Origin of the sequence: Burkholderia sp. S171 (genome assembly GCF_009766085.1) — a bacterium.
In the GTDB taxonomy this organism is placed as follows: Bacteria; Pseudomonadota; Gammaproteobacteria; order Burkholderiales; family Burkholderiaceae; genus Caballeronia.
Genome location: NZ_LMUF01000035.1, coordinates 163,948 through 221,618, shown reverse-complemented (window position 1 = coordinate 221,618; position 57,671 = coordinate 163,948). Strand labels below are relative to the sequence as shown.

General features: G+C 59.6%; 47 protein-coding genes (1 of these 47 running past the window's edge). 11 read left to right on the top strand and 36 right to left on the bottom strand.

Translation table 11 applies throughout. The annotated features are described in order from the left end of the window. On the bottom strand, positions 1-335 hold the 5' end (the start) of the coding sequence (locus GSQ93_RS19245) for a bifunctional diguanylate cyclase/phosphodiesterase (RefSeq protein WP_158937238.1). 2,881 nt of this gene lie to the left of the window's left edge; only the first 335 of its 3,216 coding nucleotides appear in the window; its start codon is at positions 333-335; its stop codon lies beyond the left edge, outside the window. A gap of 349 nt (positions 336-684) precedes the next feature. Beyond that, a complete protein-coding gene (locus GSQ93_RS19240; protein ID WP_158937237.1) occupies positions 685-1,161 on the bottom strand; it encodes a nitrate reductase associated protein in 477 nt (158 codons plus the stop codon). A 203-nt stretch (positions 1,162-1,364) separates the two neighbouring features. Here GSQ93_RS19240 and fdhD point away from each other — a divergent pair, with 203 nt between their 5' ends. Next, positions 1,365-2,213, top strand: coding sequence for a formate dehydrogenase accessory sulfurtransferase FdhD (fdhD, locus tag GSQ93_RS19235; RefSeq protein WP_158937236.1), 849 nt, complete (start codon positions 1,365-1,367; stop codon positions 2,211-2,213). A 94-nt stretch (positions 2,214-2,307) separates the two neighbouring features. Here fdhD and GSQ93_RS19230 read toward each other — a convergent pair whose 3' ends face one another. From GSQ93_RS19230 to nudB, 7 genes are all read right to left on the bottom strand, one after another. Further along, a complete protein-coding gene (locus GSQ93_RS19230; RefSeq protein ID WP_158937235.1) occupies positions 2,308-3,072 on the bottom strand; it encodes an enoyl-CoA hydratase in 765 nt (254 codons plus the stop codon). A 90-nt stretch (positions 3,073-3,162) separates the two neighbouring features. Next, positions 3,163-4,362, bottom strand: coding sequence for an acetyl-CoA C-acyltransferase (locus GSQ93_RS19225; RefSeq protein ID WP_158937234.1), 1,200 nt, complete (start codon positions 4,360-4,362; stop codon positions 3,163-3,165). Between the two features lie 180 nt (positions 4,363-4,542). Then, positions 4,543-6,978, bottom strand: coding sequence for a 3-hydroxyacyl-CoA dehydrogenase/enoyl-CoA hydratase family protein (locus GSQ93_RS19220; protein WP_158937233.1), 2,436 nt, complete (start codon positions 6,976-6,978; stop codon positions 4,543-4,545). Positions 6,979-7,054: 76 nt separating this feature from the next. Further along, complete coding sequence (locus tag GSQ93_RS19215; RefSeq protein WP_158937232.1) at positions 7,055-8,842, bottom strand: acyl-CoA dehydrogenase C-terminal domain-containing protein; 1,788 nt, start codon at positions 8,840-8,842, stop codon at positions 7,055-7,057. A gap of 87 nt (positions 8,843-8,929) precedes the next feature. Continuing rightward, the gene (locus tag GSQ93_RS19210; protein WP_158937231.1) at positions 8,930-9,529 is read right to left on the bottom strand and encodes a TetR/AcrR family transcriptional regulator; all 600 of its coding nucleotides are present in this window, start codon (positions 9,527-9,529) and stop codon (positions 8,930-8,932) included. A gap of 204 nt (positions 9,530-9,733) precedes the next feature. Then, a complete protein-coding gene (locus GSQ93_RS19205; protein WP_254073942.1) occupies positions 9,734-10,969 on the bottom strand; it encodes a phosphatidylserine/phosphatidylglycerophosphate/cardiolipin synthase family protein in 1,236 nt (411 codons plus the stop codon). 41 nt (positions 10,970-11,010) lie between these two features. Next, positions 11,011-11,487 (bottom strand): dihydroneopterin triphosphate diphosphatase, encoded by a 477-nt coding sequence (gene nudB / locus GSQ93_RS19200; RefSeq protein ID WP_158937229.1) that lies wholly within the window; start codon positions 11,485-11,487, stop codon positions 11,011-11,013. Between the two features lie 344 nt (positions 11,488-11,831). On the opposite strand from nudB, the gene GSQ93_RS19195 reads away from it, so the two are divergent. Together GSQ93_RS19195 and GSQ93_RS19190 are read left to right on the top strand one after the other, a co-directional pair. Then, a complete protein-coding gene (locus GSQ93_RS19195; RefSeq protein WP_158937228.1) occupies positions 11,832-12,176 on the top strand; it encodes a toxin in 345 nt (114 codons plus the stop codon). Beyond that, positions 12,173-12,484 carry a DNA-binding transcriptional regulator gene (locus GSQ93_RS19190; protein WP_158937227.1) on the top strand — a complete coding sequence of 104 codons (312 nt, stop codon included), beginning with the start codon at positions 12,173-12,175 and terminating at the stop codon, positions 12,482-12,484. The genes GSQ93_RS19195 and GSQ93_RS19190 overlap by 4 nt, the downstream gene beginning before the upstream one ends. 116 nt (positions 12,485-12,600) lie before the next feature. Here the strand turns inward: GSQ93_RS19190 and aspS are convergent, their stop codons facing one another. From aspS to GSQ93_RS19135, 11 genes are all read right to left on the bottom strand, one after another. Next, the gene (gene aspS, locus GSQ93_RS19185) at positions 12,601-14,403 is read right to left on the bottom strand and encodes an aspartate--tRNA ligase (protein WP_158937226.1); all 1,803 of its coding nucleotides are present in this window, start codon (positions 14,401-14,403) and stop codon (positions 12,601-12,603) included. Positions 14,404-14,481: 78 nt separating this feature from the next. Beyond that, positions 14,482-15,138 carry a DUF502 domain-containing protein gene (locus GSQ93_RS19180; protein ID WP_158937225.1) on the bottom strand — a complete coding sequence of 219 codons (657 nt, stop codon included), beginning with the start codon at positions 15,136-15,138 and terminating at the stop codon, positions 14,482-14,484. A gap of 212 nt (positions 15,139-15,350) precedes the next feature. After that, complete coding sequence (locus GSQ93_RS19175) at positions 15,351-15,785, bottom strand: FmdB family zinc ribbon protein (protein ID WP_158937224.1); 435 nt, start codon at positions 15,783-15,785, stop codon at positions 15,351-15,353. Between the two features lie 246 nt (positions 15,786-16,031). Beyond that, positions 16,032-16,670, bottom strand: coding sequence for a methyltransferase domain-containing protein (locus tag GSQ93_RS19170; protein ID WP_158937223.1), 639 nt, complete (start codon positions 16,668-16,670; stop codon positions 16,032-16,034). A gap of 7 nt (positions 16,671-16,677) precedes the next feature. Then, the gene (gene ubiB / locus GSQ93_RS19165; RefSeq protein ID WP_158937222.1) at positions 16,678-18,255 is read right to left on the bottom strand and encodes a ubiquinone biosynthesis regulatory protein kinase UbiB; all 1,578 of its coding nucleotides are present in this window, start codon (positions 18,253-18,255) and stop codon (positions 16,678-16,680) included. Positions 18,256-18,266: 11 nt separating this feature from the next. Further along, positions 18,267-18,869, bottom strand: coding sequence for an SCP2 domain-containing protein (locus tag GSQ93_RS19160; protein WP_254073941.1), 603 nt, complete (start codon positions 18,867-18,869; stop codon positions 18,267-18,269). 280 nt (positions 18,870-19,149) lie between these two features. Further along, a complete protein-coding gene (locus tag GSQ93_RS19155) occupies positions 19,150-20,166 on the bottom strand; it encodes a Tim44 domain-containing protein (RefSeq protein WP_158937220.1) in 1,017 nt (338 codons plus the stop codon). Positions 20,167-20,191: 25 nt separating this feature from the next. Continuing rightward, entirely contained in the window at positions 20,192-20,923 is a 732-nt protein-coding gene (ubiE, locus tag GSQ93_RS19150) for a bifunctional demethylmenaquinone methyltransferase/2-methoxy-6-polyprenyl-1,4-benzoquinol methylase UbiE (RefSeq protein ID WP_031357560.1), read from the bottom strand. Positions 20,924-21,019: 96 nt separating this feature from the next. Next, complete coding sequence (locus GSQ93_RS19145) at positions 21,020-21,430, bottom strand: gamma-butyrobetaine hydroxylase-like domain-containing protein (RefSeq protein ID WP_158937219.1); 411 nt, start codon at positions 21,428-21,430, stop codon at positions 21,020-21,022. A gap of 72 nt (positions 21,431-21,502) precedes the next feature. Then, complete coding sequence (locus tag GSQ93_RS19140) at positions 21,503-21,931, bottom strand: HIT family protein (protein ID WP_158937292.1); 429 nt, start codon at positions 21,929-21,931, stop codon at positions 21,503-21,505. A gap of 35 nt (positions 21,932-21,966) precedes the next feature. Then, positions 21,967-26,058 carry a DUF3683 domain-containing protein gene (locus tag GSQ93_RS19135; RefSeq protein ID WP_158937218.1) on the bottom strand — a complete coding sequence of 1,364 codons (4,092 nt, stop codon included), beginning with the start codon at positions 26,056-26,058 and terminating at the stop codon, positions 21,967-21,969. 623 nt (positions 26,059-26,681) lie between these two features. Between GSQ93_RS19135 and ilvA the strand changes: the two genes are divergently transcribed. From ilvA to queF, 3 genes are read left to right on the top strand one after another with little or no spacing between them, the layout of a single operon-like run. Then, entirely contained in the window at positions 26,682-28,205 is a 1,524-nt protein-coding gene (ilvA, locus tag GSQ93_RS19130; RefSeq protein ID WP_158937217.1) for a threonine ammonia-lyase, biosynthetic, read from the top strand. A 15-nt stretch (positions 28,206-28,220) separates the two neighbouring features. Further along, positions 28,221-29,129, top strand: a complete 909-nt coding sequence (locus GSQ93_RS19125; RefSeq protein ID WP_158937216.1) for a 5'-nucleotidase — start codon at positions 28,221-28,223, stop codon at positions 29,127-29,129. Then, positions 29,126-29,956 carry an NADPH-dependent 7-cyano-7-deazaguanine reductase QueF gene (gene queF / locus GSQ93_RS19120; protein WP_158937215.1) on the top strand — a complete coding sequence of 277 codons (831 nt, stop codon included), beginning with the start codon at positions 29,126-29,128 and terminating at the stop codon, positions 29,954-29,956. Before GSQ93_RS19125 ends, queF begins: the two co-directional genes overlap by 4 nt. A gap of 9 nt (positions 29,957-29,965) precedes the next feature. Here queF and GSQ93_RS19115 read toward each other — a convergent pair whose 3' ends face one another. The 4 genes from GSQ93_RS19115 to GSQ93_RS19100 all read right to left on the bottom strand — a co-directional run bounded on the left by GSQ93_RS19115 (position 29,966) and on the right by GSQ93_RS19100 (position 34,044). Then, positions 29,966-30,988 carry a fimbrial protein gene (locus GSQ93_RS19115; protein ID WP_158937214.1) on the bottom strand — a complete coding sequence of 341 codons (1,023 nt, stop codon included), beginning with the start codon at positions 30,986-30,988 and terminating at the stop codon, positions 29,966-29,968. A 196-nt stretch (positions 30,989-31,184) separates the two neighbouring features. Further along, on the bottom strand, positions 31,185-31,589 hold the full coding sequence (locus GSQ93_RS19110) for a RidA family protein (RefSeq protein WP_158937213.1): 405 nt from the start codon (positions 31,587-31,589) through the stop codon (positions 31,185-31,187). Between the two features lie 20 nt (positions 31,590-31,609). Then, on the bottom strand, positions 31,610-33,091 hold the full coding sequence (locus tag GSQ93_RS19105) for an amidohydrolase family protein (RefSeq protein WP_158937212.1): 1,482 nt from the start codon (positions 33,089-33,091) through the stop codon (positions 31,610-31,612). Between the two features lie 41 nt (positions 33,092-33,132). Continuing rightward, positions 33,133-34,044 (bottom strand): MurR/RpiR family transcriptional regulator, encoded by a 912-nt coding sequence (locus GSQ93_RS19100; protein ID WP_158937211.1) that lies wholly within the window; start codon positions 34,042-34,044, stop codon positions 33,133-33,135. Between the two features lie 147 nt (positions 34,045-34,191). Here GSQ93_RS19100 and GSQ93_RS19095 point away from each other — a divergent pair, with 147 nt between their 5' ends. Next, positions 34,192-35,466, top strand: a complete 1,275-nt coding sequence (locus tag GSQ93_RS19095) for an amino acid deaminase (RefSeq protein WP_158937210.1) — start codon at positions 34,192-34,194, stop codon at positions 35,464-35,466. Positions 35,467-35,469: 3 nt separating this feature from the next. On the opposite strand, the gene GSQ93_RS19090 is transcribed toward GSQ93_RS19095, so the two are convergent. Together GSQ93_RS19090 and GSQ93_RS19085 are read right to left on the bottom strand one after the other, a co-directional pair. Further along, complete coding sequence (locus tag GSQ93_RS19090; RefSeq protein WP_158937291.1) at positions 35,470-35,958, bottom strand: MarR family winged helix-turn-helix transcriptional regulator; 489 nt, start codon at positions 35,956-35,958, stop codon at positions 35,470-35,472. A gap of 95 nt (positions 35,959-36,053) precedes the next feature. Further along, complete coding sequence (locus GSQ93_RS19085; RefSeq protein WP_158937209.1) at positions 36,054-37,652, bottom strand: MDR family MFS transporter; 1,599 nt, start codon at positions 37,650-37,652, stop codon at positions 36,054-36,056. A 107-nt stretch (positions 37,653-37,759) separates the two neighbouring features. Here GSQ93_RS19085 and GSQ93_RS19080 point away from each other — a divergent pair, with 107 nt between their 5' ends. Further along, on the top strand, positions 37,760-38,602 hold the full coding sequence (locus GSQ93_RS19080; RefSeq protein ID WP_158937208.1) for an EcsC family protein: 843 nt from the start codon (positions 37,760-37,762) through the stop codon (positions 38,600-38,602). Positions 38,603-38,606: 4 nt separating this feature from the next. On the opposite strand, the gene GSQ93_RS19075 is transcribed toward GSQ93_RS19080, so the two are convergent. The 3 genes from GSQ93_RS19075 to GSQ93_RS19065 all read right to left on the bottom strand — a co-directional run bounded on the left by GSQ93_RS19075 (position 38,607) and on the right by GSQ93_RS19065 (position 41,450). Continuing rightward, a complete protein-coding gene (locus tag GSQ93_RS19075; RefSeq protein WP_158937207.1) occupies positions 38,607-39,542 on the bottom strand; it encodes an alpha/beta hydrolase in 936 nt (311 codons plus the stop codon). Positions 39,543-39,639: 97 nt separating this feature from the next. Further along, the gene (locus GSQ93_RS19070) at positions 39,640-40,101 is read right to left on the bottom strand and encodes a CHRD domain-containing protein (RefSeq protein WP_158937206.1); all 462 of its coding nucleotides are present in this window, start codon (positions 40,099-40,101) and stop codon (positions 39,640-39,642) included. Positions 40,102-40,289: 188 nt separating this feature from the next. Then, complete coding sequence (locus GSQ93_RS19065; protein ID WP_158937205.1) at positions 40,290-41,450, bottom strand: porin; 1,161 nt, start codon at positions 41,448-41,450, stop codon at positions 40,290-40,292. A gap of 475 nt (positions 41,451-41,925) precedes the next feature. Here GSQ93_RS19065 and GSQ93_RS19060 point away from each other — a divergent pair, with 475 nt between their 5' ends. Then, the gene (locus GSQ93_RS19060; RefSeq protein WP_158937204.1) at positions 41,926-42,846 is read left to right on the top strand and encodes a LysR family transcriptional regulator; all 921 of its coding nucleotides are present in this window, start codon (positions 41,926-41,928) and stop codon (positions 42,844-42,846) included. A gap of 171 nt (positions 42,847-43,017) precedes the next feature. On the opposite strand, the gene GSQ93_RS19055 is transcribed toward GSQ93_RS19060, so the two are convergent. From GSQ93_RS19055 to GSQ93_RS19025, 7 genes are all read right to left on the bottom strand, one after another. Next, a complete protein-coding gene (locus GSQ93_RS19055) occupies positions 43,018-46,791 on the bottom strand; it encodes an ATP-binding protein (protein ID WP_254073934.1) in 3,774 nt (1,257 codons plus the stop codon). 14 nt (positions 46,792-46,805) lie between these two features. Further along, a complete protein-coding gene (locus GSQ93_RS19050) occupies positions 46,806-47,564 on the bottom strand; it encodes an aquaporin (protein WP_158937203.1) in 759 nt (252 codons plus the stop codon). A 227-nt stretch (positions 47,565-47,791) separates the two neighbouring features. After that, complete coding sequence (locus GSQ93_RS19045; protein WP_158937202.1) at positions 47,792-48,436, bottom strand: response regulator transcription factor; 645 nt, start codon at positions 48,434-48,436, stop codon at positions 47,792-47,794. Positions 48,437-48,530: 94 nt separating this feature from the next. Continuing rightward, positions 48,531-49,208 (bottom strand): response regulator transcription factor, encoded by a 678-nt coding sequence (locus GSQ93_RS19040; RefSeq protein WP_158937201.1) that lies wholly within the window; start codon positions 49,206-49,208, stop codon positions 48,531-48,533. Positions 49,209-49,362: 154 nt separating this feature from the next. Further along, on the bottom strand, positions 49,363-50,010 hold the full coding sequence (locus GSQ93_RS19035; RefSeq protein ID WP_158937200.1) for a response regulator transcription factor: 648 nt from the start codon (positions 50,008-50,010) through the stop codon (positions 49,363-49,365). Positions 50,011-50,802: 792 nt separating this feature from the next. Next, positions 50,803-51,330 carry a single-stranded DNA-binding protein gene (locus tag GSQ93_RS19030; protein ID WP_158937199.1) on the bottom strand — a complete coding sequence of 176 codons (528 nt, stop codon included), beginning with the start codon at positions 51,328-51,330 and terminating at the stop codon, positions 50,803-50,805. A gap of 181 nt (positions 51,331-51,511) precedes the next feature. Further along, complete coding sequence (locus tag GSQ93_RS19025) at positions 51,512-52,714, bottom strand: MFS transporter (RefSeq protein WP_158937198.1); 1,203 nt, start codon at positions 52,712-52,714, stop codon at positions 51,512-51,514. A gap of 307 nt (positions 52,715-53,021) precedes the next feature. Between GSQ93_RS19025 and uvrA the strand changes: the two genes are divergently transcribed. Both uvrA and GSQ93_RS19015 read left to right on the top strand, forming a co-directional pair. Then, positions 53,022-55,895, top strand: a complete 2,874-nt coding sequence (gene uvrA / locus GSQ93_RS19020; protein ID WP_158937197.1) for an excinuclease ABC subunit UvrA — start codon at positions 53,022-53,024, stop codon at positions 55,893-55,895. An 88-nt stretch (positions 55,896-55,983) separates the two neighbouring features. Continuing rightward, on the top strand, positions 55,984-57,057 hold the full coding sequence (locus tag GSQ93_RS19015) for an AI-2E family transporter (protein WP_158937196.1): 1,074 nt from the start codon (positions 55,984-55,986) through the stop codon (positions 57,055-57,057). Positions 57,058-57,671 lie beyond the last annotated feature (614 nt).

Below are 57,671 nucleotides of genomic sequence, written 5' to 3'. Positions count from 1 at the left end.
CCAAGCAGGTAGAACGCGCCTTGCATGTCAGGTTCGTAATCGAACTGGGCGCGCAGGCCGCTTTCCAGCGCGTTGATATGCGCTGCACGCGCCTCGCGAACGTCAGCCGGTTTCAGCACGCCGCTTGCCTCGTACCAACTGATTTCCGGGAGGAGTTCGCCGAGCGCGCTGCGGTACTCATCGAGGTCGCGCATCAGGCTGAGCGAGCGCTGCGTGCGCGCGTCGGCATCGCTTTGGTGGTCGATTTGCTGGTACGCGACGAACGCGTTCGCCCCCATGGCGATCAGAACGACGGCCAGGTTCACCAGCAGACGGCGGGAAAAAAATGAGTTCATGGGTTCGATCGCCGTCCGGGACGGGGCTGAGAAGACCGGGCGCGTCTTCGCATCGATTTCCTTGCATCGATAGTTGATTATCGGCAGGTGTTGGGGGGAATTTAGGGTGGGCGCTTAAAAGACGCCTTTTGGAGGGGTAGCCGGGCGGGTGGGCAAGCGCTTTTACGGCTTGCAGCGGCCAGTGGCAGTCTGACGCAAGCTGCGGTTTTTCCGGTGGGTGCGGCTGGCGTGAGGCGGTTCTGCCAGCGGCGAATTTGATCTCGCGCTGTAACGAGATTGACGGCCAGTGCGATTTCCATCCCGCCCCGGGTTATGCACGGCAGCCCCGTCCAAGAGCGCGAGTAACAACTCAATCAGCTAGACCGAACTCCCGCATCGCCGGAACGAAGTCGTGGTTGACATCGGCCTTGCGCGATAACTTCGCCAGCGCATAACGCTGAAACCGGGAAAGCTCCGACCATCGTCCAAGGCTTGGTGACCCAATCCCGCACAAACTGCTCTGGCGAATCACCGTTTCAGGCACGACGTCGGTATGCGCCCAGACTGGGTCGGCGTCAGGGGCGAAGGTCTCAGGCGTTGCGTCGGCGTGGGTTCGCAGCATCTCCGCCAGCGCCTGATCGAAATTGGTTTCGATCGCGGCGTCGTCTTCAACGGGAAAACGCGCGAGCAGTTCGCGGTCGCTGTGCGGCAACCTTCTCCACTGGTCGAGCGAAATGATCTGGCCGAAGCGGTCCAGGTTAAAACGCACGACGAGCGGAATGAAGCTCAGATTCTCAGTCGACTCCAGTTCGAATCCGAACAGGCGCGGAGCGTCGTAAAGTGCCATGGAGGTGCCTCGTTGGCGTAATGGACAAGGAAAGCGGGTGAGGCCGCGGTAGGTTATCGTAGGGCCTTGAACGGCTTTGTAGTGTGTCTGCTGCCCCATAAAGCAGCAAGCGTTATGCCCGAATTTGTCTCGTAAATGCGCATGGCAACGGGCTAAAGCGGCTAAAACGCGACATCGAAAGCAATCAGCAAGTGAGCCATGCAATGAATGACACAGACATCGACGATCAACCTGGCTACGTACAGCGCCCGGTGCGGCGGCACCGGCTGGGCGAAACACGCGACGCCGCCGACGACGTGGGCCAGGAATGGCCCGTCGCGCTCGTGTACAACGGCATTTCGCACGCGGTCATGATGTGCACGCCCCGCGACCTGGAAGCGTTCGCGGTGGGCTTTTCGCTGACGGAAGGCATTGTGGAGCGCGGCAGTGACATCCACGACATCGAGGTATTTTTCCACGATACCCCCGCCGGCGACACCTTGCCACACGCTGAAGTGCATCTGCAGGTAGTGCAGCAGGCGTTTGTCGCGTTAAAGCAGAAGCGCCGGGCATTAGCCGGACGCACGGGATGCGGGGTGTGCGGGATCGAGAGTATCGACTTGCTGGATCTGCAGCCTGAACGCGTACCCGATACGGGCTTTTTGAACCGTCTAGCCAGTAATGCCATTGCTCATGCTGCGCATGAATTGCCCGCGCACCAGCAGTTATCGAAGCTGACGGGTGGATTGCATGCTGCCGCCTGGTGCGACGAAAACGGCGCGGTCAAATACGCCTTCGAAGACGTGGGCCGCCATAACGCGCTCGATAAACTGATCGGGCACTTGGTGCTCCAACGGGTGGACACCACGCAAGGTTTCGTATTCCTTTCGAGCCGGGCAAGCTATGAACTCGTGCGTAAGTCGGCGCGGGTCGGTGTGCCGATGCTCGTCACCATTTCCGCGCCTACGTCGCTGGCGATTTCCATCGCCGAGAAAGCGGGGTTGCGGCTGGTGAGTTTTGCGCGGGAGAACGGGTTTGTGGAATATGGGCACGTGGACGGCGCCGCGAGTTGAGCGAAGCTTTGGTGCGCTTCAAACAATGTTCAAAACACGCCACCGTCCACGGGACGGGAACCGCTTGAGCCCTCCCAGGAGCCCAAGCCGGTCATCAATTAAACCGGCTGAAATCCGGCTTACGCTTCTCAAAGAACGCCGTGAACGCTTCCTTCGCCTCGGGCGCGGTCAGCATGTGGGCGAAGTGTCCCGCCTCCGCCGCCATCTGCGCGCTGACTTCGCCGGCCTGAGCGCCCTTCATCAACGACTTGGTCGCCTTCAGTGAAGCGGGCGGCAACGCTGCGAGTTTCTTCGCCTGTTTCAGGGCGAACGCGTCCACTTCTTCCGCCGATAAAACCCGGTTCACGATGCCCATATTCGCGGCTTCGTTCGCATCGAACGGCTCGCCGAGCAGCAGCTTTTCAGCCGCCCGCTGATAACCCGCAATGCGCGGCAGCAGCAAGCTCGACGCCGCTTCCGGACACAGCCCGAGCTGCACGAACGGCAACGCAAATTTCGCTGTAGACGCTGCGTAGACGAGGTCGCAATGCAGCAGCATGGTCGTTCCGATCCCCACAGCCCCGCCCGCCACCGCGGCCACCACCGGCTTCTGCGCGGTACTGATACGGCGCAGGAACTGGAACACGGGCGCGTCCGGGTTCGCCGGCGGTGCCTTCATGAAATCTTCCAGATCGTTGCCTGCGCTGAATGTATCGCCCACGGCGCGAATCAGCACGACGCGCACGGCGGGATCGTTTTCGGCGTCGAAGAAAGCATCGGCCATGCTTTGATACATCGCGGCCGTCAGCGCGTTCTTGCGGGCCGGACGGTTGATGGTGATGCTCAGCACGCCGTCGGTATGTTCGGTGATGATGTCCATTCCTGTCTCCTGAATGAATCCTGAAAGAAACAACGGTCCGCGAACCGGATGGTGCGCGAACCGTTGTTTTTACGTTTTAGCGAACCCCGTTCACATCCGTTCGATAATGCCCGCCGCGCCCATGCCCGTTCCCACGCACATGGTCACCATGCCGTACTTCAGGTTGCGCCGGCGCAAACCGTGCACGACCGTCGCGGCACGAATGGCGCCCGTCGCGCCCAGCGGATGACCCAGCGCAATCGCGCCGCCAAGCGGATTGATCTTCGACGGATCGAGTCCCAGGTCCTGGATCACAGCCAGCGATTGCGCCGCGAATGCTTCGTTCAGTTCGATCCAGTCGATATCGTCCTGCGTCAAACCTGCCGCCTTCAACGCTGCGGGAATCGCTTCCTTCGGCCCGATGCCCATGATTTCCGGCGGCACGCCACGCACCGCAAAGCTCACGAACCGCGCGAGCGGCGTCAGGTTGAATTGCTTGAGGATCTTCTCGCTGACCACGATCAACGCACCCGCGCCGTCGGAGGTTTGCGAGCTGTTGCCCGCCGTGACCGAACCCTTCGCGGCAAAGACGGGACGCAGCTTGGCGAGCCCTTCCAGGGTCGTGCCCTCGCGCGGGCCTTCATCGTTCTTGATCTCGCGAGCGTTGACTCGGATCTCACCCGTTGCCAGATCCGGGAAACGTTCGTTCAGCGTGAACGCCGCGATTTCATCGTTGAACTCGCCGGTGCGTTGCGCTTCGAGCGCACGCCGATGCGATTCCACCGAGAACGCGTCCTGCGCTTCGCGACTGATCTTCCAGCGCTCGGCCACGCGTTCGGCCGTCAGGCCCATACCGTAAGCAATGCCGACGTTCTCGTCGCGATCGAAGATATGCGGCGACAGCGACGGCTTGTTGCCCATCATGGGCACCATGCTCATGGACTCGCATCCGCCGGCGATCATCACGTCCGATTCACCGACGCGAATCCGGTCGGCCGCCATTGCCAATGCGGTCACGCCCGATGCGCAAAAGCGGTTGACGGTCACGCCGCCGACCGAGTTCGGCAGACCGGCCAGCAACGCGCCGATACGCGCCACGTTCAGGCCTTGCTCGCCTTCGGGAATCGCGCAACCGATGATCGCGTCTTCAATCAGCTTGGTGTCGAGCCCCGGCACTTGTGCGACGGCTGAACGGATCGCGTGGACCAGCAGCTCATCGGGCCGCGTGTTCTTGAAGATGCCACGCGGCGCTTTACCGATAGGCGTCCGGCTCGCGGCGACAATGTATGCGTCCTGCACTTGTTTGCTCATTTGCAGCTCCTATGTCGACCAGAGTTGGCGCTTTAGCGCTTACTCTGGTCCCATGCACTTTGCGCCGACCGGTGATGGCGTGTCGGCTGGAGTTAGCGCTTTAGCGCTTACTCCAGCCCCATAGCGCTTACTCCAGCCCCATGCCTTACTCCCGCCAACGCAAATGTTAAGTTGCGCGCGTTAGTTACGAACCGGCTTGCCGGTTTGCAACATGCCCATGATCCGTTCCTGCGTCTTTGCAGTGCCGAGCAAGTCGACAAACGCGCGACGTTCAAGCGCCAGCAACCACTCTTCATCGACGAGACTGCCTGCTTCCACGTCCCCGCCGCACACCGCTTCCGCGATACGGCTAGCGATCAGGAAATCGTGATCGCTGATGAAGCGGCCATCGCGCATATTCACGAGCGACGCCTTGATGGTCGAGATCGCCGAGCGTCCGGCAACGGGAATCTGCGTGACGCGCAACGGCGCGCGATAACCCGCCGCCGAAAGAGCCCGTGCTTCCTTCTTCGCGATATCGAGCAATTCGTGCACGTTGAAAACGATCGTGTCGGACGGTTTGAGATACCCCATCGAACGCGCTTCCAGCGCCGATGCGGAGACCTTAGCCATCGCGGCGTTTTCAAACGATTTCTGCAGGAATTTCAAGAGATCGCTGGTTGCGTTCACGGCGCTGGCCGCAGTCGCCGCACGCAACGCCGCTTCCTTCAAACCACCGCCCGCCGGCACAAGCCCGACGCCCACTTCCACCAACCCCATATAGCTTTCGATGTGCGCAACACGCTTCGCCGAATGCAGCGCGAGTTCGCAACCGCCGCCAAGCGCGATCCCCGACACAGCAGCCACCACCGGCACGCTCGCGTACTTCACGCGCAACATGCCTTGCTGGAACATCTTCACAAATGGTTCGATACCCTTCGCGCCGCCCATCATGAACGCGGGCATGGCTTCTTCGAGGTTCGCGCCGGCCGAGAAGGCTCCGCCCGGATTACCGAGTTTCAACGCGGACGTTTGCCAAATGACGACGCCCTTGTAATCGGCTTCAGCGAGTTCGATCGCCTTCGTCAACCCTTCGATCACCGCCGGCCCGATCGTGTTCATCTTGCTTTTGAACGAGACGATCACGACATCGTCCTCACCTGCACGGTCATCGACCCAGGCACGCACGGCGTCGGTTTCGAACAGCGTCTTGCCGTAGGTTTTCGGATCGACACCCGTCTCGCCGATCAGCGGTGCGCGGAATACTTGTTTCTTGTAGACATCGAGCGATGAACGCGGAATGAATTTAGAAGCCGTTGCCGACCACGATCCTTCCGCCGTATGCACGCCGCCTTTCTCGGCCACAGGACCGTCGAACACCCACGATGGCAACGGCGCTTTCGACAACGCCTTGCCTGCATCGATATCTTCCTGAACCCACTTCGCCACTTGCGTCCAGCCAGCCGCTTGCCAGCCTTCGAACGGACCTTCGTTCCAGCCGAAACCCCAGCGAATCGCGAGATCGATATCGCGGGCATTGTCCGCAACCGATTCCAGATGCACGCCGATGTAATGGAACACATCGCGGAAAATGGACCACAGGAATTGCGCTTGCGGATGCTGCGATTCGCGAAGCAGCTTCAGGCGTTCCGCCGGCGGGCGCTTCAAGATGCGGCCGACGAGTTCATCCGCCTTGCCGCCGCCATCGACGTAGGTTCCCGTCTTCGGGTCCAGCACCTTGATTGCTTTGCCTTCTTTCTTGTAGAAGCCAGCGCCCGATTTTTGCCCCAGCGCGCCGTTCTTCACCAAGCCAGCGAGCACGGCCGGCGTTTCGTACAACGCCAGGAAAGGATCGTCGGAGAGATTGTCCTGCATCGTCTTGATGACGTGCGCCATGGTGTCGAGGCCGACCACGTCCGCCGTGCGGAACGTCGCCGATTTCGCACGACCCAGGCGTGCGCCAGTCAGGTCATCGACTTCATCGAAACGCAGTCCGAACTTTTCGGCTTCGGCGATCACCGCGAGAATCGAAAATACGCCCACGCGATTCGCGATGAAATTCGGCGTGTCTTTTGCACGCACGACACCCTTGCCGACCACGCTCGTCAGGAACGTTTCCAGCTGGTCGAGAATCTGCGGTTGCGTGGTGTCGGTCGGGATCAGTTCGACCAAATGCATGTAGCGCGGCGGATTGAAAAAGTGCACGCCGCAAAAACGCGCCTTGAGTTCGTCCGAAAATCCCTTCGACAACTCCGTGATCGACAGCCCCGACGTATTGCTGGCGAAGATCGCCTTCGCGCCAATATACGGCGACACCTTCTTGTACAAGTCGTGCTTCCAGTCCATGCGCTCGGCGATCGCTTCGATCACGAGATCACATTCCCTCAGCTTCTCGATGTCGTCGTCGTAATTCGCGGGCTGGATATATTGCGCGTCGTCCTTCACGCCGAATGGCGCGGGCGACAGCTTTCTCAGGTTCTCAATCGCTTTCAACGCGATGCCGTTCTTCGGACCTTCTTTAGCCGGCAGGTCGAACAGCAGGACCGGCACCTGGGCGTTGATCAGGTGCGCAGCGATCTGCGCGCCCATCACGCCGGCGCCGAGCACGGCCACCTTGCGTATGTTCAGATTGCTCACGTTGTGTCTCCGGGAGGGGTATTCGGTAAGACGATGCGCCACGTCCGTTGAAGACGCGGCGCAGTGCAAAAGAGGCCTAGAACAAGGCTTCGTCGTAGTCCATCAGCGTCTTCGATCCGGCGCGTGCAGCACGAATCGTCGATGCCGTTTCAGGCAGCAGCTTGGCGAAATAGAACCGCGCGGTGGCGAGCTTCGCTTTGTAGAACGGATCGCCTTCGGCTTCCTTGTCCAGCGCAATACGTGCCATGCGCGCCCAGAAATACGAGAACACCAGATGTCCGACAGTGCGCATATAAGGCACGGCAGCGGCGCCGACTTCGTCCGGATTCTGCATCGCCTTCATGCCGATTTCCATGGTCAGCTTCTGCACCTTATCGCCGATATCCGCGAGCGGGTTGATGAACTCCTGCATCTCCGGCTTCACGCCTTCTTCTTCCACGAAGTCGGTCACGAGCTTGCCGAACTTCTTCAGCTTCGCGCCCATGTCGCCGAGAATCTTGCGGCCGAGCAGGTCCAAAGCCTGAATCGAATTCGTGCCTTCGTAGATCATGTTGATGCGGGCATCGCGCACGTATTGCTCCATGCCCCATTCGGAGATGAAACCATGGCCTCCGTAGATCTGCATGCCCATGTTCGTGCCTTCGAACGCGTTGTCCGTCAGGAACGCCTTGATGACCGGCGTGAGCAGCGCGACGAGATCGGCGGCGTCTTTACGCGCGGTTTCATCGGCGTGGGACAGCTCTTTATCGATGTTCAGCGCAGCCCAGTACGTGAACGCGCGGCCCGCTTCGGCGTAGGCCTTTTGCGTGAGCAACATGCGCCGAACATCCGGATGCACGATGATCGGATCAGCCGCTTTCTCCGGCGCTTTCGGGCCGGTCAGCGAACGCATTTGCAGGCGTTCCTTCGCGTACACGAGGGAGTTCTGATACGCGATTTCCGTCAGCCCCAGCCCTTGCATGCCAACGCCCAGACGCGCGGCGTTCATCATCACGAACATGGCGTTCAAGCCCTTGTTCGGTTCACCGACAAGCCAGCCCTTCGCTGAATCCAGGTTGATGACGCACGTTGAATTACCGTGAATCCCCATCTTGTGTTCGATGGAACCGCACTTCACGCCGTTGCGTTCACCGGGAGCGCCCGCGTCAGTCGGAATGAACTTCGGCACGATGAAAAGCGAGATGCCCTTCGTGCCAATTGGTGCGCCCGGCAAGCGAGCCAACACCAGATGCACAATGTTCTCAGCTAGATCATGTTCGCCGCTGGAGATAAAAATCTTCGTGCCGCTGATGGCGTAGGAACCGTCGCTGTTCGGCTCGGCCTTCGTGCGCAGCATGCCTAGATCCGTGCCGCAATGCGGTTCCGTTAGGCACATAGTGCCGGTCCAGGTACCGTCCACAAGCTTTGGCAAGTAGGTTTTCTGCAACTCGGGCGCACCATGCGCGTGAACGCATTCATACGCGCCATGCGACAAGCCGGGATACATCGTCCAGGCCTGGTTCGCCGAATTCAGCATTTCGAACAGCGCGTTGTTCACGAACGCGGGCAAGCCCTGGCCGCCGTATTCCGGATCGCAACCCAGTGCCGGCCAGCCCGCTTCCACGTATTGTTTGTACGCTTCCTTGAACCCCGCCGGCGTGCGCACGACGCCGTCGCCTTCGTACGTGCAGCCTTCGCGGTCGCCAATCTGGTTCAACGGGAAAAGCACCTCGGCGCAAAACTTGCCGGCCTCTTCGAGAACCTGATTGATCGTGTCCACGTCGAGGTCGGCATGCTTCGGCATGTTCTTGACCTCGGCTTCCACGTTGAGCAATTCATGCAAGACAAATTGCATGTCCCGCAGCGGCGCTGTGTACTGTCCCATTTTTCTTCTCCAAGTGTCCAGGAAGCTTGGGCCTTGGTCGCCACCGAATCTGCCGTATTGCTTGCCCTCTGCTGATCCGCCCGACGCCTAATGGCCGTTGCTTTGATACGAAACAATCGTTTTTTCCAGCGCGTCCCGCGTCAGTTGCACCGCCTCCGGCAAGTGCAGGAAACGCGCATCATGATGCAGGCCGAGCGTGAAGCTATAGAGTTCAAACAGCATCAACGCCGGATCCGTATCCGAGCGCAGATGCCCTTCATCTTTCGCCTGGTTGATCGCACGCGTGAGCGCCGCTCGCCAGGTGGTCACGCTGTGCACAAGTTGCTCGCGGACCGCGCTGTCGGCGCGATCGTCGTACTCCACCGCACCGCTGATGTAGATACAGCCTGTCGTCACTTCTTCAATGCGCTTTTCCATCCAGCGCGCCAGCATTGAACGCAAGCGCGGCAAACCGCGGGCTTCGCGCAAGCTCGGGTAGAACACTTCGTCTTCAAAGCGACGGTGATATTCCTTCACCACCTCCACCTGAAGATCCTCGCGCGAGCCGAAATGCGCGAATACGCCGCTCTTGCTCATTTGCATCCGTTCGGCCAGCAAGCCGATCGTCAAACCCTCAAGTCCGTCCCTGCTTGCCAGGTCCAGCGCAGCATCGAGGATCGCGACGCGTGTCTGTTCGCCTTTTCGCATGATCTTTACCGTTTTCATTGAATCGAAATAAAATCGAACGGCCGTACTATTGTTATAGCTAGCCGTTCATGAAACAAGCTTTTTATTAGAAAAGCGGGTCTAACTTCTGACCACATCGATCGGATGAGTCTTAGTTTGTCCCGGTTTATAAGCAGACAGCCAGTCGGGCCTGCCCGGGTTTGACCGCGCGGCGTTTTTTACGCCTTAATCGTAGCGGCCGATGGTGAGCATTTTCATCATCGTGCGATACGCGTTGTACGCAAGCCAATTAAGCAGACGCTCACCAACCGGGCGCGCCGCGTATTGCTCGACGGTAATCGGGCGGCCGTCATGGAAGGCTGCCAGGATCGCGTCGCGCAGCTTCACGATCTCGTTCTCGTGGTTCACCAGCACCATGTTGGCCTCATTGTTCAGCACGAGGCTCAATGCGTCCAAATTTGACGATCCGACCGTCGCCCAGTTCGAGTCCACCACCGCCACTTTGCCGTGCAACATGGTTTTCTCGTACTCCGCGATCCGCACGCCATACTTCAGAAGATTGCGATACAAGAACGGCGTGGCGTAATCGAGTGCGACAAACTCCTTTCTTCCAATCACCAGTGTGACGCGTACGCCACGCTGTGCAGCACGCGCCAGCGCGCGGCGCAGCTTGCGCCCCGGCATGAAATACGGATTCGCCAACATCACTTCTTTTTCTGCGTGCGAAATCGCGGCGAGATACGCCTTTTCGATTGCACGCCGGTTGAGCAGGTTGTCGCGGGCGACGAACGCCACGCACGGCTGATCGACCGCGTGGATCAGGCCCCGCCGCGCTCGCAGGCGCGCTCGCAATGCGCGCCGGTTCGTTCTCGACGATGCAGCCGGCGAAGCCTGCTGATCCTGCGGCCGCGGCGCCAGCGGCTTCACGCCGAGGCGAATCCGCTGCCATTGAAGATCGAAGGCTTCCCGCACGTCCTTGACTACCGGGCCTTGCGCCTCCAGCGAGAAATCCCAGCGCGCGTGGTCAAGATGGACGCCGTTCTGCTCGAAGTCATCGACAATATTAATGCCGCCGCAGAATGCAATGTGATGATCGATGACCACCAGCTTACGATGCGTGCGCGAAAAACCAAGCTGTCCGAACAGGTGCGGGTTGTACACGCGATGCTCGACGTTCGCCTGTGCCCATTCGTCGAAGAGCGGAAGCTTCGCGGTGCCGATACCGTCCGTGATCACGCGTACATGCACGCCGCGCCGGGCCGCGTTCATCAGCGCGGTGGAAACGGCGTGGCCGGCTGCGTCGTCACAGAAGATGTAGGTTTCAAGCGAGACGTCGTGCTGCGCGGCGTCGATGCGTTCAATCAGCGCCGGGAAAAATTCGACGCCGGATTTGAACAGCCGCACCGTGTTGTTGATGGTGAAGCACAACCGTACTGGGCGGCGTCCGCCAAACAGCGCCAGCTTGAGTCGGGCGAACCGCCGTTTGGGCGTGCCGAAACCGATCACCGGTTGTGCTCCGCGAGGCGCTCGGGCAATTGCAGGATCGCCTCACGATTCGACGAAGAAAAACACTTCGCCGCCGCCTCGCGAAGCGGCAGCCAGAGAAAGGCGGTGTGCTCACGCGGCGCTAGCGTCACTTCCACGCAATGCGGCACGAGCAGGCTGAACTGGTGCTCGACGTTACGCACGACGCCTTCGGCATAGCGATGCCGCCATTCGGGATAGATGTCGTATTCAATCCGATGATGCCAGTCGATCAGCGAGCGCTCCGGCACGCCCGGGCTGCCGACCACGATCCCCGTTTCTTCGGCGACTTCGCGCGCAGCCGTCAGGGCCAGCGGTTCGTCGATGTGATCTTTTGAACCCGTCACGGACTGCCAGAAACCCGGCCGGTCGAAGCGCTCAATGACAAGCACCTCCATTTCGGGCGTATGGATGACAACGAGGACAGATTCGGGGATTTTCGGCGGCTTGGACATGGTCGGAACGTTGCGGCCTTTCTAAGAGGCTGGCCGAAGAATGTAACCTAAAAATGGAAAAAGGCGCACCGGGCCGTGGTTTCGTTTCGTCTGTTGCAAATGGGGGACGGGGCAGAGTGAGGCGTGAACTGAATTGAGACGCTAGCAGCTCCATCAACCCTCCGTCCATCTGATTCCTGCAGTCGGTCAAAAATCATCGCAAAGGTGCTTTCAGTCAACGCACTGCCTTACCGTACTGAGCCGCCCACGCAAACGTCAGCCGCCTCATGTGAAGTATTCGCCTGGTCAAGTTTTTTGGGCGCAGCCGCGTGCCTTGTTAAACATACGTAACTTGCGTATATTCAATGAAACTCACCTTTATCGAATTGCCTGCGTTCAGCCGGTACCGCGAAGACTATCTTGACGATGACGAATATCGCAGGCTTCATGCAGAACTGCTCGCTCATCCCACTGCGGGCGATGTTATTAAAGGCACCGGTGGCCTCCGTAAGCTTCGCTTCGGCAACAGCAAGCGGGGAAAAGGAAAGCGCAGCGGAATCCGCGTGATTTATTACTACTGGGTTTCGGGCTGGCAAGTCTGGTTGTTTACGCTCTACGGCAAGGACGAAATGGACGACCTATCGAATGACGACCGCCGGGAATTGGCGTCCGCTTTGAGCACCGAAGTGACTCTGAGGAACAACAAATGAAACGCAATCTATTTGCGGAATTAAAGCAAGGCGTCACCGCGCTGGAAGATCAGCGTAAAGGCAAATTGACCCTGCGGACAATCGATATGGAGATCCCGTCGCCAGTGGAAGTTTCGGCGGAAGAGATCAGGGAAATGCGTACTAAAATGAATGTTTCACGAGCGGTGCTAGCTCACCGGTTGCGCGTCAACCCGCGCACGCTCGAGAACTGGGAGCAAGGAACTGCAAAGCCTAATGCTCAGGCCGCAGTGCTGATCAAACTGGTCAAGCAGCACCCTGAGACATTCGACTATCTGGCCGCGCTATAACGCATTCGCCGAGTCTGACGCGGACGGAGAGTTTTCAGGACTGTTCCAGAGACCTGATAAACCGAAAAAGGCGCCTGCGGCGCCTTTTTCGTTTCTTACGTTGCTACTCGTTACGCTTACTGCGGCTTCGGCTCCGGCGCACGCAAACGAATATGCAGTTCCTTCAACTGCTTTTCGTCCACTTCGCTCGGTGCCTGCGTCAACAAATCGGTCGCACGCTGCGTCTTCGGGAAAGCGATCACGTCGCGGATGGAATCGGCGCCTGCCATCATCGTGACGATCCGGTCCAGCCCGAACGCGATGCCACCATGCGGCGGCGCGCCGTACTGAAGCGCGTCGAGCAGGAAGCCAAACTTGATGCGCGCTTCCTCTGCGTTAATCTTGAGTGCGCGGAACACCTTGCTCTGCACTTCTTCCTGATAAATCCGCACCGATCCGCCGCCGATTTCCCAGCCGTTCAGCACCATGTCATAGGCCTTTGCAAGACAACGACCCGGGTCCGTTTCCAGATATTCCAGATGCTCGTCCTTCGGGCTCGTGAAGGGGTGATGCGCAGCCACGTAACGGTTGTCTTCCTCGTCGAATTCGAACATGGGGAAGTCGGTCACCCACAGCGGCTTCCAGCCCTTTTCGAACAAACCGTTCGCACGGCCGAATTCCGAATGACCGATCTTCAGACGCAACGCGCCCAGGCTGTCGTTCACGACTTTCGACCGATCCGCCGCGAAGAAAATGATGTCGCCGTTCTGCGCGCCGGTCCGCTCGATGATCGCGGTGATCGATGCATCGTGCAGGTTCTTCACGATCGGGCTTTGCAGTCCGTCGCGGCCCTTCGCGATGTCGTTCACCTTGATCCAGGCCAGCCCCTTCGCGCCGTAGATGCGCACGAATTCCGTGTAACCGTCGATCTCGCTGCGCGTCATCTCGCCGCCACGCGGCACGCGGATCGCCGCCACGCGGCCGTCCTTGGAATTGGCCGGTGTGCTGAAAACCTTGAAATCAACGTCGCGAACGGCGTCCGTCAGGTCCGTGAATTCCAGCTTCACCCGCAGGTCCGGCTTGTCCGAGCCGAAACGGCGCATGGCTTCCGAATACAGCATGACCGGGAATTTCTCGTCGAGCGAGACGTTGATCGTTTCCTTGAAAACGTGACGGATCATCGCTTCGAACAGATCGCGGATTTCCTGTTCCGTCAAAAACGACGTTTCACAGTCGATCTGCGTGAATTCCGGCTGACGATCCGCGCGCAGATCTTCGTCGCGGAAACATTTCACGATCTGGTAGTAACGGTCAAAGTTCGCCACCATCAGCAATTGCTTGAACAATTGCGGCGACTGCGGCAGCGCGAAGAACTGACCCGGGTTCGTACGCGACGGCACCAGGTAGTCGCGCGCACCTTCCGGCGTGCTCTTGGTGAGCATCGGCGTTTCAATATCGATAAAACCCTGCGCGTCCAGATACTTGCGCACTTCAATAGCCACGCGATAACGCAAACGCAGGTTCTGCTGCATCTGCGGACGGCGCAGGTCGAGCACGCGATGCGTAAGGCGCGTAGTTTCGGACAGGTTGTCGTCGTCGAGCTGGAACGGCGGCGTCACCGACGGGTTCAGCACATTCAGCTCATGGCACAGCACTTCAATCTTGCCGCTCGTCAGCCCGGCATTCGCCGTGCCTTCCGGACGAGCACGCACGATACCCTTCACCTGCACGCAAAACTCGCCGCGCACGCCTTCGGCGACCTTGAACATTTCAGCGCGATCCGGATCGCAAACGACCTGCACGAGGCCCTCGCGGTCGCGCAGATCGATAAAAATAACGCCGCCATGGTCGCGCCGGCGATGTACCCAGCCGCACAGCGAAACGCTTTGGCCCAGCAGAGCTTCGGTCACCAGACCGCAGTATTCAGATCTCATCGACATGATGTTGTGTCTTTCGTTATTCATTGATCAACGGTGCGCGCGCACAAGCTCTCAAGCGTTGTTCGCAGCGCGCCGGCATTACAGCGGCGGATCGACGGGGCGACGCGGCGCGGCCTGCGCTTGCGGCATGGACGGCGCGACTACTCCCATAGATACGATGTACTTCAACGCAGCATCGACAGACATGTCGAGCTCGATGACTTCGCTTCTCGGCACCATCAGGAAGAATCCCGAGGTGGGATTCGGCGTGGTCGGCACGTAGACGCTCACATGATCTTCAGTCAGGTGATTGACCACATCGCCGCCGGGAATGCCCGTCAGGAAACCGATGGTGTAGGACCCCGAATGCGGGTAACGGATCAGCAGTGCCTTGCGAAACGCGTTGCCGCTGCTGGAGAGCAACGTGTCCGACACTTGTTTAACGCTGGTATACAGCGGTCCGACCACGGGAATGTGACGCACGATCACATTCCACCACTCGACCAGCTTCTGGCCGACGAAGTTCTGCGTGAGCAAGCCCACGACGAAAATAAAAGCGAGCGTCAGCACAGCGCCGAGGCCCGGCAGATGAAAGCCGAACAGCCGCTCGGGTTGCCAGGATTCTGGCAGCAGCAGAAGCGTCTGGTCCATGGTCCCGATCACAAGCCCGATCACCCACAGCGTGATGGCGAGCGGAACCAGCACCAGCAAGCCGGTCGCGAACACGGATTTCAACGTAGTCTTTTTGGTCGTCATTTACACAGCCGGAAGGCCGCCCCGCGTGGGCTTCAACGGTTTGGCTGGTTCGCCGCCCGATGCACATTCATGGCTTCGGGCGGTCATCTTCTTGCGTGCGATCGGACAGATCGAGCAGATCGTGCAACTGAGCGAGCGAGAAGCACGGGGCCCGCGAGATTGCGTTGCAGGCTTCGCGCTTCGCTCCAGCCACAAGCGTCAGGCGCCAAGCGTCAATTCGATGCAGGCGACGCCGGTTTGCTCGATGACGCAGCGGCCGACGTCGTGCTGCTCGACTTCGAGCTGTCTGCTGCCGGCGCGCTTGCTGTGGACGAATCGGTCTTCGACGACTGATTGCCCGAATCCTTGCTCGACTCTTTACTCGAATTGCTCGAATCCGATGCGCCTTCGCTCTTTGTTTCGGCTTTGGCGCCCTCGTCCTTCTTGCCGCCCTCTTCCTTCCGGGCCGCAGCGGCGCCATTATTGCCACCGCGGAAGTCGGTCACGTACCAGCCGGAACCCTTCAACTGGAAGCCCGCGGCCGTAACCTGCTTGGCAAATGTGTCTTTCCCGCACTGCGGACAGTGGGTGAGCGGCGCATCGCTCATTTTCTGGAGCGCGTCTTTTTCGAAGCCGCAGGACTCGCAGCGGTACGCGTAGATCGGCATGTCACTCTTCCTACGATTAACGTTTCGGCGCTTGCAAAGCCTTGAATTATAGCCGCAAACCATCGGCCAACCCTTAATTTTGGGCTCGCAGGCCTAGGTTTCAAGGGGATGCGGCAGGTTTGCGCAGGTTTCTTTTGTCGAAACACAGCGTAGGCAAGCCTAGGCCGATTGAGGCAAATACAGGGTGCGTCAGCCGCTGCGGGCCATACCCCGGATCCGACGGATTCGAGCAGCAAGGTTCGCTTCCTACGCTCGCCGACGCCAGGTAAGCCAGCGTTCGCGTCCCGCGAAGACGTCGATGGATCCGGTCACTTCATGCTCTTCCACGAGCTCGAAATACGGCGTCAGCAAGGCATCGAGCGCGTCCCGATCAATACCGAACGGCGGCCCCTTGGGTGTCGCACCGAGGAAGAAGAACCCCGCCAGCAGCGCACCGGGCCGCAACAGCTCGGCCATGCGCACGGCGTAATCCTGCCAGCGGTCTCGCGGCAGGGCGCACAAAAATGCCCGCTCATAAATCCAATTCGGGTCAAACGGCGGCTTGTACGTGAAAAAGTCGGCTTGCTCAATCACACCAGCGTGTTCGCCAAGTTGCTCACGCGCCGCCGCAACCGCGCTGGGAGAGAAATCGATCGCCCTGACCGGCCAGTTCTCCCTTGCAAGCCATAGCGCTTCGTACGCACTGCCGCAGCCGGGGATCAGCACGTTTGGCAAGGTGTTTCGATGTCCGCGGGCAAACGCCTTGAACGCTTCAGGCACGCCGGCCTGATCCCAGGGCGTAAAGCGCTGGTCGAAGCGCTCGTTCCAGAACTCAGGGGAATTCGGGTCGCGCGTGCCGAAGCTGGGCGGAACAGCAGGCCCAGCGGGTTTGCGAGTATCGATCATGGTGGCCTCAACCTCCGTATGCAAACACCTGCCAGAACTGGGCAATCACCGCTCCCGCCCCAACCGCCAGGCCGAATATCAGCAACGCTTGCAACAACCGATTCGTACGCTTCTGCTCGAGCAGGATCATGCGCATGAGCTCGTCGTTGCCGCCGCCGGGCTGATCGTGCCGGTCGGCCAGCACTTGGTGGATCAAGCGCGGCAACTGCGGCAGCGTCTTGCTCCATTGCGGCGCTTCCAGTTTCAGCCTTTCGTACCAGCCGCGCCAGCCAACCTGCTCGTTCATCCAGCGTTCGAGATACGGCTTGGCGGTCTTCCACAGATCGAGTTCGGGATCGAGCGACCGGCCAAGCCCCTCCACGTTCAGCATCGTCTTTTGCAGCAGCACGAGTTGCGGTTGAATCTCGACGTTGAAGCGGCGCGAAGTGGAAAAGAGCCGCATCAGCACCTGGCCCAGCGAAATATCCTTTAACGCCCGGTCGAAGTACGGTTCGCAGACGGCGCGGATAGCACTTTCCAACTCTTCGACACGCGTGCTTGGTGGCACCCAGCCCGACTCCAGATGCAGCGTGGCCACGCGGTGATAGTCGCGCTTGAAGAACGCCAGGAAATTCTGCGCCAGATAGTTTTTATCGAAGTCGGACAACGCGCCGACAATCCCGAAGTCCAGCGCGATATATCGCCCGAACGTCTCTTGCGCGAGACTCACCTGGATGTTGCCAGGATGCATGTCGGCGTGGAAAAAGCCGTCGCGAAATACCTGCGTGAAGAATATCTCGACGCCTTCCTGCGCCAGCTTCGGAATATCCACGCCGGCCGCGCGCAGCACTTCTACCTGGCTGATCGGCACGCCGACCATGCGCTCCATTACCAGCACGGTGGGCGCTGAATAGTCCCAATACATCTCGGGCACCATCAGCAAATCAAGGCCCGCGAAATTGCGCCGCAATTGGCTGCCGTTCGCCGCCTCGCGCATCAGGTCAAGTTCGTCGTGGAGATATTTGTCGAACTCGGCAACCACTTCGCGTGGCTTCAGCCGCTTACCGTCCGCCCATAGCCGCTCGGTCCAGTATGCAATGTCGCGCAGCAACGCGAGATCCGAGTCGATCACGGGCAGCATGTTCGGCCGCAACACTTTCACCGCCACGGCTTTGCCCGCATGCGCGCCGGTCTTGATCTTGGCGAAGTGCACCTGCGCGATTGATGCGCTCGCCACCGGTACACGCTCGAAGTCGTCGAACAAAACGTCAATGGGCGAGCCCAGCGCCTTCTCCACAAGGCCGATAGCGACACCCGAATCGAATGGCGGCACCTGATCCTGAAGCTTGGCGAGTTCGTTCGCTATGTCGACCGGGAGCAAATCGCGACGCGTTGACAGCACCTGCCCGAATTTGACGAAGATTGGCCCAAGGCTTTCGAGCGCGAGACGCAGCCGCACCCCGCGTGGAACGTCGAACTTGCGGCCGAATGTGGTGACGCGCATGAGCAGGCGGACACGCCGGTCCTGGATGCCGCTCATCACCAGTTCGTCGAGCCCGAATCGCACTACGGTGAAAAAAATCTTGAGGAAACGCAGAAGACGCATGGTTCAGCCCATTACTTGCTCGTGCCGCGCGCTGACGCGGCGCCGGACGCTGACGCGCCTCGGGCTTCGGCTTTTTGTTCGAGTCGCTCGATGCGTTTTTCGACGCGCGCAAGCGCGTCCCGGGCGACCGACAGTTCTGCATTGAACGTGTCGAGGGCGCTGCGGCGCACGAGTTGAGGTTGTTCGTCGAGCAGGTATTCGGCCACCGATTCAAGCAGATTGCGTCCCGAGCGGCGCGCTTGTTCACCGACCTTGCGCACGGTCGAGCCAATGCGGTGAGCGGGACCGTCTCCAATTACACGAGCCAGATCTTCTTCGGGCTCCCAGCGCAGATGTTCGGCCAATTTCGCGATCGTGGTCGCGAACTCCGCGTCGCCTTCTATGCGGACGTGCTTCATCGCAGCCGCCTGGCCGCCTTGCAGGAACGCCGGGATGGCTTCGGTGGGAACCGAGAGGGTAACGTCGAACGTGCGCGCCTCGGTTTCATCGACGGCGGCAATCAGCCCGTCCGGCTGGACCATCAGCAACAGTGAAAACGGTGAGAGTGCCAGCCGCGCGGTCTTGCCGGCGTACGGCGTAAGACGCTCGCGAGCCCAGGATTCGCGCGCGAGCATGTGGTTCACAGCAGCCGCGAACGCTTTCGATGCGGTTCTGGCTGCCGCCTGAGTGGCAGAAGGTGCGGCGGGTTGGGCGAATTCGTCTGCGTGCGTCATCGGCTCTGAGATGAAAAAACCCGCGCAAGCGGTCACTCGCGCGGGTTTCTATTCTACCTTTGCAACTGGCGTTGTCGTTCGGCCCCTGGCAACGCGAACGTCACGTTAGCCTCACGTTAGCCATAAGGCCTACCCTCCAACGCTCGGATGACCGGCTTTTTCAGCCCGTCATTTGGCCCAATTAACTGACCTGTTGGATCCCGGCCAGCAACCAGCCTTCGTTGCCGTACTTCTGCTTCGACAGATTCCAGATCTCGATGAACGGCTCAGCGGCAGCGCCTTCCGTTTCACGAATCAGGCCGTGGAAACGCACACTGGCAAGGCTTTCCGTGCCGCGCTCCTCGACGCCCAGAATGTCCGCGTTGAGTTGGACGACGTCCGTGCGATTCGGCTGCGTACCGCGTGAATCAATGTCCAGCTTCACTTCCGCGAACATTTCCGGCGTGGTGAATTCGCGGATGTCGTTGGAATTGCCTCGATCCCATGCGTCCTGCAAGCGCACGAAATAAACCTTCGCGTTACGCACGAACGCTTCGCTGTCGAAACCTGCGGGGACCTCGACTTGCGGAGCGGCGTCCACGGTGTTCGCGCTGCTCAGCGCAGCCGCGGACGGACCATAACCGCCCTGCGCCGACGGCGGCACATAGCTGGGCTCTTGCGAGTTGAACCCGGTACGTGCCGATCCGCCGAACGGCGAACCTGAGCCTGCGGCTGCATACGCCGGTGTATTGGCGTTTTTCCTGCGGTTCATGATGAAGCGGAACAGCATCACGGCAGCCATCACGATCAACGCGATCATGATCATGTTTGCCATGGCGCCGGCGAACGCGCCGCCAAGACCGAAGTGCGACAGCAACGCGGCAATACCAAGGCCCGCGGCGAGACCGGCGAGCGGCCCCATCCAGCGGTTACGCGCCGGCTGCGCTGCGGCGGCGGCAGGTGCCGCTGCCGGTGCTGCACGCTGGGCATTGGCAGCCTGGCTCGACTGCATGGACTGCGACGGCGGCGTAGCTTGATTCTGTTGCGCTGCACTGGTTGATTGACGCCCCATGCTGCGGCCACCGCCCATGCGGCGTGCCTCAGCATCTTCTGTCATTAAAGCGCCGGCCATGATTACGCCAGCCAGCGCAACGACCCCGGCTTTCCTGAATAACGACTTCAGGAAACCCCGAGTTTGGGGTAAGCGCGAATCGGACATTTCGAATCCTTATAAAAGTGGAACACTAAAATTTTGTCCCGACGTGCAACGCTACCACGCCACCTGACAAATTGTAATATTCGACTCGATCCAATCCTGCGCGTTCCATCATTATTTTTAAGGTTTCCTGATCCGGATGCATCCGGATCGACTCGGCGAGGTAGCGATAGCTATCTGCATCTTTCGCGAATTTGTCGCCAAGCCAGGGCAAAAACTTGAAACTGTAGAGATCGTACGCCTTCTTTAAAGGCTCCCATACCTTCGAGAACTCCAGAACCAGGACGCGGCCGCCCGGCTTTAAAACACGGTACATTTCGGCTAACGCACCATCTTTGTGCGTCATATTACGAAGTCCAAAGGCAACCGTAATGATATCGAAATAATTATCCGGGAACGGGATCTTCTCCGCATCGCAGATCAGGGTCGGCGTGATCACACCGCGATCGATCAGCCGATCTCGTCCGACGCGCAGCATCGATTCGTTGATATCCGTATGCCAGACTTCGCCTTTTTCGCCCGCCTGTTTTGCGAACGCTTTCGCCAGATCGCCCGTCCCGCCTGCCAGATCAAGCACTTTGTAGCCTGGACGAACCTTCGCCTGACCGATCGCGAAGAACTTCCACGCGCGATGCAGCCCGCCCGACATCAGGTCGTTCATCAAGTCGTAATTGCTCGCGACCGAATCGAAAACGCCCGCCACCTTCTTCGCTTTTTCCTGTTCGTCGACCGTTTCAAAACCGAAGTGGGTCTTGCTCATCGCGTTCGTCCTTATCTTGTTCGTGTTATTGGCCGAGCCCGAATGCGGACTGTGGCCGGTTGCCGCGACAAATTGCCGCCGCAAGGTAAAAATCGGTCAGTGGCGATGCCCACCGGACGCTTTTGGCGTCATTGGCGTATCGCGATCCATGCCTGCCGCTTCCAGTTTGGCGAGATAGTCAGCCCAGAGTTCATCTTGACGGACCGCAAGGTCGTGCAGGATGTCCCAGGAATACAGACCGGTATTGTGGCCATCGGAGAAAACGAGTTGCAACGCGTAGTGGCCGACCGGCTCGATCGCGGCAATCAGCACGTCACGCTTGCCCGTTTGCAGCGTTTCCTGTCCCGGGCCGTGACCCTGAACCTCCGCCGAGGGCGAATATACGCGCAACAGCTCGAACGGTATCCGATACGTCTTATCGTTCGCATATTGCAACTCCAGAGCGCGCGTTTTCGAATGCACGACGATGCCCGTCGGAATCGGCGTTTGTTTGGTCAGTCCGCTCATCGTGAGCCTTTATTGAATCAGATAGTCAGTTAGCCGGAGGCCGCCTTGGGTCAGAAGCTCAGCCTCAAAGCCTCAGCCGAACGCCAGCGTCATCTCGGCGCGTACCGCTTCTCGCAGCAAGGTGGCCTGCGCCCGTCGATTCGATAACAACGCCTGAGACACCGTGCGTTGACGCGGCGCCCAGACGGGCAGCGGGAAACGGGAATCGTTGGAATGGCGCGGGATGACGTGCCAGTGAACGTGAGGAACCTGGTTGCCGAGGCTTGCAAGATTGATCTTCGCCGGTGCGATCACGCGACGGATCGCGCGCTCCACGCCATTCACCGCCGTCATCAACTTGAGGCGCGCGGCGTTGTCGAGATCGGACATCTCCGCCACGTGCGCATGCCAGATCACGCGGCAAAAGCCCGGCCACTCGGGCTCATCGGCGAGGACGACGCGCACTGCGTCGTCCGACCACAAGACCTCGCCGCCGTCTTCACGGCAAAAGACACAGTCCATCATTTTCCTCTAGCGAAACAACCCCGGTTCCGCTATTACACCAGCACGCGCTCGATACCGCCATCGTTAGCGCGCGCCACGTAATCTTCCATCCAGCTCGCGCCGAGCACCTTGCGGGCAATTTCCACGACGATGTAATCCGCTTCTATGTTCGCGTCCTCGTTATAACGCGACAAACCCTGCAGGCAGGACGGGCAGCTCGTGAGAATCTTGACGTCGGTCCCGGTGGATTTAGCGCCATCGCCTGCTTTTAGCACTGAACCCGGTGCAGCGCCCGCCGTTCCCGCCGACGCGTTCGCCAGATTGATGCCGTTCGCACCCGCTTCGCCGACGAGCGGAATGTCGCGCAGCTTGGCCGCGCCCTTGCGGATTTCCTCTTCCTTGCGGAAACGCACTTGCGTGGAGATGTCCGGCCGCGTGACCGCGAGCGTGCCCGATTCGCCGCAGCATCGATCATTCTTCTCGATCTTGTAGCCGTCGTGCGCCGAACCCATGATTTCATTCACGAGCTTGATCGGGTCCATCGTCTTGATCGGCGAGTGGCAGGGATCGTGATACATGTAGCGCGTACCCGTCACGCCTTCCAGCCTGATGTTCTTTTCCAGCAGGAATTCGTGGATATCGATAATCCGGCAGCCCGGGAAAATCTTCTCGAATTCGTACCCGGCCAGTTGGTCGTAGCAAGTCCCGCACGACACCACCACCGTCTTGATATCCAGATAGTTCAGCGTATTGGCCACACGGTGGAACAACACGCGGTTATCGGTGACGATCTTCTCGGCTTTATCGAATTGACCCGCGCCGCGTTGCGGATAACCGCAGCACAGGTAACCCGGCGGCAGTACCGTCTGCACGCCCGCTTCCCAGAGCATGGCTTGGGTGGCGAGACCGACTTGCGAAAACAAGCGCTCCGAGCCGCAGCCCGGGAAGTAGAAGACCGCTTCCGTGTCCGAGGTCGTGGTCTTCGGATTGCGGATGATCGGGACGATCTTGTTGTCCTCGATATCGAGCAACGCGCGCGCCGTCTTCTTCGGCAGGTTGCCCGGCATCTTCTTGTTCATGAAGTGGATGACTTGCTGCGTCACCGGCGGCTTGCCGACCGTTGCCGGAGGTTTCGCCGTCTGCTTCTTCGCAAACTTCTTCAGCACTTCATTGCCTAGGCGCTGCGCCTTGTAACCGACGCCCATCATCGCCGTGCGGGCGAGGTTGATGGTCTGCGGGTTCGTCGCATTCAGGAAGAACATGCCGGCGGCGTTGCCCGCGTTGAACTTCTTCTTGCCCATCTTGCGCAGCAGGTTGCGCATGTTCATGGTGACATCGCCGAAATCGATCTTCACCGGGCACGGCGTCACGCACTTGTGGCAGACGGTGCAGTGATCGGCGACGTCGTTGAATTCGTCCCAATGCTTGATGGATACCCCGCGGCGGGTCTGCTCTTCATACAAGAACGCCTCGACCAGCAGCGATGTCGCGAGGATCTTGTTGCGCGGGCTATAAAGCAGGTTCGCGCGCGGCACGTGGGTCGCGCAGACCGGCTTGCACTTGCCGCAACGCAGGCAGTCCTTGATGGAATCCGCGATCGCGCCAATATCCGACTGCTGCATGATCAGCGATTCATAACCCATCAAGCCGAAGCTCGGCGTGTAGGCGTTGCGCAGATCGGCGCCTGCGAGCAGCTTGCCCGCGTTGAAACGGCCTTCCGGATCGACGCGTTGCTTGTACTCGCGGAACTCCGCGATTTCGTCTTCGGTCAGGAACTCCAGCTTCGTGATGCCGATGCCGTGTTCGCCCGAAATCACGCCGTCGAGATCCCGCGCCAACTTCATGATGCGAGCAACGGCGACGTGCGCGTCCTGCAGCATCTCGTAGTTGTCGGAGTTGACGGGAATATTGGTGTGGACGTTGCCATCGCCGGCGTGCATGTGAAGCGCGACGAATACGCGACCACGCAGAACCTTCTTATGGATGTTTTGCGCTTCTTCGAGGATGGGCTTGAACTCGCCGCCGTTGAAGATGTGGCGCAATTCGGCGCGGATTTCCTGCTTCCAGGAGATGCGAATCGTGCGGTCTTGCGCGACGTCGAACACGCGGACGCCCGGCTGTGAATCCACGCGATCGGCCATCTTCTCGGCCAGCCCTTCGTAGCCGAGCTGAACCATATAGTGCTGCGCTTCGCGCAACGGCAGATCCAGCTTCTCGCCGACAAACGTCCAGCGTTCACGCACACGCTGAAGCAGATCGAGCGCTTGCTGCACGCGGTCTTCGAGCAATTCTGCGCTCGGGATTTCGTTGGCGTCGTCGCTCTTTCCGAGCGGCAGCTTGCCCGTCTTGAAGAACGTTTCGAGGGCATCCACGAGTTGCAGCTTGTTCTTGATCGACAACTCGATGTTGATCCGCTCGATCCCGTCGGTGTACTCACCCATGCGGTTCAGCGGGATCACGACGTCTTCGTTGATCTTGAACGCGTTCGTATGCTTGGCGATAGCGGCCGTGCGCGAGCGATCGAGCCAGAAGCGTTTGCGCGCTTCGGCGTTCACCGCGACAAAGCCTTCGCCGCTCTTGCCGTTCGCCATGCGCACGACTTCTGACGTGGCGTGGGCGACTGCATCGGGATCGTCACCGACGATATCGCCAATCAGCACCATCTTCGGAAACGCGTTGCGCTTGCTCTTGGTCGCGTAACCGACAGCGCGCAGATACCGTTCGTCGAGATGTTCGAGACCGGCGAGAATCGCGCCGCCCTTCTTCGATGTCTCGAACAAGTAATCCTTGATTTCCACGATGCTCGGAATCGCGTCGCGCGCCTGACCGAAGAATTCGAGGCAGACGGTGCGCGTATGCGCGGGCATTTTGTGCAGGATCCATCGCGCCGATGTAATCAGCCCATCGCAACCTTCCTTCTGCACGCCCGGCAGACCCGACAGGAATTTATCTGTCACGTCCTTGCCAAGCCCTTCCTTGCGGAATTTGCTGCCGGCAATATCGAGCGATTCGGTACGCAGCAACTTCTCGCCCGGCGCCCGCGATCCATCGAACCAGTCGAGCCGGAAACGCGCCACGGGGATGTCGTGAATCTTGCCGCAGTTGTGATCCAGGCGCGTGACTTCGAGCCAGTCGCCCTGCGGGTCGACCATGCGCCACCAGGCGAGGTTATCCAGCGCCGTGCCCCACAGCACGGCCTTTTTGCCGCCGGCGTTCATCGCGACATTGCCGCCGACGCACGATGCATCCAGCGACGTAGGATCGACGGCGAATACGAAACCGGCCTGTTCGGCAGCTTCCGTTACGCGACGCGTGACCACGCCCGCGCCCGAGAAAATGGTCGCGACTTTATGGTCGACGCCCGGCAGATCCGTCATTTCCACGGGTCCGAGTTGCTCGAGCTTTTCGGTATTGATAACAGCCGCGAACGGCGTCAAAGGAATCGCGCCGCCGGTGTAGCCCGTGCCGCCCCCGCGCGGAATCACGGTCAGCCCGAGTTCGAAACACGCCTTGATCATGCCGGCGATTTCCGCCTCGGTGTCCGGCGTCAGCACGACGAACGGATATTCGACACGCCAGTCGGTTGCGTCCGTCACGTGGGAGACGCGCGACAGGCCATCGAACTTGATGTTGTCTTTCTCGGTGACTTTGCCCAAGACCTTCGATGCCTTCTTGCGCAGATCGTAGGTTTGCTCGAACTCTTTCTTGAAATCTTCCACCGCCCGGCAGGCAGCGCTGATCAGTATTTCCACACGCGCTGCGCGATCCCGCCCGGCATCGTCCTGATGCTGCGACAAATCCGCTTTACGACGCTTTTCGATATCGCCCAGGCGGTGATTCAACGCTTCGATCAGCAATGCGCGCCGTTTCGGGTTATCGAGCAGGTCGTCCTGCAGATACGGGTTACGACGCACAACCCAGATATCGCCGAGCACTTCGTAGAGCATGCGCGCCGAGCGGCCCGTGCGGCGTTCGCTGCGCAGAATGGCCAACGCGGCCCACGCTTCCTCGCCCAGCAGGCGAATGACGATTTCGCGATCGGAGAAAGACGTGTAGTTATAGGGAATTTCGCGCAGGCGCGGCTCGGTATCCAGGGCCACGGCATGCGCGGCGCCGTTCGGATCGAAGGCTTGGGGTGCGTTCATATTCGACAGTTCGGTGAGCCGGCCCTTGCGCTGACGATAAGGTCACGAGCAGCGCTATAGCCGGCATTGCGCGGGGAGGCGCAGATTTTCGAGTGATACTTTTTTGTGAAGGTGCTCGCCGGCAGGGGGTGGCGAACGATGCAAAACCTTCGGAGGTGCCGGAATCAGCGGCACGATCGCTGATGACGCGCATGCCGTTCCGAAGCCGCGTGGATAGCGCAGCAGAGCGCGCAGCACTCGCGTAGAGCGTCGCGGGGAACATGCGTCAAAAAGCCGGTCCGGGACTGCCGTTGCATCTTCCGATCCTGTATCGAAAAAGGAATTCTAACCCATCGGGATGTTTGCCGTTCGCAGCCGGTAGCGGGTTGAAGGGCTTTATGCATGCCAATTTTCGACGGATTTTTGATGGTTTTTTCACCGTCGCGTGGGATTTTCGCGGGCATTGGGGGCCGGAGCGTGACGGTCGGGGTTGAGGCCTCGGGTTGGGAATGACGTCAGGCTGCTGGTTGGCGGGTCCGTGGTCGAAGTCAACGCCGCTACGTTCGCCGGCGTGCCCCTGCGCTATTATTGACGTTTTCGCTCACAAAAAATGGCGCGCACAGCCGCGCGCGAACGGCTCCGGAATGACACACCCCGATTACCTCAAGAAAGTCCTGACTGCGCGCGTCTACGATGTCGCCCGCGAAAGCGAGCTCGAACCCGCCCGCAACTTGTCCGCGCGGCTGCACAACTCGGTCTACCTGAAGCGCGAAGACAACCAGCCGGTGTTCTCGTTCAAGATTCGCGGCGCGTACAACAAGATGGTGCAGCTTTCCGCTGACGTGCTGGCACGCGGCGTGATTACGGCGTCGGCGGGAAATCATGCTCAGGGCGTCGCTTATTCAGCCACGCGGCTCGGCTGCAAAGCGGTCATCGTCGTGCCGGTTACCACGCCCCAAGTCAAGATCGACGCCATGCGCGCGTTCGGCGGCCCGACCGTGGAAGTCGTCCAGCATGGCGAATCCTATAGCGACGCGTACGGCCATGCCGTCAAGTTGCAGGCAGAGCGCGGCCTGACCTTTGTTCATCCGTTCGATGACCCGGACGTTATCGCCGGCCAAGGCACCGTCGCGATGGAAATCCTGCGACAGCACCAAGGCCCGATCTACGCCATCTTCGTGCCCATCGGCGGCGGCGGGCTCGCGGCGGGCGTCGCGGCGTACGTCAAAGCGGTGCGCCCGGAGATCCGCGTCATTGGCGTGCAGGCCATCGACTCGTGCGCGATGAAGCAATCCATCGAGGCAGGCGAGCGCGTCACGCTGGCCGAAGTCGGGCTGTTCGCCGATGGCACGGCGGTAAAACTCGTCGGCGAGGAAACGTTCCGGCTGTGCCGCGAGTTGCTCGACGAAGTCATTACAGTGGACACCGACGCCCTCTGCGCCGCAATCAAGGACGTCTTCCAGGACACGCGCAGCGTGCTGGAACCGTCGGGAGCGCTGGCGGTTGCGGGTGCGAAGCTATACGCAGAACGCGATGGGCTCGAAGCGCAGACGCTGATCGCCGTGACGTCCGGTGCGAACATGAACTTCGATCGCATGCGCTTTGTCGCCGAACGGGCCGAAGTGGGCGAAGCGCGCGAAGCGGTGTTCGCGGTGACCATTCCGGAAGAACGCGGCAGTTTCAAGCGGTTTTGCGAGCTTGTCGGTACCCGTAGCGTGACCGAGTTCAACTATCGGATTGCCGATGCCCACGCCGCCCATATCTTCGTCGGCGTGCAGATCAAGACGCGCGGCGAAGCGGTGCAGATGGCGAACGCGTTTATCGAACACGGATTTGCTACGGTCGATCTCAGCCACGACGAGTTGTCGAAGCAACATATCCGCTACATGGTGGGCGGCCATTCGCCGCTCGCGCAAGACGAACGGCTGCTGCGTTTCGAATTCCCCGAGCGCCCGGGCGCGCTGATGAAATTCCTCTCGTCGATGGCGCCGAACTGGAATATCAGCCTGTTCCACTACCGGAACCAGGGCGCGGATACGAGTTCGATTCTCGTTGGCGTTCAAGTGCCGGCGACGGATAACGCGGCGTTCGGGCAATTCCTTGCGACCTTGGGTTATCAGTGGTGGGACGAAGGCGCGAACCCCGTCTACAAGCTGTTCCTGGCCTGACGAGCGGACGAGCGCATGGCCTTCACGCTGGACGACAAGCTGGTGGTCGCGATTTCATCGCGGGCGCTGTTTGATTTCGAAGAAGAGAACGAAGTCTACGAAGCCGGCGACTTGCGTGAATACGAGGCGCTGCAGCGTTCGCGGCTCCATGTTCCGGCTACGCCGGGCATTGCGTTCTCGCTGATCGAGAAGTTGCTTGCGTTAAATGTGGACGGCGAGCGTCGCGTCGAGGTGGTGATCTTGTCGCGCAGCGATCCCATCAGCGGCTTGCGCGCGTTCAGTTCGTGCAAGGAGCACGGCTTGGCGATCGAGCGCGGGGTCTTTACGCGCGGTGAATCGCCGTTCCGGTATCTGGAGCCGTTCCAAGCCTCGCTGTTTCTATCGGCCAATTCCGCCGATGTCCGCGATGCCCTCGCCGCCGGCTTTCCCGCTGCGACGGTCGTGCCGCGAGCGCCGCTTGCCGCGAGCCGGTATCCTGACGAAATTCGGATTGCTTTCGACGGCGATGCCGTGCTTTTCTCCGACGAAGCCGAGCAAGTGTTCCAGGCGCAAGGTCTGCCCGCGTTTGTGGCGCATGAAGTCGGCAAGAAAGATCTGGCGTTGGCGAACGGTCCGCTGAAACCGTTGCTGGAAGCGCTTCACAAGCTGCAAAAACTTAGCCACGACACAACCCGGATGCGGATTCGCACGGCGCTTGTCACGGCGCGATCGGCGCCGGCGCACGAGCGGGCGATCCGGACGTTGATGGACTGGAACATCGAAATCGACGAAGCGATGTTCCTCGGTGGATTGGACAAAGGCCCGTTCCTGGGCAAGTTCGAACCCGATTTTTTCTTCGACGACCAAATTGGCCATTGCGAGTCGGCCCGCGTCGTGACAGCGACGGGGCACGTTCCGAATGGCATATCGAACGCATCATCATGAATACGCCCGAACACTCTCCTCTTGGCAAGCCGGTTCAGTACGCCGAACGGTACGATCCGACGCTGCTTTTTCCCATTGGCCGAAAGTCGGGCCGCGACGCGCTCGGGCTCACGGGTCCGCTTCCGTTCTTCGGCACCGATATCTGGAATGCCTACGAGCTTTCATGGCTGAACAAGAAGGGCAAACCGCAGATCGCGGTGGCGACGTTTATCGTGCCGGCGGATTCGCCGAGTATTGTCGAGTCGAAGTCATTCAAGCTGTATCTGGGATCTTTCTCGCAGACGGCTTTTGATTCTATCGATGAGGTTCGTGCGGCGATTCGCAAGGACGTTTCCGCGGTGTGCGGTGCGAATGTGTCGGTGCAGCTTGTCGCGCCTTATGAGTTTGGCGTGAAGCTCAAGATGGAAGAGTTTGAGGGTTTGTCGCTGGATCGGCTGGATCTGGATGCCGATGTCTATGCCCCCGATCCCTCGTTACTGCGCGCGTCTTTTGGCGAATCGCCGGTCGATGAGACGCTGTTTTCCAATCTGCTGAAATCGAATTGTCCGGTGACCGGGCAACCGGATTGGGGCAGCGTGCAGATTCGTTATGTCGGCGCGCCAATCGATCACGCGGGATTGCTGCGATATATCATTTCTTATCGCGAACATACCGGGTTTCATGAGCAATGCGTTGAACAGATATTTCTGGATGTGATGCGCGAATGCAAGCCAGAAAGATTAGCCGTCTATGCGCGATACACCCGGCGCGGCGGTCTGGATATCAATCCGTTTCGGACTAACTTTAATCTGCCATTGCCGAATAACGCGCGGTTGGCGCGGCAGTGAGAGTGTCGTTCATTGATACGTGAATGTGAACGTGGCCTTGCCGACCACGGTTCCCGGGGTCAGTGGTCCTACTCTTATATAACGAGCGGTGAACGGGATGTGCGTAACGCCGGACATCACTCCTAGTCCGATAGTGTTAATAGTGGCGACATTACTGTTGGTGTACGTATAAGGCGCTGGACTGTAGTGTACAAGGGTTCCATTAGAAAGAATCTGGATAGCAACGCCGGTGGCAGTCGATCCGGGTGCAAGCGTTAATTCGGTTGTTTGATTTGACGGATTCGCAACATCGGTAAGCGTTATCTGCGGATTTGCGCTTCCTTCGCAATTCAGGTCGATGCCAAAGGCGGTCGGGTAAGCGGTAGATCCTACAGCGGGAAGTTCCGGCACATGAACGTTTTGAAGCGGCACGACTATATCGACGCCCAAGACTTTGCAGGCAGGAACAGTAGCGGAAGTTATCGTATAACTAAAATTTAAGCCACTTTTGGTCGCGTTGCCGGCATTTGCATATTCCGTGCTCGACACGGTAAGGTAGCTTGAAATAGTGAAGGTACCAAGATCCACCGATGCCGTGATCTTGACCAGCTCGAACGCGCCGCCAATTACGCTTGTGCCAGTTAGGGTTGCAGGGCCAAAATCGAAAATACCGGAACTCGTACGCGCGATAAGCGATCCATCAGCGCCTCTGATACGAAATCCTATGCCCGCTCCCATTCCAGTAGTCGTATAAACGTTCGTAAGGCCAGGTACAGGAGTCGCTGTCGCGGTTCCCGCCCACATGACCGCGACCCAGCGCTTCCCTGCGGCGAACGTATTGGTACAGGTAATAGCGACATTAAAGCTCGCTGCCGCGCCCGGAATAGGCTGCCCGACGGCTAACGTGACAGGCACCCCTACGTTAGGTAGATTGACGGCCATAGGCAGGGGTGCTGTGCAATCGCTGTATATAGCAAATGCCGAACTCGCGAAGAAAAGCATCTTCAGCACGAGGATGCCACGTAATAATCGTGCAAGTCGACTGGAAAGCATTGAAAGCACTCTGAACGATCAACATCGACCAATTCGACCAGTATTACTTACGATGTCCACATCGTCATCCGGATCATACGAAAAAATATTTACTCATGAAACCTATTAAACTTCGTTTAATAGAATCGAAATTTTCATCGAAAGATTATTTCACGCTAGCAGCAAATCTATCGCACAGTCAGTGCTAGCGTAATAATCACTTCGCGTCAGAAGCGCGTGCAGCCGACTTCTTATACGCCACGCAATCCACTTCAACCTTGCAGTCGATCACCATCGAAGAAACCACGCAAGCGCGTGCCGGCGGATGTTCACCAAAGTATTCCTTGAACACTTTATTAAACGAAGCGAAGTCGCGCGGATCATCGAGCCAAACGCCGCAACGAACAACATGTTCAGCGCCATACCCTGCTTCCTTCAAAATCGCGAAAACGTTTTGAATAGTTTTATGCGATTGCGCAACAATCCCGCCTTCAATTACTTCGCCATTTTCCATCGGCGTCTGGCCGGAAACAAAAAGCCATCCATCCGCTTCAACAGCCCGCGAAAACGGCATGACCGCGCCGCCTTGTCCTTTACCGCCTTCCACGCCATATCGTTTCATCGCATTACTCCAGGAATCAATTAAAAATGTCCGAGCGCATCGAGTTTGGAACCCTCGCCACGCGCCACAAAATGTCCTGCTCTCAACCCCGTCACCGCGCCGTCGAGATATGAAAGCACCCCATTCACCCAAACCGCATCGATGCCATCAGCCGCCTGCCGAGGCTCGGCGAACGTTGCGGTGTCGCTAACCTTGTCGGCATCGAAGAGAACGAGATCCGCGTGATATCCCACTTGAATCTGACCGCGCTCGCTCAAACCAAACCGCCGCGCCGATAACCCCGTCATCTTCCGCACCGCTTCTTCGAGCGCGATCAGCGACGTATCCCGCGCGTAATGCCCCAGCACCCGTGGAAACGCACCCCATAGACGGGGATGCGGCAGCGGATCATTCGGCAAACCATCAGAACCGACCATGGTTGCGGGATGCGACAGAATCCGCCGCACATCGTCTTCCGACATGTTGTGATAAACCGCCCCCGCCGGCTGCAAGCGCTTGCCCGCCCCCGGCTGCGTCACGCCCCATTCGGCTGCAATCGCGGAGATCAACTTCCCCGCCATCTCCGGATGCGGCTCCGACCACGTGATCGTGATGTCAATATCGCCGGTCACCTGTTTCACATCGAGCGTCGAAGAACTCCGGTTGTACGGATAACAATCGCATCCCACCGGCTGCCCCTCGCGCTTCGTGTCAAGCGACTGCAATACTTCAACGCTACGCCCCCAGTTCGATGGCCCCGCGCACTTCAAATGCGAGATCACGACAGGAATGCGCGCGTGCTTGCCGACCTGATACGCCTCATCCATTGCGTCGAGGATCGCGTCGAATTCGGTGCGCATGTGCGTGGTGTACAGCGCTCCGGCCTTGGCTAAAGGCTCGGCCAGCGCCATCACTTCTTCCGGCGGTGCACTAAACGCCGAGCCATAGGCAAGACCGCTGCTCAACCCAAGCGCACCGTGCGACAGCGCTTCTTCGAGCTGAGCGCGCATACCATCGATTTCCTCCGCCGAAGCGCCGCGATCAAGCCGGTCCATATGGTTGTTGCGCAACGCCGTATGCCCGATCAACGCGCCCACGTTCACGGCCGGCCGCGCGTGATTCACCGCATCGATATAAGCCGCAAACGTCGGATACTGAAAGTCGCCCTGAGCGCCGAGCAGGTTCATCGGATCGGGGGGATCGCCCTTCAACGTTACCGGCGACGCGCTGATGCCGCAATTGCCGACAATCACTGTCGTCACGCCTTGCGATATCTTCGGCAGCATCTGCGGCGATCGAATGACGTGGGTATCGTCGTGCGTATGGACATCGATAAAACCCGGCGCCAGCACTCGGCCTTCTGCTTCAACGACGTTCTCCGCCGTCCAGCCGGTTAGCTCACCGATCGCGACAATCCGGCCATCCTTCACCGCCACATCGCCCTGCCCCCCCGGCGCACCCGTTCCGTCGATCACCCGCGCGCCTTTGATCAGCGTATCGACGTGCTCTCCATCCGATGTCATGCTCTATCTCCTCAAAATTTGCGCGTTTGTTTGAGCGCAGGTCAATCGCCCAAAGGCTGACGTTCATCGACGCCACCACCACGATAAGCATCCAGCGCGTGTTTCATGCGCCGCAAAAGCTCGCGGCTCGTATCGCCTTGCTTCACGGCAAGTTCAGTGACGAGCAGATCGAGCGCCATCAACATGGCGTAACGCGACGTCGAAGGCTTGTAAATAAAATCGGTTTCTTTCGCGATGATCGGAATCAGCCAGTCGGCCAGTTGCGCGAGCGGCGACGCGGGCGCCGTCAGCGCAATCACCCGCGCACCGTACTCCCGCGCGATCCGGCAACTCTCGACCATTTCGGGCGTCTGCCCCGTCACCGATAACGCCACCACCACATGCTCACGCGAGAGCGTTGCGGCGACCATCCGCTGCAGCAAACCATCCTGATACGACGCCACCGGGCGGCCCAGTCGAACCAGGCGAAAGCGCATTTCATCGGCCAAAGCGGTCGAGCCTCCGCCCATGCCGAACACGTAGATCATTTGTGCATCGGCGAGCGCATCGGCGGCGGCGGCAATTGGCGCGGCTCGCAACGCGCCGCGATTGTGAGCGAGCGTGGTCTGGATATCGTCGAAAATACGGGCGGCGAGTGAATCGGCGGGATCGTCGGCGCCGGTTTCATCATACGAACCGCCGCGCAAAAACCGCTGGCCGACCGCCGCCGCCTGAGCCAGCCGCAATTTGAGCTCGCGCACGTCATGGCATCCGACCGCCTTCGCGAAGCGCGTCACGGTCGCAATGCTAACCTCGGCTTTTTTTGCGAGCGCACCGATGCTGGCGCGCGATGCGCCGGTCAAATCGTCGAGAATAAGCGCCGCGACCTTTCGCTCCGCCGAACGCAATTCGGGCGCGCGCTCGGCAATCCGGGCGACGATATCGAAGGCTGGCGGTTCGGACGACATGTTCATGAAAACCCTTTCGGCACGCTTGGTACTAAATAACAATGTCTGGGGCATCGTACTTTCTGTACCATTGTCGCGTCAATCTCGATATTGAATCGAATGCGGCAAAACAAGCCTTCGACTCTATACAAACGAACGATGGAGTAGCAGCACATGAAAGTTACAAACTATCAAAGCGCGACAATCGACCCATTCGGCAAGGGTCTGGGCATGGTACCGGGCGTCAGCGTGCATCTGGTGGATGCCGCGCGCCTTGACTGGAATCTGCTGGACGAGGACGTGAGCCTGCCGGCCGCCGTGCTGTACGCGGACCGGATCGAGCACAACCTGAAGTGGATGCAGGCGTTCGTGGCCGAATACGGCGTAAAACTCGCGCCGCACGGCAAGACGACCATGGCGCCGCAATTGTTCCGACGCCAGTTGGATGCCGGCGCGTGGGGCATTACGCTGGCCACCGCGCATCAAGTGCGCGCGGCGTATCGCGGCGGCGTGCATCGCGTGTTGATGGCGAACCAATTGGTCGGCAAGCGCAACATGGGCATGATCGCGGAGTTGCTCACCGATCCGGATTTCGAGTTCCATTGCCTCGTCGATTCGGCGGACAACGTCGATCAGCTCGGCGCGTTTTTCAGCGATGTGAACAAGCACGTGAACGTGCTGCTGGAACTGGGCGTGGCGGGTGGCCGAACGGGTATTCGCGACGACGCGCAGCGCGACGCGGTGCTGGCCGCCATTGCACGCTGGCCCGACGCCGTGAAGCTCACCGGCGTCGAGATATATGAGGGCGTGCTACAGGACGAATCGAAGGTACGGGCGTTTCTGCAGCACGCGGTGGATGTGACGCGCGCGCTGGTCGCCGACGGCAAGATCGAGCGCAAGCCGGCCATTTTGTCGGGCGCGGGGTCTGCCTGGTACGACGTTGTCGCCGATGAATTCGCGAAAGCGAATAGCGATGCAATCGAAGTAATCCTGCGTCCGGGCTGTTATCTGACGCATGACGTGGGCGTGTACAAGAAAGCGCAGAACGAGATTTTCGCGCGCAACCCGATTGCCAAGAAAATGGGCGAAGGATTGAAACCCGCGCTGCAGTTGTGGGCCTATGTGCAATCGATTCCGGAGCCGGATCGCGTGATCATTGGCCTGGGAAAACGCGATGCCGCCTTCGACGCCGGCATGCCCGAGCCCGCTCGTCATTTCCGTCCCGGCACGCAATGGCCGCGCGACATCCAGACGGATGAAGGCTGGGAGATCTTCGGCATGATGGACCAGCACGCCTACCTGCGGATCAAGCCGGGCGACGACATCAAGGTCGGCGACATGATCGCGTTCGACATCTCGCACCCTTGCCTCACCTTCGACAAATGGCGCCAGATTCTGGTCGTCGATACAAAATATCGCGTGAAGGAAGTGATCGAAACGTCGTTCTAAGATTCAAGCGTCGTCGGGAACGGCGTTGCCCAGCTCGCCTGGGCCGCTCGCTTCGGCGGTTCCGGCGGCCACTTCCTGAATGCGCTGTTCAAGCGAGCGCAGCGCGCCGGAGAGCGCCGTGACGGCGTCGTCGGGCAGCGTCGACAGTGTCTCGTGAAGGAAGGCATTGCGGCGCGGCATGCCGGCTTCGGTCACGGCGCGGCCGGTATCGGTGAGAATCACGTTCGATACCCGGTTGTCACGCTGGTCAACACTGCGCGCAATCCAGCCCAGCGCCTCCAGCGTCTTCAACTGCCGCGTGAGCGCGCCCGGGTCCACGCGCAGCCTCTCAACCAATCGCTTCTGCGACAACTCGCCCGCATGATCGTGCAGCGCGAGCAGGATGCGCCAACGTGGCATGGGATGGCCGACCTGCGACTCGAACGCCTGCATGAACGTTCGATAAGTGCGCCCAAACTGCTGTATGAAGGCGATACGTTCCGTCTCGTCCATGCTGGTTGATTCCCGGCTGACTGCTTTCATGCTGATTGCTTCGGTGTTGCGCGTTTGTGCGCCGTTCTTCGCGTGCTTGCTTGCTGTTATCGAACTCATTCGGCCACTATCGCCGGTTCGATCTTCACGCCCTTCAAGCGCACGGGCGGCACGCGACGCGATTGCCATACAGCCACCACCGCTACCACCGCCGCCACCGCCAGACCAATGTGAATTGCCGCGACCAGCGACTCGCGTGCCGATTCAAGCAGCATCGCGCCGTTATGACCCGCGGCCGCGAGTTGCGAAAGCAACGTGGTTTGCGCGTCGTGGTTGATGAGAATCTGCGGATCGCTCAGGTCGCCGAGCCAGTGAGTGGCACTGTCCTTGTCGAGCGCGAGCTGCACGCCGCTCGCATACAGATGACCGATCAGCGTGCCCGTCAACGCCGTGCCAATCATCCCGCCGATCATGCGCAGCGACTGCAGCAGCGCCGTCGCAATGCCCAGATGTTCCCTACCCGCGGTCAATTGCGCGAACACGGTCAGGTTCGGCATGACAAAACCCAGCCCCATGCCGCCCAGCACCATGAACACCATCAATAGCGGACGCGGCATTGAGCGCGTGGCGATCACCACGCCAAGACACGCCACCGCGAGCAGCGCGAAACCGACGAACAGCATCGCGTTGGGATTCTTCACGCGTGTTACGATCCGGCCGTTCACGATACTGCCGATCGTAATGAACACCACCAACGGCGTGATCATCAGCCCGGCGTCTTTCGGCGACATGCCAAAACCGCCCTGGAACAGCAAAGGTGCGTAAAACAGCAGCGAAAACATCGTGAAACCGCCGAGGATCGCCAGCGTGAACAGCGCAGACAGGCTCTTGTTGCGGAACATATCGACGGGAAGAATGGCGTAATCGCAGCGCCGTTCCCACTTCCAGAGCGCATAGCTAGATGCAACGCTCGCGACCAGCAGCATCAGCGACTCTGCCGACAGGCCGTGCTTCGGCAACATTTCGACAAACAATTGCAGCGAACCCAGCGCAATCGCGATCAGGCCCGCGCCTTGCCAGTCCAGACGCATCTTGCCCTCATGCTTGACGTGCCGAAGATGCGGCAGGAAGCGCCAGACGAAGAACACCGACAGCAGGCCGACCGGCAGATTCACGTAGAACACGGAGCGCCAGCCGTAGTATTGGGTCAGAATCCCGCCAAGGGACGGCCCGACCGCATTCGCAATACCGAACGCCGAACTCATCATCACCTGCCACCGGAGACGCACGACGGAGTCAGGAAACAGATCGGCAATGCATGCAAAAGCGGTGCCGACCAGCATGCCGCCGCCAATGCCCTGAAGGCCGCGCGCGAGCACGAGGAAGAGCATGTTGTTGGCGAGACCGCACAGCGCGGACGCGACGGTGAACACGACAATGGACGCGATCACGAACGGTTTGCGGCCGTAGTAATCGCCGAGCCGGCCGAAAATAGGCACGGTAATGACCGATGTAAGCAAATACGAGGTGGCGACCCAGGCGTAAAGGTCAAAACCCTTGAGTTCGGCGACGATAGTGGGCAATGCAGTCCCGACCACGGTTTGATCGAGCGCGACCAGCATGGTCACGAAGCAGACGCCCAGCATCGCCATCAGCGATTCGCGAAACGGGAGCACTTGTCCCGCGGAGTGGTGCTCGGCAGTATGAACGGCCATTTTTTTGATACCGCAATGATTGACTTGTCAACAGAATATGAATTCTAGCACGGTGAAAGGCTCTAATCCAAGGCCAGACGCCTTCTCAATCTTTTTCTAAAATTGCCATGGAACCGACGCCAATCGCCGCTTCGCCCCTCTCGCAGGAAGATCTCGCGACCTTGCGCCGCGCCAAGGAAGCACTGGAAAGCCCGTCGCTTACGATGAAACTGGCGAGCGTGGTTGGCTCGCCCATCGAAAAGCTGATGGCGCGGATGCCGACCGTCGCGCAGGAAAAAATCGACGACGCAACCCAGGCCGCGCTTAAGAAATGTCTGCAACTCGCGCTGCGCACGCTCAGTAAAACTACGGTCAACGGCGTCGTGCTGCCACCCGAAAAACCCCACAACCTGATGCACAAGCTGGCCGTCGCAACCACGGGCGCGGCGGGCGGCGCGTTTGGGCTGTTCGCGTTGCCGGTGGAGTTGCCCGTCACGACCACGCTGATGTTCCGTTCAATCTGCGACATTGCGCGTAGCGAGGGCGAAGACGTGCATCTGATCGACACCCAGTTGCAATGCCTGATGGTGCTCGGCATGGGCGGCCCCAGTTCGAGCGACGATGCCGCCGATATCGGCTATTTCATTGTCCGTGGGACCTTGGCGCAATCGGTATCGAAGGCGACGAGCGAGCTGGCGGCGAAGGGTTTGAGCGGACACGGCTCGACCGCGTTGCTCAAGTTCTTGCAGACGGTGGCGTCGCGGTTTTCGGTGCAGGTCAGCGAACAGGTCGCCGCCAAGTCAATTCCGGCGATCGGCGCAGTGCTCGGCGCCATGGTCAACACGGTTTTCATCGATCACTTCCAGCAGATGGCGCACGGCCATTTCACCGTGCGCCGGCTGGAGCGGGAATATGGGCAACTGGCGGTTGAGCGCGCGTTTCAGACTATCGATATAACGAGCGGGAAGTGAACCGCTAGCTTGTTTGCGACGTTTCCACGGCCTGCGGAGCCGTGACCCGGCGCACGAACCCGGCCGCCTGCGCCAGCGCGCGGTTCGCCTCGGGCACGAACGGCGCGAAGATCTGGAAGACGTGCGGCATCTTCGGCCAGATCTCAATCTCCACGCTCACGCCCGCTGCACGCGCTTTCTCCGCCACGCGCGTGGAATCGTCGAGCAGCACTTCGGTATCGCCGACCTGGATGAAGAGCGGCGGCAGGCCGTCGAACCGGCCATAAAGTGGCGATACGTAGGGGTTGCGCACATCGGCATCGCCCGTATAAAGCTTGCCCGCCGGCGCAAATGCCCGGCCGTAGAACATGGGATCTCGGCCATCGTTGGTCGTCATTGACGCGCCGGTCGCCGCCAGATCCGTCCATGGCGCAAACAACGCGGCGCCTGCGGGAAGTGGATCACCGGCATCGCGTAAAGCCAGCAACGTCGCGAGCGCAAGACCGCCGCCGGCCGAATCGCCAGCAATCACTATGGACGCAGGCGACACGCCATCGGCCAACAGCTTTCGATAAGCAGCCAATGCGTCGTCCAGCGCGGCGGGAAACGGGTGCTCTGGGGCAAGCCGGTAATCGAGGGAAAAGGTTCGCGCGCCTGAGCGTCTCGCGAGGGGAAAGACGAGCCCGCGATGCGTCGTGGGCGAGCAAAAATAATAACCACCACCATGCAGGTACAGGATCGTGATGCCGGACGGCTGATCGGGCACCAGCCACTCGCCACGAAGCGGGGCATCGTCCAGGCCGTATCGCTCTTCAAGACGCCATCCCGATGGCACTTTCGGCAACCACGCGCGCTTGGACGTCAACGCCCGCGCTCGTGCAACATCGATACCCGGCTTAGCCGTTTCAGGGCGCATCCGGCGACGTAAAACCCAGCAGGCCAACGCACTTTGCCAACTCATGGCGGCTCCTCTTTTCGATGAACGTCAATAGTACGATCGTTCGCGAAGTCGCGTGTAGAGAAGGCGGCAGTGCGCGTCCTGCCAGCAAAACGCCTCGTCAGTTCGCCGGCATCACCTGGCCGCGAATCTCTCCCGTCGGGTTCTGCCCGGTATGGATATTGAAGTAGTACTGGCCAGCCAGCAGGTCGGTCGCTTGTTGCTCGGAAAGCGTGGCCTGTCCGGCGATAGGACTGGGCAGCGCATTCTTGTCGATAGGAACCTGCACCTTCGCGTTCTGTCCCACGGGCGCGGGGCCGTGGAAATGGGCCATGGTCGCGGGTCCCGACAAGTCGGCGTACGTCACGGTCCACTGCAGCGTCTTGGTGGTGGTGTCGAAGGTGGCTTTCAGCGCCCCATGCCCCTTGCTCACGCGCGGCGGCACTTCACTCGACGGTTGCAGGTTCGCTTGCAAAGCGACGGTATCGGCGAAAGCTGCGCTCGACGCCATTGACGCGACAGACGACATCAACACCATGCTCAAACCCAACACGCTGTTACGCAGACTGAATCTCGTGAACATGTTTGCTCTCTCCTGGGTGACTGACGAGTGGACGAGTCGTCTGCTCATCGACGCGCCATAGTAGAGCATTTGCGTGTCAAGCCGTTGCCGGTGAACCCGAGTAGTCAATACTAGGCTGGAAATGCGAAAAGGCGCCGTGAGGCGCCTTTTCGTTACTAGCTTTGTTACTACGTCAAACGTTCAGCACTTTAGAAGCGGTGACGGATACCCGTCGATACCACAACCTGGTTGCCGTGAACCGAGTTCGCGTTCGTGCCATACACTTGCGCTTCAGCACCTTGCTTGCCGAGTTGCACCACGCCTTCCGCGTAGATGTCCGTGCGCTTCGACAACGCGTAGTCCGTCTGCAAACCGAACTGATGGAACTTCACGTGGTCGTTGTTATCCGGACCCGCGGTGTAACCCTTCACATCGGTGTACGTGTACGCGGCGCCAAGTGCCAATGCCGGCGTCAATGCATAACGTGCATTCACTTCATAGTTGTTGAAGCGTGCAGTCGAATCGCCGCCTACGAACTGGAAGCGGCTTTGCGTCCATGCACCGCCAACCGTCACCGGACCAATCGCGTAGTTCGCGCCAACACCGTACGTACGTTGCGTCTGCACCGACGCGCCCGCAGCGCCGGCCTGGCTTGCCAAGGCGCCGGCGTCCGTCATCGCACCGCCGTTGTTGCTGGAACCCGGATTTTGCAGTTGCAGGTAAGCCGCTGCAATCTTGAACGGACCGTTCGCGTACTGTGCGCCCGCGCTGTAAGCACGGTTGTTGGCAAATCCACCAGCCTGATTCGAGAAGCCATACAGGCCGCCGAACGTGAGGCCCGAGTAGTTCGCGCTTTGGTACTTGACCGAATTGTTGACGCGGAACGAATTCTGCGTGTTGTCGTTGTCGAACGGATGCGAGAAGTACGTACCGCCCCAGCTGCCGTTTGCCGTCATCGGCGCGAGATAGTCAACTACTGAGTCATACTGACGACCCAACGTTACCGTACCCATCTGAGCCGACGAAATACCTGCGAATGCCTGACGACCGAATTCAGTTCCGCTGGTGCTGCCGTTCTGGCGTTGAAGCGCCTGTCCGTTGCCCATGCTGAAACCGCTTTCCAACGTGAAGATGGCCTTCATGCCGCCACCGAGGTCTTCCGTGCCCCTCAGGCCCCAACGGCTACCGTTGAGGTTGCCGCTCGACAGGCGGAATGCTGCAGCGCTGCCCTTGGCAGTGTTCGGAGCAACTTCATTGTTCACATAGCTGAAACCAGCATCGATAAGGCCGTACAGCGTAACGCTGCTCTGCGCATTGGCGGCGGTCGCAAAAGAAGCGGCAACGGCCGCGACGATCAGAGTCTTTTTCATGTGTGATCCCTTTAATGAGTCTAACGACTCGACTGGTTGCAAAACGCGGCGCCTTCCTGCGTAACACCAAGGCGACTCGTTTCCGGTCTTAACCGGACACCGTGATTCGGCTGAAACAAAGTTTAGGGCGCTGGCTTTTAACCAAACCATCAAGACGCACACAAAAGGCTTTTTGAATAAGTCGAAAAATGGACTTTCTTTTCGCTCAAACGCTTGTTCCATCAGGCTTTGCAGCTATCTCGAATTAACTTCTGGATACCTAATTACTTGCACGCGTTGCACAGTTGCGACAGTAGCAACCGCACGACACAAGCGCGCTTTCGTCGACTTTCGTCCTATTCCTATTTCACCGATAACCCCAGCGCATTAGCATCGCGCACGCGAGTGGGAGGCTTGAGAAAGAGTGCCCGCACTCGTGTCTTTTCGGCCCTGAGGCGTGGCATACACGGGGCGACTCTTTGTTCATCGGTAAGTCATGAATCATCTTCAAGCCATGCGCGTCTTCGTGAAGGTCGCTGAAACCGGGTCGTTCGGCCGGGCGGCGGCTGCGCTGGATTTATCGAATGCTGTCATCACGCGTTACGTCGCGTTGCTCGAGGCGCACCTCAATACGCGACTGCTCAACCGCACGACGCGAAGCGTGTCGCTCACTGAAGCCGGCGCGTCGTACGCCGAGGGCTGCCGGGCGGTCATAGAACAGGTCGAGGCAATTGAATCGACGGTGTCGCAAACATCGTTCGATCCGTCCGGTACGCTGAAGCTCGTGGCATCGGCATCGTTCTCGCTGTTCGGGCTCACGCCGCTGCTGTGTGAGTATCGCGATGCTTTTCCCAACGTGAAGTTGCGGCTCACGTTACTGCATCGGCCGGTGGATCTGGTGGATGAGGGTTTCGATGTCGGTATTGTCGTGCCGCGCATGGTGAACAGCGGCACGCTGATCAATCGGCCCTTGTTCAAGGTGACGCCGGTTATTGTGGCCGCACCACAGTACCTCGCGAAACACGGTGTTCCGCTGCGGCCCGCTGATCTTGCCGCTCACGCCTTCCTGTCACCGTCAGCCGACATACACGGGTCCACGTGGTCGTTCACGGGCGCGAACGGCGAGGACGAAGATATCGTCATCGATCCGGATTACACGGTCAACAATTCCCAAATGCTTCGACAAGCCGCGCTGTCCGGAATGGGCATCACAGCCCTGCCGGAAAGCCATGTCGCAGACGATCTTGAACAGGGCGCGCTCGTGCGTTTGCTCATTGACTACGTGGTGAATAACGCGGACAAGGAAGTGTCGCTGGTCTATCCGGGACGCCGTCACGTGTCCGCAAAAACACGCTCGTTTGTCGATTTCGCGCTCGCGCATTTCAGGAAAGATACGGCGGTGAGCGCATTGTTTTAACGGGCGTGAAAGCGCAGACATGACGAACAAAATGGGCCGATGCCAACATGTGTTGGAATCGGCCCATTTTGTTTGCAACGCCTGATTGAAACTTCAGCGTTGGATCGTCATGCGTTTATCCGAACGGCAAGCGCAATGGCATGAACAGACCCGCGCCCCGCTCCGCATACATCACGCCATCTCCGCGCATTGCGCTTCTATACGCTCAAGCAGAGCCTCGCAGCGAGCGATCAGCACGGCACCATCTTCGCGTCGAAGTGCTTCCGGCTTGTCGACAAGATCACGCCGGAACCTGTCGAGCGCAATCTGCAACGGCCGGTACTGCAACACGCTAGCCGCGCCAATTACCCGATGGTGCCACTCGCGCAACTGCGTGACGCTGCCGCCATCGAGAAGAGCTCTGAGCGTGTCGAGATCATCGCGGAACGACGACACGAATGCGTCGAGCAACGCCTTGACCGTGGTCTCGCTGCCCCAGAGTTGCGTCATGTAGTCCAGATCGACTTCATCGGTTTCTACGTCGACGGTCTCAACATCCTGTTCCGCGACAACCACCGGTTCCAGCGCCGCCGGTGTACTGTCCATTACACGCCACCGGTTCAAATGGTCGCGCAACGTGGCGAGTCGCGTGGGTTTGACAAAGCAGTCGTCCATGCCAGCCTCGCGGCACATGGACAACTCCTCGGGCGCGGTGCTCGCGGTAATGCCGAGGATTGGCAATCGCTTCGACAACCCGAGTTCACTGGCCCGCACGCGCCGCGCCAATTCATAACCGGTCATGTTCGGCATGTGGCAGTCGGTAATGAGAAAGCCGTAGTGCGTCTGCTTCAGTGCCGCGAGCGCTTCCACGCCGTCCGGCACCACGTCGCACGCAAAACCCAGCAGCGCCAGTTGATGGCGAATCAGTTCCTGATTGACAGGATGATCTTCCGCGACGAGCACAAGCCGCCCCATGCGGATTGCGCGCTCACGATCGGGCGGTTCGTTGTTCGTATCGATACCGCGCGTCGCACGCGAGACAAGCTGCGGCAACCCCGTCAACGCGGCCACGCATGCAGCGCCCAAACCGCGCCACGAGATTGGATTAACGCTTACGCGAATGTCGTTGTCGAGAATGCGATAACCCGTCGGCTTCGGTTTCTCCGTGACGTGAATTACGCGCGTTTTCAGCGGCAGTGCTTGCGGATGGGTGTCGCTGAGAAACACGAGATCGATGTCATCGAAGGTATGCGGATCGCGCAACGCGGCGTCGTCGCTGGACCGGATTGCCAGTTTGAGGCCGAGCGCCTGACCATAGTCAACAAGCGCACGCGCCACACGCTGATCGTCGATAGCGATAATTCCGCTCTTGCCCCGCAAGCCATCGATTTGATAGTTCGTCGTCTCGACCGGCATGTCGAGCCGCACGATCATGCGCGTGCCCACACCCACCTGACTTTGCAGCTCCAGCGTTCCGCCCATCAGTTCGACCAGCTTGTGACAGATCGTCAATCCGAGACCCGTGCCGCCGAAGCGGCGGGTAGTAGACGATTCCGCCTGCACGAACGGCTCGAACAGACTCGCCTGCGCGTCCGCCGCAATCCCGATTCCCGTGTCTTCCACACTCAGTTCGACGGTTTGCACGCCGTGCGCGCTGCCGACCAGATTCACCGTGAGCGCGACCTCGCCTTTCATCGTGAACTTGATGGCATTGCTTATCAGATTGAAAAGTACCTGCCGCAGTCGAACGCTGTCACCGCGCAAACTCGCGGCAATATCAGGCGATACGTCCACCCGCACTCGCAATCCTTTTTCGTGCGCACGTCCCGCGAGCAGACCGATGGCGTTATCGACCAGTTCACGCAGGTCGATCGGCATCGATTCAATGGTGAGACGCCCCGCCTCGATCTTCGAATAATCGAGCAGATCGTCGAGAATTTGCAGCAGTGCGCTCGCCGAATCCTGGATCATGCCGAGCATCTGCGATTGATCAGGATTGAGTGGCGTGTTCTCGAATACTTCCACCAAGCCGAGCACGCCGTTCATGGGCGTACGGATTTCATGGCTCATCATTGCGAGAAAATCATCCTTGGCGCGGGAGGCCGCTTCGGCAGCATCGCGCGCCGCGGCGAGTTCGTCGGCCCGCGCGCGCTCGACACTCGCGTCGACCCAATAGCCATTCCAGACCACCGCGCCATCCGCCTCGCGATGCGCCACGAGATCCGCACGAACCCAGCGACGGCCTTCGTCGACGATCGAGCGAAACTCCGTGTGAACCGGATCGAGCGTGAGCGCCGAACGTTCGATCGCCTCGCGCACACCGCGCTTGTCGTCGGCGTGAATCAGCGATAAACCCGCCACCTGGTCATTGCCGAGCGCCGCGAGATCGGTGCCGAATAAATGACGTGTATCGCCGCCGATATACGGGAAGCTGTACGACCCATCCCTCGCGCGCCGCAACTGAAACACAACAGCGGGCAGCGAGCGTGTCACGTCGTGCAGGCGGCGTTCGTTTTCGCGCGCGCGCATTTCAGCGTCGCGGATGTCGGTAATGTCGATCATCGTGCCAACGACACCGGCCATCGCCCCATTCGCGGCCGTAAACGCCCCGGTCCAGAAGAGCCCGTGACGCGGCGCGCCATCGAGATTGTGAAAGTTGATTTCGACCTCTTCGCGCCGCCCGCTCGCGATACTCATGCCCACGAGATCATGCAGGCGCTGGCTGTTATCGGGTCCCCACGATTGAACCTCGAGCGTCGTGCGTCCGATGATGTCCTCGCGCTTCAGCCCGAGCGTCTTTTCGAACGCGCGATTCACCGCTATATAACGATTCTCCCGATCCTTTGCGACGAGCGGATACGGCACCACTTCCATCATGGTCTGCTGGAAACTGAGTTGCGTCGCGAGGCGTTGCTCGGTTTCCACGCGCCTGGCCATTTCGCGCTGGAGGAGGACGAACGCACGCAACGTGACCGCCAGCACCACGCCAATAGCAATCAGCGCCGGCAGTAGCCGCATGGCGCTGACGCTCCAACCGCTTGCCGGCGGGTCGAGCGCTGCCTGGCGGACGGCGGGGATGCGCTGTTTGTCGGCGTCGGGCATGGCGCTCAACGCTCGGTCGATCAGTGGCACGAGCCGGCTGAATTCCGGACGCAGCGCGAAGCTCATATGCTCGAAGTTACCCGCCGGTCCGATGATCTTCAGTTCGTCCTCGTAACGCGCCGCGAGCGCGATATCGACAGCCACGAGATCGCCGACGAACAGATCCGCCTCGCCCCGGGCCACGCGGTCAAGTGCGGCATTCACGTTGGGCGCGATGATCAGCGCCGCGCCCGACGGCACATTGCCGAGCCGCCCGCTAGCCGCCAGACGCGCCGTCACGACAATCCGCCGCGATGACGCATGCTCGATTCCGTTTATCACCGGTTCATTGGGCCGCCCGACTATGACCAGCGGATAATCCGCCAGCGCTCCGGTCGAGATTGCGCCGGCAAGACGCGGCGTCTCGCGCTCGGTGGTTGCGAGCATGTCGATCTGCCCGCGAGCAAAGGCGTTCAATACATCGGCCCAGCCCGGATACACGCGCCGGTCGAAATCGATAGCCAGCGCCTTCGACAAATAGGTTGCGTAGGCCATTGCGATGCCTCTCGACTCGCCGCTGGAATCCACATAGGTGAACGGCGCCCAACTGGCATCGACGCCCAGCGTAAGGGGCGGCAGCGAGCGCAAATAGGCGCGTTCGTCGACGCTCAGGCTTAGCGTCCGCGACGGTTCGGCACCGGTGCTTCCGGGTGTGGGTTCCAAGCGGGGAGCTTGGGATTCGTCGCGGGTCAGCGTCGAATAGTCTTGCGTAGTTTGCTTCACGTGTTCAGCACGCAAAGGCTCGGCTGAAACGCTCGATGCTGCCCACACGAGCACGAACAGCGTCATCAGGCGAACCAGACGGAGGATGGAGGAAGAGGACATGATGTGCGCGCTCGTTAAGACAACTGCTTGTCGAGCACGCCGTCGATACGGCCAACCTGTGTCAGCCGCTCGCTCTTACTCGTTGCGCTGCGCTGAAGCATGGGATAGACAAGGCCTGCCAGCACGCCGCCCGCAAGGGGCGCCGCCCAAAACAGCCAGAGCTGGTCCAGCGCCCACCCGCCCGCCACGAGCGCGGCCCCAGTGGAACGAGCCGGGTTCAAAGACCCATTTGTCACCGGAATGGCGAGCAAGGAACACAACGTCAGCGACAGCCCGATCAGCACGGCGCCGTTGAAGCGCGCTTGCCTGCCGGACGCGACCGAAAGCGTCACGAGGACAAACGCGAAGGTCATCAGCGCTTCGACGATCAGCGCGGCGTGCAACTGATACCCGGCGGGCGAATGAGCGCCGTAGCCATTCGCGCCGAACGCGATGAGATCAGGCGAGACGCCCGTGCGTCCGCTCGCGACGATATATAAGAGCCACCCGCCGACGGTCGCGCCCGCAACCTGCGCGGTGATGGTCGGGACCAGGTCGCGCACGGGAAAACGGTTGGCAATGGCGAATCCGACGGTCACCGCAGGATTGAAATGAGCGGCGCAAAGGGGACGTAGGACGTAGACAAGCGTGGTTGCCGCAAGACCGAAGGCCATTGCCTGGCAGACGAGTCCCATGTCGGGGCGAAAGTAGCCACTCGCTAATGCGGTGCTGCCGCAGCCGAAGAAGACAAGCGAAAAGCTTCCCACGCACTCGCCTATCAGTTTCTTGAACATGCCGTCACCCCGTCTGAATACGCCCTCGGCCGACACACGCCCGACCGCACAGAAAAGATTGGCGGGGTCACGCGTGTTGGCGAAGTAAAGCGTTCAAGTCTGGAGCGAAAGGCGCATCGATTTAATCAGAGCATTCCTAAACATTTCTGAGAAACAATGAGGTCTGTTCGTTGTCAATGCAGTTCTGGTGGCGCACGTTGCAAAGAGAATGTCGACTTGGTTCGGCATTATGCGAGGCCAACTTGCCTCAAGTAGTCGATCAGTTCAGTCTCAGTTTTCAGCCCAAGCTTACGCATCGCGCTGCGCCTTTGCGTACCAATGGTTTTCACGCTGCGCTCCAGACGTTGCGCAATGCTGATCAGCGACAAGCCGCTCGCATACAACTGAAAAACCTCCCATTCGCGGGCGCTCAGTACGCCGGCGCGACCGGTGACATTGACGAGTTCGTTGCCGAGGAGCGCGCCCGCGCGCTTCGAGACGAAACGTCCGCCATCGATCACCTCGATAACCGCCTGGTTCAGCGCTTCCATGCAATCGCGCTTGTCGACCAGGCCGTCCACGCCCAACTCCAGCAACCCTGTCAGCATTTGCGGCTGCGCGATCATGGTCACAGTGATCACCTTCGGCCGCTGTACTTGCCTCAGGAAACATCGCAGATACGCTATGGCGTTGTTTTCGCCGTTGATGCCCCGCATGCCGATGTCGGATATCACCACCTCGCACGGAAAACGGTCTATCCGGTCTGCGAGCGATTCGGTATCTACAGCCGTAGCCACTACCTTTACTCGCGGGTCCCGTTCAAGCCAGATGCGGATCCCCTCCCGCACGACCGCATGATCGTCTGCCACGATAATCCGGATTTTCGAATCCATTTTCTTATACGCCTGGTACGTGATGGCCCACGTGTCTCCTGGACCTGATGTGTACAAGTCCTACTTGTATAACGACGGCTTGCAACGCCGCTGGCTAAACCCCCAGCCGTTGTGCCTGGACCAGACCACTGTCGAATGCAAACCGGTAAAGCTCGGCATCCGTCGATAAATCGAGCTTGCGCATGGCGGCGCATTTTTGCGCGCTGATTGTCTTGACGCTGCGTCCGAGTTCGCGCGCGATTTCGGTGACGTTGCCACCGCGCGCATAGCGGGCAATGACGTCGAGTTCACGGCGCGTGAGTTTCTGTCGAATGAGATCTACCTGGTTTGCCGAACTCGCGTCCGCGAGCAGTGCGCGCACGGACGGGCCAAGATAATCCTCGTGCGCGAGCACGGTCACGATCGCCACATAGATAAGTTCCAACCGGTCCTGCTTGCTGACCACCGCGTTGGCGCCGGCATCGAGCGCACGCGCGATCAGGTCCGCATCCGTTGTCATGGATAAAACGACAATTGCCGCTTTCGAATGATGTTCGACGATGTATTTGATCAAGTCGATACCATCGCCATGCTCCCCACCCGGCATGTAAAAATCCATGATGACGACGTCACATTCCTGCTTCTCGAGTGCTTTTACCAGCCCGGTTGAATCCTGCGCGCGGCACACAATTTCAATGTTCTGCACATTTGCAATCAGGCGCTCGATGGCAAGAACAACTAATGGATGATCGTCCGCTACCGCTAATTTGATTCGTTGAGTGAACGCAATCATTTACTAACCTCTTCTAACCTGAAATTCGCCCAGGTGATGCGTCCGCTCGCGGCGGGTTTCAATTTTCCGGTGCTTGCACGGCCCGCTGAAGGATCGTTGATCCGCGCCGTCATCAACATAAGATGCCTCCGAAAGCCTTTCGCAATCTGCAACATCACGTCATCCCGTGCGCGCGTGCAAACGCGAATAGTCCCGGATCGTTCTGGACGCCGAGCTTGCCCATGGCGTCACGCTTCTGACGGCTGATCGTGCGGACATCGCGTTTCATGAAACGCGCGATCTCGGTGATCGACAAACCGCTTGCGAACATCCGCACGACTTCGATCTCCCGCGGCGAAAGGCGCGGGCTCTCTCCTAGCGCGTCGGTTTCTGCTCCGGCCACGGCCAGCGCCGAGACGATCGACGTGCTCAGGTAACGACGTCCAACGCCCGCAAACTTGACTGCTGCCGCAAGCTCGTCCATGGATTCGACCTTGTTGAGCAAGCTCATTGCGCCAGCGGCCAGGATTGAGCGCAGGATGGCGACGTTGCTCATGCTGGTTAGCACGACGATGCTGATGGCCGGCCAGTCTCGCCGCAAGCGCTTGATCAGCCGCAGGCCGTCTTCCGCCTGCAAGCCTTGCTCTGGCATGGCGAAGTCGGTCACCAGCACGTCGCACGGGGTGTACGCCAGCAGCCGCAGCAACTCTGCTGCGCTCGCAGCCTCGGCCACGACTTCCAGATTTTCATCCGTGCTGAACGTTGCTCGAATACCGAGCAAAACGAATGGATGATCGTCGGCCAGAACGATTCGCAGTTTCAATGCGGCCTCTCAGTTTTTTTGTATGCACTTCGGGTTGAATCCGCACCGATTGGCAACGATCAATTTGCTAATGCGCGGTTGCACATAAGAACACGGCGATAAGCCGCTCTATATAGGAACACTCTCAATGTTCCTGTAGAGGGCGCGTCCATTCCAAGACTTGTCTTATTGCGGCGCGGGTCGGCGCGCTCATCTGCCGGGCTTTTTGCCTACTATGGGCGGCTTGTGGCCGACATGCTGCATCGCGGGGTTCAACGTGGGCCAGAGTAATTTTCAAATAGCCGACCCTCCTATACGAATTATCCTAATCCTTTCGGTTTAGGAATAATTCTCCAACTCGTTTCTCTATTCGCAACCGACGATCGCGCGAAAGGCAGCAATATGTACCGGTCACTCGGAGGGGTGGACGAAAATTGAGCTTTACTGAGATTCTTCGCGCAATGGCACGATCATCTGCCCGCTCGTCTTTTATCGTGGTCACGAATAGACCGGAAGCCGCTCTATCTGGAATCTACTTCGGCGCTAGGCGAGGTGAGCGCAAATATGTCCGGCGTTACACATCGGACATTTTTTCTCGGTGTTTATATTTTTCGGCCATCACGTGCTGGTCGCTGGCAAGTGGCGCGATTGCAACGCTTATTTCCCGACACCATCGGTCGAGCGTCACCGTCCCGCTCAAATGCGCTGAACGCCAGCGACTGATTGATCGTGACCTGGGCATACGCACAATGCAAAAAGCCCGCTCGAGGCGGGCTTTTCAATCAAACGCAGCGAAAACTGCGGGTACTCAGATCAGAACGGAATATCGTCGTCCATTTCGTCAAAGCCACCACCTGCCGGTGCGCTCGGACGGCTTGCGCCGCCTGCGTTACCGCCGCCCGCAGGACGTCCTGCCGCTGCCCCGCCGCGGCTAGCACCACCGCCGCCGCTACGCTCGGCAGGCGCACGGCTGTAGCCTTCATCACCGCCACCGCCGCCTGCACCGCTGCGTCCACCCAGCATCTGCATTTGTTCAGCGACAATCTCAGTCGCATACTTTTCCACGCCCGCTTGATCGGTGTACTTGCGCGTACGGATCCGGCCCTCGATATACACCGACGAGCCCTTCTTCAGATACTCGTTTACGATCTCGGCCAGCCGCCCGAAAAACGACACGCGATGCCATTCCGTCAGCTCCTTCATCTCGCCGGACGTTTTGTCCTTGAAGCGATCGGTGGTGGCAAGGCGGATGTTGGCCACGGCGTCGCCGCTTGGCAGATAGCGGGTTTCAGGATCGGCTCCCAGATTGCCGACGAGAATGACTTTATTGACGGATGCCATGATTTCTCCTGTTGATTCAATTCAATTCAATTTGACCTGATGCAGTGCGCTCGCAACGCAACACGCGGTGGCAGTCGGCCTGTTCAGCACGACCGGCAAAATCCGCACACGCCTCATGCGCCACGCTGCGGCAAAATTTCGCCAATACGGCAAAATACGCCCGACAAAAAACGACAACGGCTTAAGCCGTGCGCCGGACTTTTTGCGGCGGCGGTTTCATGTTCGCCGCCACGATCAGCCATGCAAAAACCAACCCCGAGCACGCGAAAAATACAGCGCTCTGCCCGTCTACTTTCAGCAGCCAGCCGCCGATCACCCCGCCAATGGCGAGGCCGATCGACTGCGTTGTGTTGTAGACGCCTGCCGCCGCCCCTTTTCTCGTGCCAGGCGCGAGTTTGGAGACAAGCGACGGCTGCGACGCTTCCAGCACATTGAAGCCCAGGAAATACACGAACAAAACTGCGGCCACTGACCACAGGGTATGCGGAGCGGCGCCGAGTAACAACTGGCCAATCAGGATAAGACCTATGGCGCTGACCATCACGGCCTTCATTTTTCCGCGTTTTTCCGCGGCAATAATGGCCGGGACCATCATGACGAACGCCAGGCCCATCACGGGCAAATAGACTTTCCAGTGGGCTGCGACCGGCAAACCGCCCGCTTCCAGAATGCGCGGCACAACGAGAAACAGCGCGGTTTGCGTCGCGTGCAACACGAGCACACCGAAGTTCAGGCGCAGCAATTCCACGTTGTGCAGTACTTCGGCAAACGGCGCTTTGACGTGCACGGGAGGCTTCGGCGCGTCCGGGACGACCCAGATCACAACGCCGACCGCGAGTATCGATAAAAATCCGATCAGCGTGAACAATCCGCTCATGCCGACCCACTCGAACACGATCGGCGCGCCGACAATGGCCACAGCGAACGAGACGCCAATGCTCGCACCCACCATGGCCATGGCTTTCGTGCGGTTTTCCTCAGAGGTCAGATCGGCGATAAACGCAATCACCGCCGACGATACCGCCCCCATGCCCTGGATCACGCGACCGACGATGATCCACGTCATGGAATGGCCGACTGCCGCCACAAAACTGCCGATGGCGAACACGATCAGCCCGAACGCGATCACTGGCTTGCGCCCGAGCTTGTCCGAGACCCAGCCATAAAAGATGTACAACAGCGACTGCGTGACCCCGTAAGCGCCAAGCGCGATGCCGACCAGCAGCACGTTGTCGCCGCCGGGGATGGTTTTCGCGTAAATGGAAAACACCGGCATGATCATGAAGAGACCGAGCATGCGCAGCGCAAAGATAGCGGCAAGCGACACGGTCGCACGCAACTCGGGCGCGCTCAAACGTGTGGACGTAACAGACGGATTGGACATCGGGACGAGGTAATGTGGAAACGCGTCTGGCCGTGCGCGCGGACGCGGAACTCAGGCACGGCCGCCTTGTGGTTGCCCGGAACGGCACTATATGAGACGGGTGGCTGGAGCGTCTGGACCTGCTTCAAACCTTCGCCGGCGCGGCACGCAAAACTTGCGCGGATATTGCCCGAGCGCCGCGTGAACAATCCGCCAACACCCTTCGCAACCCCGCCGCACGCTTGATCGACGCCGATGAGCGCGGGCAACGCGCCCTCGAAAAGTCGTTATAGTAGCAGGTTTAGCCCCCTTACTTTCCGCCCGGTTCATGGAAGAAATTCGTATTCGTGGGGCTCGCACCCACAATCTTAAGAACATCAATCTCGACTTGCCGCGTCACAAGCTGATCGTGATTACGGGCTTGTCGGGTTCGGGGAAATCGTCGCTCGCGTTCGACACGCTCTACGCCGAAGGCCAGCGCCGCTACGTCGAAAGTTTGTCGGCCTACGCGCGTCAATTCCTGCAGTTGATGGAGAAACCGGACGTCGACCTGATCGAAGGATTGTCGCCGGCAATTTCCATCGAGCAGAAGGCGACTTCGCATAATCCGCGCTCGACCGTCGGCACCGTCACCGAGATTCATGACTACTTGCGCTTGCTGTTTGCCCGCGTCGGTACGCCGCACTGCCCGGACCACCACATTCCGCTCGAAGCGCAAAGCGTGTCGCAAATGGTCGACGCCGCGCTCGCCATGCCCGAGGAAACGAAGCTGATGATCCTCGCGCCCGTGGTGGCGGATCGCAAGGGCGAGCATCTCGAGTTGTTCGAAGCCATGCAGGCGCAGGGTTTCATCCGGTTTCGCGTGCGTTCGGGCGGGGGCACGGCCAATGAAGGCGTGGCGAAGATCTACGAGATCGAGTCCCTGCCCAAGCTGAAGAAGAACGACAAACACACTATCGATGTTGTTATCGACCGGTTGAAAGTGCGGCCGGACATGAAGCAACGGCTCGCGGAATCCTTCGAAACAGCGCTGCGTCTCGCCGATGGCCGAGCGATCGCGCTCGAAATGGATTCGGAGAAAGAGCATCTGTACAGCTCGAAATTCGCCTGCCCGATCTGCTCGTATTCGCTGCAGGAACTCGAGCCGCGCCTGTTCTCCTTCAACAATCCCATGGGCGCGTGCCCTGAATGCGACGGCCTCGGCCAGATCACGTTTTTCGACCCGAAGCGGGTGGTCGCGCATCCGTCGCTTTCGCTCGCGGCGGGCGCGGTGAAAGGATGGGACCGGCGCAATCAGTTTTATTTCCAGATGCTGCAAAGCCTGGCGTCGTTTTTCGACTTCGATATAGACGGGGCCTTTGAGGATCTGCCCGAAGACGTCCGCAAGGTCCTGCTGTTCGGCTCAGGCAAAGAGGTCATTCCTTTCTCGTACATCAATGAGCGCGGCCGGACGACGGTCCGCGAGCACGCGTTCGAAGGGATCATCCCGAGTCTGGAGCGCCGTTACAAGGAAACGGATTCGGCGGCGGTCCGCGAAGAACTCGCGAAGTATCAGAACAACCAGGCCTGCCCGGCGTGCGAAGGCACGCGGCTGCGGACCGAGGCGCGCAACGTCAAGCTCGGCACGGGCGAGAACGCGCGCGCCATTTACGAAGTGAGCGGCTGGCCGCTGCGCGAGACGCTCGGCTATTTTCAGACGCTGCATCTGGATGGCTCGAAGGGCGAAATCGCCGATCGGGTCATCAAGGAAATCGTCGCGAGGCTCACGTTCCTGAACAACGTCGGGCTGGATTATTTGTCGCTGGAACGCAGCGCCGAAACGCTCTCCGGCGGCGAAGCGCAGCGTATCCGGCTGGCATCGCAGATTGGGTCCGGCTTGACGGGCGTGATGTACGTGCTCGACGAACCGTCCATCGGCTTGCATCAGCGTGACAACGACCGGCTCATCGCCACGCTCAAGCACTTGCGCGACATCGGCAATTCAGTGATCGTGGTCGAACACGATGAAGACATGATCCGTATGGCCGACTACGTGGTCGACATGGGGCCGGGAGCGGGCGTGCATGGCGGCGAGATTGTCTCGCAAGGGTCGGCGAAGCACGTCGAGAACGACCCGAATTCGATGACAGGACAGTACTTATCGGGCAAACGCAGCATCAGCTATTCGACCGACCGCACGGCGCCGGACGAACGGCGGCTGCGGATCATCGAGGCCTACGGCAATAATCTGAAGCACGTGTCGCTTGATCTGCCGGTCGGATTGCTGACTTGCGTGACGGGCGTGTCCGGCTCGGGCAAGTCCACGCTCATCAACGACACCCTGTACCACGCGGTTTCCCAGCATCTCTACGGTTCGTCCGCCGAACCCGCGCCTTACGAGTCGATTGAAGGGCTGGAGCACTTCGACAAGGTGATCAACGTCGATCAATCGCCGATCGGCCGTACGCCGCGCTCGAATCCCGCGACTTACACCGGTCTTTTCACGCCGATCCGCGAGTTGTTCGCGGGCGTGCCGGCATCGAAGGAACGGGGCTACGATCCCGGCCGTTTCTCGTTCAACGTGAAGGGCGGACGCTGCGAAGCGTGCCAGGGCGACGGCGTGCTCAAAGTCGAAATGCACTTTTTGCCCGACGTCTACGTGCCGTGCGACGTCTGCCACGGTAAGCGCTACAACCGCGAAACGCTCGATGTCCAGTACAAGGGCAAGAATATCCACGAGGTGCTCGACCTCACGGTGGAAGCCGCGTACGAGTTCTTCAAGCCCGTGCCAATTGTCGCGCGCAAGCTGAAAACCTTGCTCGACGTGGGTCTCGGGTATATCCGGCTCGGTCAGTCGGCGACTACGCTGTCCGGCGGCGAAGCGCAGCGCGTCAAGCTTTCTTTGGAACTGAGCAAGCGCGATACAGGTCGGACGCTATACATTCTCGATGAACCGACCACCGGCCTGCACTTTCACGACATCGCCCTGTTGCTCGAAGTGATTCACCGGCTACGAGATCAAGGTAATACTGTCGTAATCATCGAGCATAATCTGGATGTAATAAAAACCGCGGATTGGGTCATCGACCTCGGTCCGGAAGGCGGCGCCGGCGGCGGCCAGATCATTGCGCAGGGGACGCCGGAGCACGTCGCACAGACGAAGGCCAGTTTTACGGGCCGATATCTTGCGCCTTTGCTGCAAAGGCCGAGATCGGCGGCATGACAGATTAGCCCGCACCGCAACAAGGAGCCGCGCGCCGTCCGGGCCGCGGCAGTTGATAACCCGTTAGCGGCAGGAGACAGAAGGATTCATGGCAAAGCGCAACGAAGCGGCCGAAACCAGGCCCGCTGTCCGGCCCGTCCGGCTGACGAGCGACATGAGCATGCCGAAGTTGTCGGCGGTCGAGATTGGCAGCTATATCGCCGCGTTCGCGGGTATGTTCCTCGTGCTGCATTTGCAGTTGCTCGGCGCGCTGCTGGCGGGGATGCTCGTGTTTCAACTCGTGCACGCCATCGCGCCCCTGATTGAAAAGACCATGACGAGCGGGCGAGCGCGGTGGGTTGCGGTCGTGATTGTGGCGGTGGTGATCGTGGGCGGGCTGGCGGGCGGGACGATCTTGCTCATCGATCATTTTCAGCGTGATGTTCCGAGCGTCCAGAAGCTGCTCGATCAGTTGATGAAGCTCACGTCGCATGCTCGCCTGCAGGTGCCCGACTGGATCGCGAACTACCTTCCTGTCGATGCCGAGCAGATGAAGGACAAGGCGACCGAGCTGATGCAAACGCACGCCGCCATGTTGCAGCAAGGCGGGAAAGACGCGGCGCGCGGTTTCGGGCATGTGCTGATCGGCATGATCGTGGGCGCGATTATCGCGGTGGGTGTGCCGCGGACGACGCATCGTTTGCCTCTTTCTACTGCGCTTGTGACGCGCGTGACGCGGTTCTCAGAAGCATTTCGGCGGATCGTTTTCGCGCAGGTCAAGATTTCCGCGATCAACGCGACGTTCACGGCGTTGTATTTGCTGGTTGCGCTGCCGGTGTTTCACGAGCGGCTGCCGCTATCGAAAACGCTGGTGATGGTGACGTTTATCGTCGGGTTGTTGCCGGTGATTGGCAACTTGGTCTCGAACGCGATTATTGTGGGGATTTCATTGTCGGTGTCGTTCGGGACTGCTGTGGCTTCGCTGGTCTTCCTGATCGTCATTCATAAACTCGAATACTTCTTGAATGCGCGGATCATTGGCGGCCAGATCGAGGCGCGCGCCTGGGAATTGCTGCTGGCCATGCTCGCGATGGAAGCTGCTTTTGGACTGCCAGGAGTGATCGCTGCGCCGATTTTTTATGCGTATCTCAAGCGCGAGCTGGTTTATTTGAGGCTGGTCTGAGGGGGGTGCTCGCGCCGGTGGACGGGGTTCTGGTTTCGGGGCGGGCGGTCGGGGTTGATGCCGGGTTGCTGCTTTCATTGTTAGCGGTCTGCGAGAGTCGGATTTTCTCTTTAGCACTGTTAGCCACTGTGCGTGGCGGCACGTCATTTCTTTGTCCAAAGCGACAAAGAAACGAAGCAAAGAAAACGCTTTAACCGCACTACCCTAAGTGTCCACAGCGTGCAGTTTCTATTCATGGGTGCCCCAAAAGCACGGTGCTCGCCAGAGCGGAGGATGTGTGAAACCCTCCTTCTCCGAACACGGGTTCTGACTCGCTTCGCCACCAGTGACTGAACCTGCCCAAGGTTCACCCCGCGCTATCCGCGGGAAACCAGCAGCCAAATCATTACGCACGACGAACCACGTCGCCAACCCACTAAGCAATCAAGCCGTAAAAATACGTGAGGCCATAACCCAAGAAAATAGGGGTGACAATCACGCTGACCAAGCAGCTAACCCACCAAGAAACGAAGCCGCCTATACGCGTGAGGGTGGGCAGGATCCTTGGCAAGGGTGCTTGCCCGAGACCACCAGTGGCGAAGCGTGTCTATGTCAGGATTCGCGAGAAGGAGGGT

Excerpts from the sequence above, each read along its gene's own strand:
- GSQ93_RS19115 (WP_158937214.1), bottom strand. The coding sequence starts at position 30,988 with ATGCTTTCCAGTCGACTTGCACGATTATTACGTGGCATCCTCGTGCTG.
- GSQ93_RS19095 (WP_158937210.1), top strand. The coding sequence starts at position 34,192 with ATGAAAGTTACAAACTATCAAAGCGCGACAATCGACCCATTCGGCAAG.
- GSQ93_RS19210 (WP_158937231.1), bottom strand. The coding sequence starts at position 9,529 with ATGCGAAAAGGCGAACAGACACGCGTCGCGATCCTCGATGCTGCGCTG.
- nudB (WP_158937229.1), bottom strand. The coding sequence starts at position 11,487 with ATGTCCAAGCCGCCGAAAATCCCCGAATCTGTCCTCGTTGTCATCCAT.
- GSQ93_RS19050 (WP_158937203.1), bottom strand. The coding sequence starts at position 47,564 with ATGTTCAAGAAACTGATAGGCGAGTGCGTGGGAAGCTTTTCGCTTGTC.
- GSQ93_RS19065 (WP_158937205.1), bottom strand. The coding sequence starts at position 41,450 with ATGAAAAAGACTCTGATCGTCGCGGCCGTTGCCGCTTCTTTTGCGACC.
- GSQ93_RS19075 (WP_158937207.1), bottom strand. The coding sequence starts at position 39,542 with ATGAGTTGGCAAAGTGCGTTGGCCTGCTGGGTTTTACGTCGCCGGATG.
- ubiE (WP_031357560.1), bottom strand. The coding sequence starts at position 20,923 with ATGAGCAAGACCCACTTCGGTTTTGAAACGGTCGACGAACAGGAAAAA.
- GSQ93_RS19110 (WP_158937213.1), bottom strand. The coding sequence starts at position 31,589 with ATGAAACGATATGGCGTGGAAGGCGGTAAAGGACAAGGCGGCGCGGTC.
- uvrA (WP_158937197.1), top strand. The coding sequence starts at position 53,022 with ATGGAAGAAATTCGTATTCGTGGGGCTCGCACCCACAATCTTAAGAAC.
- GSQ93_RS19080 (WP_158937208.1), top strand. The coding sequence starts at position 37,760 with ATGGAACCGACGCCAATCGCCGCTTCGCCCCTCTCGCAGGAAGATCTC.
- GSQ93_RS19180 (WP_158937225.1), bottom strand. The coding sequence starts at position 15,138 with ATGACGACCAAAAAGACTACGTTGAAATCCGTGTTCGCGACCGGCTTG.
- GSQ93_RS19040 (WP_158937201.1), bottom strand. The coding sequence starts at position 49,208 with ATGATTGCGTTCACTCAACGAATCAAATTAGCGGTAGCGGACGATCAT.
- GSQ93_RS19225 (WP_158937234.1), bottom strand. The coding sequence starts at position 4,362 with ATGAGCAAACAAGTGCAGGACGCATACATTGTCGCCGCGAGCCGGACG.
- fdhD (WP_158937236.1), top strand. The coding sequence starts at position 1,365 with ATGAATGACACAGACATCGACGATCAACCTGGCTACGTACAGCGCCCG.
- GSQ93_RS19045 (WP_158937202.1), bottom strand. The coding sequence starts at position 48,436 with ATGGATTCGAAAATCCGGATTATCGTGGCAGACGATCATGCGGTCGTG.
- GSQ93_RS19215 (WP_158937232.1), bottom strand. The coding sequence starts at position 8,842 with ATGGGACAGTACACAGCGCCGCTGCGGGACATGCAATTTGTCTTGCAT.
- GSQ93_RS19145 (WP_158937219.1), bottom strand. The coding sequence starts at position 21,430 with ATGAGCGGACTGACCAAACAAACGCCGATTCCGACGGGCATCGTCGTG.
- ubiB (WP_158937222.1), bottom strand. The coding sequence starts at position 18,255 with ATGCGTCTTCTGCGTTTCCTCAAGATTTTTTTCACCGTAGTGCGATTC.
- ilvA (WP_158937217.1), top strand. The coding sequence starts at position 26,682 with ATGACACACCCCGATTACCTCAAGAAAGTCCTGACTGCGCGCGTCTAC.
- GSQ93_RS19160 (WP_254073941.1), bottom strand. The coding sequence starts at position 18,869 with ATGCTCGCGCGCGAATCCTGGGCTCGCGAGCGTCTTACGCCGTACGCC.
- GSQ93_RS19070 (WP_158937206.1), bottom strand. The coding sequence starts at position 40,101 with ATGTTCACGAGATTCAGTCTGCGTAACAGCGTGTTGGGTTTGAGCATG.
- GSQ93_RS19140 (WP_158937292.1), bottom strand. The coding sequence starts at position 21,931 with ATGGACTGTGTCTTTTGCCGTGAAGACGGCGGCGAGGTCTTGTGGTCG.
- aspS (WP_158937226.1), bottom strand. The coding sequence starts at position 14,403 with ATGTCGATGAGATCTGAATACTGCGGTCTGGTGACCGAAGCTCTGCTG.
- GSQ93_RS19125 (WP_158937216.1), top strand. The coding sequence starts at position 28,221 with ATGGCCTTCACGCTGGACGACAAGCTGGTGGTCGCGATTTCATCGCGG.
- GSQ93_RS19170 (WP_158937223.1), bottom strand. The coding sequence starts at position 16,670 with ATGATCGATACTCGCAAACCCGCTGGGCCTGCTGTTCCGCCCAGCTTC.
- GSQ93_RS19175 (WP_158937224.1), bottom strand. The coding sequence starts at position 15,785 with ATGCCGATCTACGCGTACCGCTGCGAGTCCTGCGGCTTCGAAAAAGAC.
- GSQ93_RS19060 (WP_158937204.1), top strand. The coding sequence starts at position 41,926 with ATGAATCATCTTCAAGCCATGCGCGTCTTCGTGAAGGTCGCTGAAACC.
- GSQ93_RS19025 (WP_158937198.1), bottom strand. The coding sequence starts at position 52,714 with ATGTCCAATCCGTCTGTTACGTCCACACGTTTGAGCGCGCCCGAGTTG.
- GSQ93_RS19100 (WP_158937211.1), bottom strand. The coding sequence starts at position 34,044 with ATGAACATGTCGTCCGAACCGCCAGCCTTCGATATCGTCGCCCGGATT.
- GSQ93_RS19135 (WP_158937218.1), bottom strand. The coding sequence starts at position 26,058 with ATGAACGCACCCCAAGCCTTCGATCCGAACGGCGCCGCGCATGCCGTG.
- GSQ93_RS19230 (WP_158937235.1), bottom strand. The coding sequence starts at position 3,072 with ATGGACATCATCACCGAACATACCGACGGCGTGCTGAGCATCACCATC.
- GSQ93_RS19105 (WP_158937212.1), bottom strand. The coding sequence starts at position 33,091 with ATGACATCGGATGGAGAGCACGTCGATACGCTGATCAAAGGCGCGCGG.
- GSQ93_RS19030 (WP_158937199.1), bottom strand. The coding sequence starts at position 51,330 with ATGGCATCCGTCAATAAAGTCATTCTCGTCGGCAATCTGGGAGCCGAT.
- GSQ93_RS19055 (WP_254073934.1), bottom strand. The coding sequence starts at position 46,791 with ATGTCCTCTTCCTCCATCCTCCGTCTGGTTCGCCTGATGACGCTGTTC.
- GSQ93_RS19085 (WP_158937209.1), bottom strand. The coding sequence starts at position 37,652 with ATGGCCGTTCATACTGCCGAGCACCACTCCGCGGGACAAGTGCTCCCG.
- GSQ93_RS19190 (WP_158937227.1), top strand. The coding sequence starts at position 12,173 with ATGAAACGCAATCTATTTGCGGAATTAAAGCAAGGCGTCACCGCGCTG.
- queF (WP_158937215.1), top strand. The coding sequence starts at position 29,126 with ATGAATACGCCCGAACACTCTCCTCTTGGCAAGCCGGTTCAGTACGCC.
- GSQ93_RS19015 (WP_158937196.1), top strand. The coding sequence starts at position 55,984 with ATGGCAAAGCGCAACGAAGCGGCCGAAACCAGGCCCGCTGTCCGGCCC.
- GSQ93_RS19155 (WP_158937220.1), bottom strand. The coding sequence starts at position 20,166 with ATGTCCGATTCGCGCTTACCCCAAACTCGGGGTTTCCTGAAGTCGTTA.
- GSQ93_RS19090 (WP_158937291.1), bottom strand. The coding sequence starts at position 35,958 with ATGGACGAGACGGAACGTATCGCCTTCATACAGCAGTTTGGGCGCACT.
- GSQ93_RS19240 (WP_158937237.1), bottom strand. The coding sequence starts at position 1,161 with ATGGCACTTTACGACGCTCCGCGCCTGTTCGGATTCGAACTGGAGTCG.
- GSQ93_RS19195 (WP_158937228.1), top strand. The coding sequence starts at position 11,832 with ATGAAACTCACCTTTATCGAATTGCCTGCGTTCAGCCGGTACCGCGAA.